The sequence below is a fragment of the Acidobacteriota bacterium genome, assembly GCA_029861955.1.
GTDB lineage: Bacteria > Acidobacteriota > Polarisedimenticolia > Polarisedimenticolales > Polarisedimenticolaceae > JAOTYK01.
Genome location: JAOTYK010000010.1, coordinates 57,672 through 115,342 on the forward strand (window position 1 = coordinate 57,672; position 57,671 = coordinate 115,342).

Here is a 57,671-nt window from a genome sequence, read left to right on the forward strand (position 1 = left end):
CCGGCCTCCTCGTCGAACAGGATCGGAAACTCGCTCATGACAGTTGCTCACGGAATACACGGGCGATGGTGGGCTCCTGCCGACGATGAAACTCTTGATCGAAGGCCAACTGCGAGAGGCTACCGATGACCTCATCGACACTTCGTTTCTGACGGATCCAGCTCTCCGCAACCTCGTGACGCCAGCGAATGCCCATCGACTGCAGTCCGATGACCGTCCCGTCGACGTGGACGATGCGTGCCGCCTGTCGGCCGTCACTCTCCTGCCAGTAGAGGTTCTGTTCGCCCGAAATCTGAAAGTTGACCTGCCCATAGGTCTGGTACTCGAGGTCGAAAAATTTCGCAGAGTTGAACCAGATTCCCGGATCGTAGTTTCGCGGGCCGTCCGGTGCGTCGGCGATGTTCTCGCCGGCGACGACGCCCTGCATCTTGCCGGTGTACCAGACCTGCTGGATCAGGTTTCGGGCATCCCCCTCCTTGACGATCTCCGCGCAGTCCCCTGCGGCCCACACGTCCTTTACGGACGTTTGTAGCGTCCGGTCGACCTGCACTCCGCGGCCCGTGGGGATCCCCGACTCCTGCGCCACGCCAACGTTGGGAGAGACGCCGGCCGTCAGCCCGACGATCTGGCACTCCAGTCGACGCCCGTCGCCGGTCACGACGGCCGAGCAACGACCCTTCCCATCATCTTCGATCGAGTCAAGCTGTGTTTCGAGTTCGAGCCCGATGCCGTGGTGACGGATCAACCGATTGATGAGTCCGGACTCTTCGGAATTGAGGACGTTGTCCCAGTAGGACTGCTCGCGCACGAGAAACGTCACATCGATGTGACGGGATCGCAGCATCTCCGCCAACTCGATGCCGATCAGGCCACCACCGACGATGACGGCATGTCGCGTGTCGGCCGTCGTGCGATAGAGATTCTTGAGATCGTTCAGTCCATAGAGACCCTGCACACCGTCGAGGTCCTGACCGGGCCAGCCGAACTTGTTGGACTTCGCCCCGGTCGCGATCAGTAGACGATCCCACGGGACCGACGACCCATCGTGGCACTCAAGACGTCGATTATCGGTGTCGATGCGGGTGACCCAGGCGCGGACTCGATCAATCCGGCGTTCGTCCCAGAACGAGTCGGGGAACGGTTTCGTCTCCTGGTACCGCATGTGACCCATGAAGATGTACATCAGGGCCGGACGCGACCAGTGGTAGCTCGATTCGCCGGAGACGAGACTGATCTTCCACTCGGGCTGAAGCTCGCGAATACGAAGCGCCGCGCTGACTCCCGCTACTCCGTTTCCGAGAATCGCGACGTGCACGGTGTCCGTCCCCCTTCATTGGCAAGGGTGTCATTCTAACGGACCAACTGACCCGCTATTAGGGAGACAATCGTATTTGTCCGATTATTCCCGACGTGAACCCTATCGCCCGCTGCGAAAGCGTAAGCCAACGAAGGCACCCAACTCGGGTGTCGCGAAGCCGATCACGTCCTCGTACTCCTCGTCCAATGCGTTCTCGATCCTGGCGAACAACTCGTAGTTGTCGTGGAACTGGTAGCGTCCGGTGATATCGAGCAAGACGTACGAGTCCAGCGGCACTCTTTCGGGCGGGGCGGGAAACGGCGGGAAAAAGATGTCGCGCTGGGTGTCAACAAATGACGCATTGATGGCGACGTCGAACGGCAACCGGGAAGGGTTGTAGTGCAATTGCAGATTTCCGGAATGGCGGGGTCGGCGAAGCTCGATCGCCTCGCCACCGAGTCCGTTCGGCTCGCGTGCGTCCGTATAGGTGTAGGTCGTGGCCAGCTGAACAGGCGGAGACAACTGCGCGATCACCGACACCTCGACACCTTGCCGATCGCTGTCGCCGTCCTCGTTGACCGCCGTAAACGCACCTGCTGTCGCGTCGAAGAAGAATCCGTTGATCTCGTTGGTGACGCGTTCCCGGAAGTAGGTTGCCCCCACCCGGTATCGCTTGCCTAGACGGCGATCTACACCGACATCCCAGCCACTGGACTCTTCCGGTTGCAGGTTCGGGTTTCCAATAAACGTGTCGGCGAAGAACCCGAATCGATCCCCGAAGGTCGGAGGCTTGTGTCCCGTCCCTGCAGAGACGTGTAGACGTGTTGCCCCATCGTGCCAGCGCCGCGCGAAGCTGGTTCTAAACGTCGTGGCGTCGTCGAAGTCGCTATGACGATCGTGACGGACGCTGGCGGCCAAATCCCATTGGTCTTGTCCGAGGTGGTATTCGATCACCCCACCGTCCGCGTCGAGTTTCTGACTCTGATTCGGGTCGCCAAAGAACGACGCTATCCCCCGCTGCTCGAATTCTCGACTCTCGTGATCGACGGCGAACGTCAAACGCTGATTCAGGGTGCCTGGCAACGCCACGGTGGATTGCCATGAGACGAAGTTCTTGTCGACAGCGGTTGAACTGTCGAAGGAAGCATCAACGACGGTCTCCGTGTCACTGCTGACCCGAGACACGTTCAGCTCGTGGCGCCAGGAACTGTCGTCCCGGGTCCAGGCACCGCGCGCATTCAAGATTGACAACGATGTTTCCGTGCGACGATCGGCATCGGTCGGCAACCCGGTGACAACGAAATCGACTCCGTCGAATTCCGACTCCGTATCGATGAATCGTCCACCCAGTTCCAGCACGAACGGACTGGACTCGGGTGCAAAACGATATCGTGCATGGGCCAGACCACTGCTGGAGCCGTCGTCCTCATTCCCCGTGCGGGACACGTTGGTCCCGTCCATGTCATGAAACGAGCCGCTGAAGGTCGCCCGGTGCGCGCCGTCTCCCAGTCCGATCTGGCCGGCACCACGCAACAGACCGAAGCTTCCGGTCTCGAACTGCAAGGCGCGCCCTGCCGCCGCGCCGGGATCGCGGGTGACCAGGTTGATCACGCCCGCCGCGGCATCGCCGCCCCACAGACCGCTCTGCGGCCCCCGAAGAACCTCGACCCGATCCAGGTCGAAGACCGTCAGTAATTCGAGGGGGACTTCATCCCCTGCGAACGCATCGCTGATCGACACGCCGTCGATCGATAGCAGGACATGGTTGGCCTCACCGCCTCGCACGCGAATCTGCGTCAGCGAACCACCGTTCCCCGCGCGGCTGATGGCGACTCCGGGAACGGCTCGCAGGAGATCACCCACGAATATGGACTGGCGTCGTTCGATCTCTTCGCGATCGATCACGGTCACCGAGCTACCGGTCTCCTCGACGAGCACCGGAGTCCGTGACGCCGTCACGGTGACGGTCTCCGTGTAGACCTCGTCGGGCTCTGCCGCCACGACACCAAGACATAGAAACAGAAAAACGAGACAGCGGTTCTGTAGCATTTTTCGACCTCCGCATTCCACCCGAATGCACCGGACATGAACAGATGTGAAGGCCGGTCTACGGACTTACGAGACGGACCGTCAGGCCCGCGGGTGATCGCCTTCCCGCGCTACGAACACGCAGTGGCTGTCAGATCACCCTTCCTCGCCTACCGTTGCGGGGGCAGTGTCGGCATTGCGTCCCATTAAAGAGACAACGCACCGTCTTCCCGATTATCCCCTTCGCCGGACGGCGTCGGGGCACCTACACGATGGACCCGCTCACCGTAGCCGTGTTCGCGGAGATCTGTCAAGCGTTCAAGATTCCATGCAACCAAACACCGCGGCGCGCCGTTCTAGACTATGGCGGAGACGAACCCGGGGGCAGCGACTTGATCTTCAATACGCCTGTTTTCTTCTACTTTTTCCTTCTGTTCGTCACGCTCTATGGACTGGTCCTCGCCAGCCGACGTCATCGCGTCTTCCTGATCGTCCTCGCCAGCCTCGTGTTCTACGGGGCCTGGAACTACCGATTCATTCCCCTGTTGATCGGTAGCGGCGTCGCGGACTACCTGATCGCGCAGCGGATCGGCGCCTCCTCCGATCAGCGCACACGACGACGTTGGTTAACGCTTTCGCTCGTGATAAACCTCGGGATCCTCGGTCTCTTCAAGTACGCCGATTTCGTCCTGACGTCGGTGGCGGATTTCATCGCGCTGTTCGGCGCAGAGGTCAGTCTGCCGACGCTCGCCTGGGTCCTACCGGTGGGCATCTCGTTCTACACATTCCAGAGTCTCAGTTACACGATCGATGTCTATCGCCGAGACATGGAGCCCAGAAAGGGACTCGTGGAGTTCCTCGCAGCGCTATCGTTCTTTCCGCAGCTCGTCGCCGGTCCGATTCTTAGAGCGCGACAGATCCTCCCGCAGATGCACGCGTTGCCGGTGCCGACCTGGGACAACATCAAACATGGCTGTCTCCTGATCACGGCCGGCGTGTTCAAGAAGACCGTCGCGGACCTACTTGCCGTTCCCGCCGAGAGGATCTTCGATTCCGCCAACCCGGCCAGCCTGCTCGAGACCTGGACCGGAATCCTGGCGTTTGCGGGTCAGATCTATGGAGACTTCGCGGGTTACACCGATATGGCGATCGGCCTGGCGTTGCTCCTTGGGTTCAAGATTCCGTTGAACTTCCGACTACCCTACTTTGCCGTTTCGCCGGTCGACTTCTGGCGTCGTTGGCACATCTCGCTCTCGACGTGGCTTCGCGATTACCTCTACATCTCGCTTGGCGGGAATCGAAACAAACGGCGCCTCCGGAATGTGATGATCACGATGCTCCTGGGCGGGCTCTGGCACGGTGCGGCCTGGACATTCGTCGTCTGGGGCGCGTATCACGGTGTTCTGATCGTCGTGACCCACGCAATCTCGAAGGTCCGGGCCTTTGCGGCATTCGGTGCGGATAGTTCCCGCGGGTTGCGACTGTTCAAGTGGGCCGTGACGTTCCATCTCGTACTTGTGGGTTGGGTTCTGTTCCGCGCCGGGGGGATCGCCGACGCCGGTGAGATCGTCGCCCGCATGCATGGTCTCCGCGTGCTTCCCGCTGCCGGGGCACAAGCCGGGTTGATCTTCGGGTTGGTCGTCGGCCTCCTGCTATTCATGCATCTGATGGACCTCTGCGTCATCCGCGGGGGTGAGTGGCTCAAGCGTCACGCGTGGTTTATGTGGATCTTGCTGATCCTGTTCCAGGCGATCTGCCTACTGGCCGGAGAACCGAGTAATGACTTCATCTACTTCCAGTTCTAGACGACCTTTCGTCCTTGCGCTCCTGACCATTGTCATCGGGATGGGAATCAGTCTCGGCATCGTCCGCGCGTTTACGTACTTCGCCGGTGCAACGACGTCGTCGATTCTGTCGCGGGTAACCGAGGCTCGAGCCGCGCTACCGCGAATCGTTCAGGAACCACAGGATCTCGTCATCTCTTTCGGTTCATCGATGACCGAGGCCGCATTCGGCGCTCGTCAGTTCGATCGCGAGATGGCCGAGCGCGGAGTCGATGTCAAGTCATTCAACTTTGGTTTCGGAGGGTTGAACCCGTTCTTTCAGGACTACCTATCGAGACGCATTCGTGACGAGTTCGTCACCAACGACCGGCGATTGAAGCTGGCGCTAATCGAGTTCACGCCGTTGCAAAACACGAAGGCCCGCTACCGTGGCGCCGAGGGCTCAATCGAGTCGTTCATCACGATGCTGGCCAGCGATGAAGAGATCCGGGAGCTGTTCTGGCAAGACATCGAACGTGGGATCCGAATCGCCAACATCCGCTACCTACGGGACAATATCTCCGCAGAAATGATCACCTCGGAGCTGGGAGACCAGTGGTTTGGTAGCGAGCGGCCTGATAGCGGTGTCGAGGGTGATGCGGAGGCGGAGGCCCGCGTTCAGGAGATCGCTGACATCGTGAACGCACGATTTGAGGAAGACTATCCGGACTACGTGAACAGCGACTGGAGCTACGAATGGCAGGGGGCCGGGACGATCCCGGAAGAGCGATCAGAAGACACGCTCAGACTATTCCGTGAGCTTTACGAAGCATTACGGACGGAAAAGCACATGAGCGACGATCGTCTCTGGCGCATCCAATGCTGCGACATCGAGGTTCTCGACTTCGAGGAGGAGTTGATCGCGGGGTTCATCCGGACGGTCAACAACTTCAAAGAGTTCTCCGATCACGTCGAGATCATCCTACTTCCACGCAATCACGACTGGATCGGTCGACCGCCCGAGGCGGAAGAGCGACTACGCTACGTTCTCGAGCGAGTCGCGCGAGAAACCGGGGTCACGATCCACAGCTTCGAGGACGCGCCGGAGATCACCCCCGACATGTATAGCGACACCACCCATCTCAGTCGCTACAACGGGGACGTGGCTTACACGAACCTACTGGTCGAGCGGTACGCGCCCGTTATGGCGCGGTAGCGGGTTTGCGGTTGAGATCCCACTCGTACGGGATCCGCCGGAGATCGATTGAGCGACCGGCCTCCAGGGCCTCGTTCAGCGGGGACGAGTAGCCCGCCATGTAGGCGATAGCCGACTCGGCGACCTGTTCGAAGTCTGAGAGGTACCAATCGTAGAGTTCCGTGAATCGAACCACCCCGGTCTCGGCATCGAAATGGAACCACCGTTCGTCCCCGTGGACCCGGCGGGTCTGATCCTCTAGCTGCTCCTCGAGCCGGACTCCGACGTACGCCTCGGTGCGTAGCGGCGGACAGCTGTACGCCGCACAGACCAACGCGAAGTGGATTCTCGGCTCGGCAAATCGAGGTCGAATCTGCTCGTGTTCGATCTGATTGAGACTCCAGGTCTGACCGCCCAGCTCCCAACGGACCGCGTCCCAGCGTTCCGCGTCGGGAATGTCACGGATCGACTTCAATCCGCCGTCGCCGTCATGGTCAAGAATGAGTCGGATGGTGAACGCGTTGTACGCGTTGATCAGGAGGGCCAGCCGCTCACTGCGACCGAGGGCCGCAAGATCGACCTCCGCCAGCGAAGCGAGGTAACGGTCCAGCGCCGTCGGATCGTCCGACCAGCTCCGGTAGTCGACCCCGCCGTGTTCGGTGACGTGTTGTCGGAGGAGACCGTCCCAGATCGTGTGGTCGAGGGTCGGACCGTCTCCCCGCTCCGCGAACGACTCGGTCATCTGAACGCGCGGCGGTCCGAACAGGCGAACGACGAGCTGACGCAGCGGCTCGCGGGCGAGGAAACCAGTCAAGGTCCCGGCGACAATGGCGACCAGGACGATCGTGGCACAGTGGCCGCGAACGGAAAGGCTCAACTCAGCGCTCCACCGCAACTCGAGCCCGCGCCGGCGGTACAACCGAAGCAGTGGTCCGCGGTTCGAATCGAACGACCCTCGAACACCCTGAGATCCGTCACATCGTAGATCGTTCGCTCGCCACCCGGGACCTGCATCTCGAGCGCCTGGTTGAAGTCGCAGTCGAATAGACGACCCTGGTGATCCACGCTGATGATGTTGCGACACATGAGCCCATCCAGATTCTTCGAATTGAAACTCTGCACCAGCAACGACATGTACTCCTCGTGCCTGCCGCTCTGCGTCAGATCGTACGCGAATCGTTTGATCGGCATGTTCGTGATCGTCAGAAGCGAGTCGAACTCGATCCCGAAATGCTCGCGGAGTTCATCCCGGTATCGATTCTCGAGTTTGGCCTGGGACGGGGGTAAGGACGGCCCGACCGGGTTGTAGACCAGATCGAGGGGCAGCCGACCGGTTCCATACCCCAGCCGGTTGAGTTGCTGTAACGCCTCGATGCTGGCAGCGAATACGCCACGCCCTCGCTGTCGCTCGAGATTCTCGGCGGTGTAGCACGGCAGCGACGCCACGATCTCTACCTCGTGAGCCGCCAGGAACTCCGCTGTATCCGAGTGCCCGTCCTCGTGGAGAACCGTGAGGTTGCAACGATCCATGACCCGGCGACCACGGCGTCGCGCCTCCTCCACGACCCAGCGGAACTCCGGATGAAGCTCGGGCGCCCCGCCGGTGATGTCGAGGAGGTCGATCTGTGGGTTGAGATCTAGAAGTTCGACGATTCGTTCGCAGCCTTGACGATCCATCTGCTCTTTCCGCAGAGGACCGGACTCGACATGACAGTGGAGACAGGCAAGGTTGCAGCGCAGGCCAATGTTCAACTGTAACGTCGTCACGGCAGATCGCCGCGGCATCGTCAGACCGCTGCCGACGAGATGATCATCGAACGCCGATGCCATCAGCAGCAGCCCGAAGACGTTTCGTTTCCTGGTTTGACCGCCGTAAAGGTCACGGAACGGAACTCGATCCCTTCCACGACGGCGAACGGGTCTCCCTCTGCGCGGTCGAGCTCGATGCTGCGAAACCCGACCCGTTCGAGTTGGCGAATCAACTCGGGCTCGTGAAACGCACCGGAGACACATCCGCTCCAGAGTTCCGGATCCGCTCGCAGCTCGTCGGGGACGATACGGTCGCTAACGATGTCCGAGATCGCGATCCGGCCGCCGGGTTTGACGACCCGAAATATCCCTTCGATCAACTGTGGTTTGAGCGCCTGATGGACGAGATTCAGAACGCAGTTGGAAACGACGATATCGACACTGTGGTCCTTCACCATCGGCTCGCCACGACGCAGACGATCCTTCTCTTCCTCGAATCGCGGGAGATCGCTTGCTGACTGGATCGGGTGTCGTGCTAGCCATGTATCGAGTTTGTCATGATCCAGCGCAAGATCTTCAATCTGCCCACGCAGAAAGGTTACGTTTGCGTGGCCAACACGTTCGGCGACCTCCGTCGTCGACCGTCGCGCCAACGCAAGCATCTCGTCGTTGGTGTCGACTCCCAGAACCGCGCCCTCGGGCCCCACCAACTGAGACGCGATGAAGCAGATCTTGCCGCCGCCGCTTCCAAGATCGAGAACCGTCTCCCCTTTGCGGATGAAACGTGACGGATCTCCACAACCGTAGTCACGATCGATCACTTCCTGCGGGATAGCCTCCAGATGCCGTGGGTCGTAGGAGACGGCACAGCAGAGGGCCGACTCGCGTTCCTTCGCGGCGGCGCCGTAGCGGTCGCGGACGGCGCGGTCGGTGGCAGATGGCTTAGTCATCGAGGGTCACTCCTGAGATGGGTTCTCAGACTACAACGAGTGGCACCGGCATGACTATTCCCGGCAGTCTTATTATGATGTCACCATGGCTTTATCCCTGGACAGCCTGTTTCGGATTACGCCGCGCCCGGTCAAGGACGTCCTCTGTTCGGCGTACGGCTGGCGCATCCATCGACGACGATACGGCCGAGGATTCGAGGAACATCGTGCCCGCGCTCTTGAGGAAGAGACGCTTGACGCCGAGAGCTTACGGCAGCTCTCGTTGCAACGACTTCGCGAGACGCTCGTTCGCGCCGGTCGTGATGTTCCGTACTATCGGGCGCTGTTCCAGCGACATCGCATCGACCCCTCTTCGCTGCCGCTTCCCGAGGGGCTGCTGCAGATCCCGATCCTCGAGAAGGCCGACATCCAGCAATCTCCTGAGTCGTTCATCTCGGAGGCGGTGCCGGGACCGCTGGAATCCAGAGACACATCGGGAACCACCGGGTCACCGCTCCGTGTTCTGGCGGACCTCGATTCGTTACAACGCCACTACGCTGTCTATGACCGTTTTCGAACCCGGGCGGGAAGCGAGGTCGGCTGTCGCCGGGCGACGTTCAACGGTCGTGTGTTGTGGCCGGCTGCGCGACATCATGCGCCCTACTGGGTTCGCGACTGGACCGAGAACAATCTCTTGTTTTCGGTCTATCACATCGGCCCTCAGTCGACGGCGGATTACGTCGAGTGTCTGCGTCGTTACCAACCCGAGGAACTTCACGTTTACCCGTCGGCGTTGGCATCGCTTGTGCGCTTCGCGATCGACGCCGGTCTCGAACTGCCCACCGTGCGGTCAATCCTCACCAGTGCCGAGACGTTGTCGGCCGCCGATCGTCGACTCTTCGAACAGACCTTCGGTTGCCGGGTCAGCGATCAGTACGGCAATGCCGAGATGACGATCTTCGCCGGGCAGTGCGACGCCGGAGGTACTCATCTCGATATCGGCTACGGATACCTGGAACTTCTCGATGCGCAGGTCGACGATCAGGGGACACGCACGGGCGAGGCGATCACGACCGGTTTTGTCAATCAGGCCATGCCCTTGATCCGATATCGAGTCGGCGACACGCTCTCGTTATCGACCAGGCGCTGCTCGTGCGGAAGTGCACAACCGGTCCTGGACCAGATCGTGGGACGGACCGATGACCTGCTGATCCTCCCCGATGGGCGCACCGTCGGCCGTCTGGATCCGGTATTCAAGGGACTTACCGGTCTCAGCGAGGTACAGATCGCCCAGAAGGCGACCGATCACGTCGTCGTTCGGGTTGTTCCGAGTCCTGCCTATGACGAGTCGTCCGAACGCTCCGTCAAGGAAGCACTGGCTGACCGTCTCGGTGCGGAGGTCCGTATCGAGGTAGAAACAGTCACGGAAATTCCGCGGACGTCACGAGGAAAATTTCGTTCGGTCGTTCGGGAGATGGACTCCCGATGAGCGTCCGCAAGTCAGTACTCCTGACCCTCTGCCTCCTCCTCGTGTCGGGAACTGCGGCACCGGTTCAAGCGGAAGAAGCCCTGATCGCCGTCGCGACCAATTTCTCAAAACCGATGAAGCGCCTACACGCGTCGTTTGAACAGAACGGCGCACATCGGATTCGAGTCACGACCGGATCGACCGGGACGCTCTACGCGCAGATCCTGAATGGAGCACCGTTCGACCTGTTTCTTGCGGCGGATCAGCACCGACCTACATCGCTGGTGGATCGCAACCACGCCGTCGACGGATCGCGCTTCACCTACGCCGTTGGGCAACTCGTGTTGTGGAGCCCGGACCCCGATCGTATTCACGACGACGGCGCCGAGATCCTGCGAATCGGAGATTTTCGCGCACTGGCGATCGCGAATCCAGCGCTGGCACCTTACGGGTCGGCCGCCAGAGATTCGCTGACGGCCCTGGGGCTCACCGAACGACTGAAGGGCAAGATCGTCATGGGCCAGAACGTCGGCCAGACCCTCAGTCTGATCGCGACGAGCAACGCAGAGCTGGGGCTGGTCGCACGGTCCCAGACGCTGGATGAGACCGGTCGGTCGATCGGAAGCCACTGGCAGGTCCCCCATCATCTGTATAGACCGATTCGACAGGATGCCGTCCTGCTGAGCCACGGCTCGAGCAACGCCGCAGCCCTGGCGTTCCTCGAATACCTGAAGAGCGACGACGCTCGAGCCCTCATCGAATCGATGGGCTACGGGCCACGATGACGATGCCGGAGCTCGGTCCCATCGGTCTGACCCTGTTGCTCGCGCTTGTGACAACGCTGATCCTGCTGGTGTTCGGCACCCCGCTGGCGTGGTGGTTGGCAACCACGCGCAATCGCGTGCGTCCGGCCATCGAGGCGATCACGGCACTACCGCTGGTACTCCCACCGACGGTGCTGGGGTTCTATCTGTTGGTTCTGCTGAACCCAACGTCGCCGATCGGCCGTCTCTGGGTCTCGATCACCGGTGATGCACTGACGTTTTCTTTTGCGGGGCTCGTCGTCGCGTCGGTCTTCTACTCGCTCCCGTTTACCGTGCAGCCGCTTCAGAGCGCCTTCGAGACCGTGGGCCGAGAACCCCTGGAGGCGGCAGCCAGCCTTCGAGCGTCACCCATCGATGCATTCGTCACCGTCGTTCTCCCCCTCTCGGTCCGAGGGTTCCTGACGGCCACCGTCCTGACGTTTGCCCACACCCTCGGCGAGTTCGGCGTGGTCCTGATGGTGGGCGGCAATATTCCCGGCCGAACTCGGGTGCTGTCCATCGCGATCTACGAACATGTGGAGACGCTGAACTACGACCAGGCGCATTTGCTGTCAGCCGGATTGATCGTTTTCTCGTTCGTGGTCTTGCTTCTCGTCTACTCCCTCCACAGAAGGTTCCCGATCCATGTCCGCTGAGCTACTGCAGCTTGCCTGCCGAGCGACCTTCCCGGGTTTCGACCTGGATGTCGACGAGCGGTGGACGATGGACGGCGTCACCTGCCTATTCGGGCCCAGCGGTAGTGGCAAGACCACGCTGCTGCGTGTTCTTGCGGGTTTCGAGACCCCTGCCGGGGGCCGAATTCAATTCGGCGATCAGGTCTGGTTCGATCATGATCACGGCGCCAACACGCCACCCTGGAAACGTCCGGTGGGGCTGTTGTTTCAGGATGCCCGCCTGTTCGCGCATCTGAGTGTCGCGGGCAATCTGAAGTACGCGGCGCGGCGGCATCGGTCAACGACCCGACCCATCGCCGCGGACGATGTCATCGATGCGCTGGACCTCTCCAAGTTGATGGATCGGAGCGTGACCGGACTCTCCGGTGGCGAGAAACAGCGCGTCGCCCTGGCGCGCACGCTCCTCACTTGCCCGAACCTACTGTTGCTGGACGAGCCACTCACGGCCCTCGACCAGGAGCACAAGGTCGAGCTTCTCTCGTACCTCGAAGAGATTCCGCGACGATTCGGGATCGCGACCATCGTCGTCAGCCACTCAATCGACGAGGTCGTACGACTTGCAAGCCAGGTGGTCGTCGTCGCCGGGGGGCGCGTTCACGCGGCGGGCCCGACGGCGGAGATCGTCGAGAGGATCGATCTACAGGCGATCACGGGGCGCTTCGAGGCCGGATCCGTCGTGGAGGCGCGGGTCACGGGATTCGACAAGAGACTGGTGCTGACCCGACTCGATCTGAACGGTGCGAGCCTGGTGATGCCTGCAGTCGAGAGGCTCGAGCCGGGTCAACATGTTCGTCTTCGCATCCGGGCGCGGGATGTTGCGGTCGCGACTCGACGCCCCGAGGGCTTGAGTATCCGAAACGTCCTGTCGGCGACCGTCGCCGAGATCGTGCCAGAAAGCGACACGGCCTTCGCGGAAGTGTTTCTGCAACTCTCCGGGGGCCGGATCCGAGCCCGACTGACGCGATCGGCGGTAGAGGACCTGGAACTTGACGTGGGCATGTCGGTCTTCGCCTTGATCAAGAGTGTCAGTTTCGATCGTCGTCTTCTCTGAGCCGTTGCCCCGTTAGAGGCCCATTCCTCAGAGAATCCTCCTCATTGCGAAGGATTTCCTGTTGTACCCGCGTCTCACCTCAAGGATCCTTGATTGGGACGAGAGATCCCGTCAGCATAGAGGGAAGATGAACCGACCCAAATCGCCGACTCTGCGGAGTCTAATGCTCGTCGGCTGGTGTCTTGTTGGCTGCATGACCCTGGCGGCGACGTCCGAGGGAGACCACCGCTACTTCGGTAGACGTCTCGTGGATGTCCTGCAGGAATTCCAGTCGAACGGCTGGACATTGCTCTACAGCTCTGCGGTCGTCGACACGAGTCTGTTAGTGACCACCGAGCCCGACACGGACGATCCGCAAGAGGCGTTGCGGCAGATGTTGACGTCTCTGGGACTGGCGGTGCGCGAGGGCCCCAACGGGGGGTTACTGATCGTCGCTGCAACCCAGAACACCGGCACGCTGAGCGGTCGAATCCACTCTCGCATCGACGACAAACCGATCGCCGAAGCGCAGATTATCCTGCCGACATCCCAGATCCGGGTCCTATCCGCCGATGACGGGTCGTTCACGATCCTGGGTATCGAGGCAGGACGATATGACGTCGTCGTCGAGGCCGAAGGCTACACCACGTCGACTCTTCGTCAGGTACGAATCAAGACCGGCAAGGAGATCGCCGTCGCGATTCGGATGTCGTCCCGGTCTGCGTTTCTTACCGAGGTGGTGGTGACTCCTAGTCGTCACACGGTCGTCAGTGAGGAACTCTCCGCGAATCGAACAATTTCGGACGATGAGGTGGTGTTGGCGCCGACGCTTGGCGGCGACCCGACACGGGTCATCGAGTTACTCCCCGGCGTCACCGCGGCCAATAGCTCCGCCTCATTCAACGTTCGCGGAAGCCTTGCGCGCGACACCTCGCTCGTTCTCGACGGCCTCGAACTCTACGACCCGTTCCACCTTCGAGACTTTCAGAGTCCGTTCAGCCTGATCGACAGCAACGTCGTCGAGCGCATCGATTTTCTGGGTGGCGGCTACACTGCGGATCTCGGCGATCGTCACGGCGGCTTCGTAGACATCTCCACCTCGGCATCCCATGGCGAGTTTCGTGGAGACGTCGAGCTCGGAACCCTCAACAGTCGAATCTCGTACCAATCGCCGATAAACGGCGGCAAGGGATCGTGGCTCATCTCGGCGCGCACCTGGTACCCGGAGGCGGTCGCGGACACCACGGAGCTGGGTGGCGGCGAGAATCTGGACCCGCGTTTCAGCGACCTCTACGCGAAGGTGGCGTTCTCGCTTCGCAAGAAACACCGCCTGTCGGCGCATTTTCTGGGTTCCTACGATCGGCTTAAGTTTCTTGAGACGGGCGAAGACGTCAACGAACAGGTCGACGCACTCACTCGCAATACGTACAGCTGGGTTCGTCTCCGCAGCGCCTGGTCCGAGGACTGGAGTTCGGAGAGTGTTCTCTCTCTGGGCCGAATTGATCGGAAGCGTGACGGACTCGGTTCCGAGGATGGCGAGGTCAACGTCGACGATCAGAGGACCGTCGATTTCGTGGGCTTCAAGAACGATGCGGTCTGGCAGGTCTCCCCGTCCCACGGCCTGAAGATGGGCCTGGATGTGCGCTCTCTCACGGCGCACTACAGCTACAGTCGTGACGTGGTCGAAGATCCATCCGAGTCGGCCTTTGCGGAGCTGGATCCGAACGGCCTGTCGATGAGCGCGTATCTGGCCCATCGAATGAGAGCGACCGAGAAGCTGACCACGGAAATCGGTGTTCGCTGGGATCGGCAGGACTACACGCAGGACAATCAGTTCAGCCCACGCGTCAACGCCGTGTACCGACCCAACGGGCGATCGGAGTTTCGCCTGGCCGCCGGTCGTTTCCATCAGTCACAGCGTATTCACGAACTTCAGGTCCCGGATGGCGAGACGGAGTTCTCGGCGGCGGAAATTGCACAGCAGGTCGAACTCTCCTACCAGCACACGCTGCCGGCGGGCCTTCGATTCCGCGTCGATGGCTATTTTCGAAAGCTGACGAGGCTTCGGTCTCGGTACGAGAATCTCCTGGAGCCGATCGAACTCTTCCCGGAGATCATCGAGGATCGCGTCGAGATCTCACCGGATCGCGCCCGCTTGCGTGGCATCGAACTACTCCTGCGAGGCGAGACGACCCGACCCTTCTACTGGTGGGTCAGTTACGCCTACTCGGAGGCCGAGGACCGGGAAAGTGGACGCTGGATCCCGCGGAGTTGGGATCAGCCACATGCAGCCAAGTTTCTGGTCGGCTATCGTCGCGCGGACCGCTGGTCGCTCTCGCTCGTCGGGTCGGCCCACACGGGCTGGCCGACGACACCAGGGACCGCTGTGGCCACGATGGGTGACCCCGGCGAGGATCCGTTCGAAGTCGAGCTGGGCGAACGGAATTCCGACCGTTTTCCACGCTACGTTCGCTACGATCTCAAGGCCCGTCGCGGGTTCGCTCTCGGGGACAGTCGTCTGTGGTTCACGCTCGAGGTCGTCAATCTCGCGGACCGCAAGAATGCCTGCTGCATCGACGAACTGTTGATCGTCGAGAATCCGGACGGCACGGCAGAAATTAACCGATTGTTCGATTTCTGGCTGGGTCGGACCGCCTCTTTCAGCGTCCTCTGGCGATTCTGATGGCCCGTTAGTCTCGATACTGCGAAGGATCTCGCCCGCTCAGTCCCTCTAACCGCCGTAGTCCCCCTGCCGGACAACGGGAGTCCGAATGAGTCGTGACGATCGTCATCTTGTACGCCGAATGCTCGCGGGCAAGGACGGCTCGTTCGATCAGTTCTTCGACGACTATTTCCCGGCTCTGTACCGCTTTGCGATGACCCGGCTCGACCACAACGAGGACGCCGCGGAGGAGGTGGCCCAGGCCACCATCTGCAAGGCGATCACGAAGTTGGCGACGTTTCGTGGCGAGGCGGCACTCTTCACCTGGCTGTGTACGTTCTGTCGTCACGAAATATCGGCCTACGTGCGTCGGAATCGTCTAGACCTGAAACACCTCAATCTTGTCGAGGAGACGCCGGAGATTCGCGCCGCCCTGGAGAGTTCGGCGAGTCTTCTGGAGCAGCCGGAGGCCGCAGCCAACCGAGAAGAGATCGGTCGGCTCGTACAGGTGGCTCTCGATCAACTGCCACCCCAGTACGGCAACATCCTCGAGTGGAAGTATCTGGAAGACCTTCCGGTCAAGGAGATTGCAGCCCGATTGGATCTGAGCCCGAAGGCGGCCGAGTCATTGTTGACCCGCGCCCGTGGGGCGTTCCGCGATTGTTTCGCCTCGCTTACCCAGTCTCCCACCATGAGGGGCGCTCAGTCGCGCCCACTGGAGTCGTCGTCATGACGAAAGATCATCAAGACCATCGAACCGAACGCGACGACGTCGCCACCCTGCTGCGTGTCGCAGGCAAGCGCCCGCCGGTGCCACAGGATCGAGCGGATCGCGTGCGCGCCGCAGGCCGTGAACGCTGGGACATCGTGGTTGGGCGTCGCAAGCAGCGTCGTTTTCGCGTCGCCGTCGGTATGCTGGCCACGGCTGCATCGATCGCCGTGATCGCAACCGTGTGGTTGGTCGACTTCGGCACGGGGACTCTGCCCGGCGACGATCGCGTCGCGTGGGTCGAGGAGCGAGTTGGTTCGACGTCGGCTGAACCCAACTCCGCGCTCGCGGCCGGTGGGGTGTTGTCGACAGGAAAAAACGGCCGCCTTGCACTTCGGTTCGCCTCCGGCCACTCGGTCCGCGTCGATTATTCCTCGACCGTTCGTCTTCTTGACGAGCGCACTCTCGTGTTGGAGCGTGGTGCGCTCTACGTGGACTCGGGTTCGTACAGCAACGAGGGCAGCAAGTTGGAGATCCGCACGCCGCTAGGGTCGATCCACGAGACGGGCACCCAGTATGAGGTGCGACTCGACGATGAATCCACGCGAGTCCGCCTCCGCGAGGGCAGCGTGGTCGTCCGTCACGACGGGCAGTCCCACGAGGTGAGTGCCGGAGACGAGCTGCTGATCGGTGCAGATGGGTCGGCGATGTGGACCCCACTCTCGATCCACGGAGGTTCGTGGTCGTGGCTGATCGATGTCACGCCCATGCCGGACTTCGACGGTGAAAACGCGCATAAGTTCCTGGAGTGGGTCGCTCGCGAGCGTGGATGGCAGCTGGTGTTTGCAAGCGAGGCCGTTGCAGATGCGTCGGAAACGACGATCCTGGGAGGGACCTTCGGCGACCTCACCCTGCCACAGGCCCTCGATGCGGTTTTGCCCACGTGTCGCATGACCTACGACGTTCGGGACGGGATTCTGCTGATCGACACCGAATAGAGCCATAGAGCCCGACATGTTATTCTCCCCACTAGTTCGGGGAGACTAACGATGTACTGCTCCAACTGTAGCGCCCAGATCGAGACCGACGAACGACCCTGCCCCAAGTGTAGTCACGTCACCCGACCCGCCAATAAGTCGAAGTGGCCGGTGATTCTCATCGGCTGTGGCGGCGCGATCGTGCTGTTCTTCTTCTGCTCGATCATCTCGGCAATCGCCATTCCGAACCTGCTCAATGCGATCGATCGGGGCAAGCAGAAACGAACGTTGGCCGACATGCGGACGATTGCCAACGCCGTCGATGTGTACGCACTCGACCACAAGCAATTCCCGACCGCACGTGACCTGGAGCAATTGCGACGTCAGATTCCGGAACCGACGCTACCGTACACCGACGGTTGGACCCACCCGATCGAGTTCGTGTCGGATCCCACCGGCTACGAGATCCGCTCCTACGGCAAGGATGGGATCCGCGACGACGGCGCACCCCTCGGGGCGACTGTCAGTTTCAACGCGGACCTGATCTTCCAGACGGGCCAGTTCGTCCAGTGGCCCGAGGGCGCACAGCAATAACAGAGCAATAGATCATCGGATTCCCTCAATGTCACGTAGAAGTACAGACCCTTTCGACCTTTCAGGAGCCCGTCCGATGAAGTGCGTCAAACTAACTGCTCTGATTACGCTGATGTTCTGTTGTCTGGTACCCGTCGCCGCCGAGGACAGCGAGACGAAGAACCACAAGAATCTGGCGGAGGCCCTGAAGGACGGATCGTTCTCGATCGGTCTGACCTGGCGGCTCGAGGACGTCTCGGATGACGCGGCGCCGATGGATGCTTTCGCATCGAAACTGAGAACCGCCGCCCGCTACAACTCCGGTCAGTTTCGTTGGTTCTCGGTCAAGGTCGAATTCGAGGATGTCACCGATCTGGGTGCGCGGTTGAAACATGACAACGGTGGCGCCGGCAGCCTGAGCAACGGCGTCGTTGGCCGCCCGAAGATCGTCGATCCGGAGGTGACGGAAGTCCAGCAGGCCAGCCTCTCCTATCACGGCTTGCATGATACGACCGTGACCGTCGGCCGTCAGGAGTTCGGCCTCGGCAACCAACGATTCATCGGCCCTGTCGGCTGGCGCATGAATCACCAGTCCTATGACGGGGTTCGGATCGATCAGTCCTCGATACCGCGGACGGACCTCACCTACGTCTATCTCGATCGAGCCAACGCGATCACGGGTGCCGGACGCGGGATGGGAAGCCATCTCCTGCAGGTGAAGATCGACACCGACGACTGGGGCACGGTCTCCCCCTACTGGTTTGACGTGGACTTCGACGACATGGCAAGCGCCGGCCAGTCGACCTCGACGTTCGGGGCTAGCTGGGATGGGGCCATCAGGACCGGAGAATGGAAGCTGCCCTTCCGCGTCGAGCTAGCCCAGCAACAGGAGTCCGGCGATAACCCCGCGTCGGTCGATGCCGGTTATCGACACCTGATGATCGGTGCCAAACGTGAAAACTGGTCGATCGCGATTGGCCAGGAGGTTCTAGAGGGCAATGCGGTCGATGGTGCCTTCACGACGCCGCTTGCGACCCTGCATGCGTTCAACGGCTGGGCCGACAAGTTTCTTGGAACGCCCGGCAACGGACTGGAAGACCTTTACCTGTCTGTCGGCTATACGCTTGACGCGCTGACGACCAAGCTGATCTTCCATGACTTCTCGGCGGAATCTGCGGGACCCGACCATGGATCCGAGATCGACGGCGTCGTTTCCTACAAGTCGTCGTGGGGACAGGTGTTTGCGGTCAAGTTCGCGCTGTTCAGCGCCGACAACGCCAGCCCGCTGACGGATGCCGACAAACTCTGGTTCTTTACGTCCTATCGTTTCTGATTCGAGTGAGTTGAGCCTCCAGTTCCGCGATGCGTGCGTGAAGCGGTGCAACCAACTCCGTCACTTCCGCCTCGGTAAATCGGGGCGTGATGTGCTGCGGGCAGTTGATGTCCCACGCGACGATATCGAAGCAGATCGCCTGCTCGGGACGGCCCTTGTAGTCCTGGTCGGTCAACCGTTCCAGTAACTGATCGTCACCCTCGACGATCCGCGCCGTACCCCAGATCTTGATGCGACGACGATTGGGATAGTCCATCGCAAAGATGCAGGCCTTCGGGTTCTCGATCAGGTTGCCCTGGCTTATGTATTGACGGTTGCCGATGAAGTCGGCCAGCCCCAGAGTCTTCTCGTCCAGGACCTTGACGAACCCGACCTTGCCACCGCGATGCTGGATGTAGGGTTGTCCCTCGGCGTTGGCCGTCGCCAGATAGATCGAATCCCGGACTGCCAGGAACTCCGCAAGATCCGGCGTGATCGTCGTCTGCCAACCGGCGTTCTCTTCCATTCGCGCGTAGCTCTGTCGTGAGCCCTTGCGCTCCTGGATCGACTTGACCGTCGACGTGAAGGCCACGTCACTTGGATAACGCTCACTCACTCTCGGCACCCCATTCTTGGCGGTTGCCTAATTGTATCGCAGCGCGCGAAACCTCAGACTTCCGACAAAGCCCGCCATCAATAACGCGATCAGTGCAGGCACGGGAGACCCGGAACCGCTGATCAGATGGCTCGCGACGGCCCCCAACATGACGACGAAGATCAGACCTGCGCCGAAGAGTGCCGTCCGCGGAATGAAAACGAGGATCGCGCCGATGACCTCCAGAATGCCGATCAACGGCACCATCGCCAACGGCAGCCCCAGATCGCTGAACATCGTCTCGAAGGCCGCACGGGCCATGAATTTTTGCGCGCCCGCCAACAGAAACCAGAGCCCGAGAAGGACACTGACGATGATCACGGGAATCTTGAAACCACGGGGCATGACGGCCTCCTTGCCGGAGCAAACCGGTTGGCGTACGCGCTCATGAGTAACGACTAGTGACCTAATTGTACGTTACATTATGGTGAGAGTTTCGATATGAGCCCCGCTCCGCGTCTCTCCAACCTGCAGTTCCTGGTCCTGGGCACGCTACTTCATGGCCCGCGGCCCGGGCGGGAGATCCGGGACGAGCTTCATCGCTTTGGCGCCAAACCCATGCGTGAGGGCTGGCAACGATGGCTGAGTGTTTTGGGTCGATTGCTGCCACGGCGGAACCGGGAGTTCATCTTCGAACCGGCTCTTTTCGGAGCGATTATCGTCCTCCGCGGGTCCTACGGACCGTAGCCCCAACGGAACCCCAAAAAAGATCATTTCAGGCGACAGTTTCTCTTTCCCGGCATGGCTGTTTAGGCTAGGCTGCACGCGATATCGGTAACTGAGACGTCGTGACAAAGATCGCAAGCCACCCACCTGCGCCCGCGTCGAGTTCACCGCTCGCGACGCTCTCGCGTGTCGTCACGGTCATGGGGCTACTGCTGGTCTTCCTGGTCGGCGTCAAGTGTCTCGGCGGCGGCTTCAAGATGCTGGGCCACGACGTCCTCGACTCGTTCTTCGCGGCGACGTCCAATCCGTTCATCGCCCTGATGGTCGGTATCCTCGCGACGACCCTCGTCCAGAGTTCCTCGGTGACCACGGCGATGATCGTCGGCCTCGTGGCCGCACCCGATAACCCGTTACCCATCGCCAACGCCGTCCCGATGATCATGGGTGCCAACATCGGAACGACCGTCACCAACACGATCGTCTCGATGGCCCACATGGGGCGTCCGGAGGAGTTCCGCAGGGCATTCTCCGTCGCGACCTGTCATGACTTCTTCAACTACATGATCGTGGTCACCCTGTTGCCGCTGGAGCTCATGACTGGATTCCTGCGCCGATCGGCGACCGGTCTTGCGGATCTTCTCGGGGATATCAGCGGCGTCAAGTACGAGAGTCCGCTGAAGAGCCTCCTGAAGAAGCTGGTCGCACCGATCAAGGATGGCGCCGCCGCACTCTCGGATGCGGAGCAGATTCAGGGAATTATCATTATCCTCGTCAGCGCGGTGCTGATCTTCGTGTCGCTGTGGCTGCTGGTAAGAACCCTGCGTGCGGTCCTGCAGACCCGGGTCGAGGTCTCGCTGAACCGCGTTCTGGGGAGCAGTATCGTCCTGTCCGTGATCGTCGGAATCATCGTGACGGTCATGGTTCAGTCCAGCTCGATCACCACATCCCTGCTGGTACCGCTGGCCGGTGCCGGCGTGATCACGGCTCGTCAGGCGTTTCCCATTACCGTGGGTGCCAACATCGGCACGACCGTCACCGCGCTCCTGGCATCGATGGCGGTCTCGGGCGAGAACGCCGAGGCCGGAATCATCATCGCGTTGGTCCATCTTGGCTTCAATCTGTCGGGCACGTTCCTGGTGCTACCGTTCCCACGGATCCGCGCGATCCCGGTCCGGTTTTCGACCATGCTGGCGGAATCCGCGGTCCGCTCGAAAAAGTGGCCGATCTTCTATGTCATCATGTTGTTCTATATCTTACCTGCGATCTTCGCGTTCCTGTTCCGGTAGAGGAGGCATCATGCTCCAGGAACTTCTGAGTATCTTCCGTCCCGGAAACCCACTGGCAAAGATGGGCGACGAGTTCGCCGAGATGTTGCAGATCACCTGCGACATGAACATCTCTGCCGGCCGTATTTACTTCAGAGAAGAGACGTCGCCCGAGGCGCGGACCGCCATCTATCGTCAGGACATTCGCGTCAACAAGCTCGAGCGTCATATCCGTAAGCGAGTCGTGGCGCACCTTTCAGTGGGCAACTCCCAGCATCTCCCCTACTGCCTGTTGTTGATGAGCCAGGTCAAGGATGTCGAGCGACTCGGCGACTACGCCAAGAACCTGGCCGAAGTCCCCGATGTCTACAGTGGTGAGATGCCGGAGAACGGACTCCTGAGCGAACTCCAGGAGACACGTACCGAGGTGGAGGCAAGCTTCAAGGCGACGGCGGAGGTCTTCGCCAGCTCGGATCGTGAGCGGGCCATGACGCTGATCCAGCACGGCAAGGATGTTGCCAAACGGGCCGACGGCATGCTCAGTCGGATCGCGCAGGCCGGACACTCCTCCGGACAGACGACCGCCCTGATCCTCGGAACCCGCTACTACAAGCGAATCAGCGGTCACCTTCTCAACGTGTTGTCGAGCGTGGTCATGCCCCTGCACAAGGTGGACTATTACGACGAGAAGGAACTGCCCGGAGTCGAGCCGGGCAACTGAGCCCGGGGAACCCTCCATGCATCGAGCCCGGATCCTGCTGATCGCCCTCTGTGCCGTCGGCGCCGCAGCATCGATGTCATCGGTTCTTGCCGTCGGCCAGGGGAACGATCTGCTTCCGGACATCCCAGCGGGGTCGGTGGGGATGCGACTGGAACTGGTCACGACGATCTCGCCCAACGTCCTGATCGATGTCACGAACGCAGGCGACGGCAGCGGTCGACTCTTCCTGGTCTCACCCGACGGCGTCGTTCGTATCCTGGTGAGCGGCAGCGTCCTGCCGACGCCGTTCCTCAACGACCCGGCCACGCCGACGGATCGAGCGATGTCCTCGATCGCGTTCCACCCCGACTACGCCAACAACGGGTTGCTGTACGCGATCACAGGCGAGGCGACCTCGGGGAGCCCGGACTACGACTCTCCCCAGGACGATGCCGCTTCGGCGTTCGACAACGTGATCTACGAGTATCGGGTTGATTCGGTGGATCCCAACGTCGTCGATCTCTCCAGCAAGCGTGAACTCCTTCGAGTCCATCAGCCGCACCGGGTTCATAATCTGGGCGACCTGACGTTTGGTCACGATGGCTACCTCTACATCTCGTCGGGAGATGGCGGCGACACGCGCCTCGGCACGCCAACGCAGTACAACACGACGGCCCAGCAGACGACCAACCCCTACGGCGCCATCCTTCGCATCGACGTGGACCAGCAACCCGGTGGTGCGGCCTACGGAATCCCGACCGATAACCCTTTCGCCGACGGCGCAGGTGGCAACGCCCCCGAGATCTACGCGTGGGGTCTTCGCAATCCGTGGCGCATCACGACGGACCGTTTGACCGGCGACCTCTACACCGGTGTCAACGGCGACCTCACCATCGAGCAGATCGATCGTCTGCAGTTGGGACGCAACTACGGTTGGGACACGAAGGAAGGCAGCTTCCTCTGGGACTCGCTGACCGGTGCGGCGACTGTCGACCCGACACCGGACCCGCAGTACACCGCGCCGACGGCCGAGTATGACCATAACCACACGACCGTCGCATTCGGATCGCAGATCGGCGGCTTCGTCTATCGCGGCCTGGCGATGCCGGAGTTCTGGGGGCAATACATCGGACTGGACTGGCGTGCGGCACAGATGACCGCGATGGACCCGACCGACGGCGCCCCTCGCCCCGCCGGGGCGATCCCCTGTCTGCCCCGACTGATGGGCCCGTGTTAGGGCTCGGCGTCGCAGCGGCATTTGTCGTCGCAATCATCGTCGTCTGGGCGACCCGCAAGTCTCGCCGACGGAAGGCGATTCTGGCCCAGCCGTTTCCCGCCGAGTGGGAAGCGGTCCTGCAGCAGGAAGTCGTCTTTTACCGAATCCTCAATGAAGACGAACGGGTGCGCTTTCGTCGAGACCTTCAGGTGTTCATCGGGGAGACGCGGATCACGGGCATCAAGACCCAGATCGACACCACGACTGAGGTGTTGGTTGCCGCCAGCGCGGTCATCCCGATCTTCGGATTTCCGGAGTGGGAGTGGGATCAGATCTCCGAGGTGCTGGTCTACCCCGGTCGCTTCGACGAAAACTTCGATTTCGGTCCCGGTAGCGCCAGCACGACGCTGGGGATGGTCGGCACGGGTTATCTCAACCGGACAATGATCCTCTCAAAACCCGATCTGATCCAGGGCTTCCGCAACGCGGGCGACAAGCGAAATGTCGGCCTTCACGAGTTCGCCCATCTCGTGGACAAGTCGGACGGCGTCATCGACGGCCTGCCGGCCGGAATCGATAAACAGGCGATCGGTCCCTGGGTGGATCTGGTGCGACGGAAGATGTTGGAGATTCGCGAGGGCGACTCGGACATCAACTCCTACGCCCTGACCAACGAGGCCGAGTTCTTCGCCGTCACGACCGAGTACTTCTTCGAGCGGCCGGGGATCATGGAGCGCAAGCACCCCGAGTTGTACGCGATGCTGGCGGAGGTATTTCGACAGGATCTACGAACGCGGGCCGCCGCGATGCGAAACGAGATCAAACGGGGACGTCCCACGTTCGGCCGCAACTCACCCTGCCCCTGCGGAAGCGGCGTCAAGTATAAGAAGTGCTGTTTGCGAAAGAGCCGACGGTCAGCCAATTGATTTGAGCGGATCGGTGGTCGCCCACATGCCCAGAGCCAACAACCCCAGCAGCGTGAAGTAGGCTACCCCGATGGTCCACCGTTTCGCAGGTTCGACGTTGAAGTAATCCTCACGCGGTCCGCGAATCGTGCTGCCGAGACTGAACAGGCCGACGAACAGAATCAGTCCGAGGATCGGCGAGAACGTGAACAGGAAAAACGCGATCCCGATTGCGTAGCCGACCAGCCAGATCCATCGACTGATCACGCCGACGATCCGTCCACCGTCGAGAGGACTGATCGGAATCATGTTGAACATGTTGATCAGAAAGCCGACGTTGGCCAGTGCGTACCAGAACGGCTCCTGAGTCACCCAACCCACGACGAGGCAGACGAACGCACCGACACTCCCCAGGATGGGCCCCCCGATCCCGACCAGCGCCTCGACGTAGGCATCCTTCGGCAGACTCCGCATCGCGATCACGGCACCGACGAACGGGATAAAGACCGGTGCTCCCGCGTGAAGCCCCTGTTGCTGCATCACCAGGCCGTGACCCAACTCGTGAACGAAGATCAGCAGGACGAACCCCACCGCGAAGGGCCAACCGAAGAACAACGCGTAAGCCCAGACCGAAACGAACATCGTGATCAACGTGCTGAACTTCGTGAACTTCAGCAGGGGCACCAGAAACTTCAGCTTGCCGAGCACGAACAGGAGAACCACGCCGATCGGTCCCAGTGCCGCAAGCCGCTTCTTCCACACGGAGGGCTTTCGGGGCTTGTCGACGGGAGCCGGACGTTCCTCGACGGGCGTCGCGTGATGACGGAACACCGATTGCAGATTGCGAATCCTGCGCTCGTGCTCCTCGGCTGAGATGTCGTTGCTCAAGCCAATTCAACCGGCGCCGGCATCTTCCAGGCCTGATAGACGCAGATCCCGAGGAAAACCAGATCGAACGGTCGGAACCCCATCGAGATCACGTTGAAGAGCAGATCCCCGCCGGGCAGGAGTGGCAAGAGTACCTCTTGACCGTCCGCCGCCATCGCGTCGGTGATAAACGACCGATTCACCAGATAAGTCCCGTACGCGAACCCGAGGATTGAAATCGCCACCGACATGATCTGAAGGTTCCGATGACGTTTGCCGCCGGAGAGCAACACGACGCCCTTACCCACAGCAAAGCCGATTACGACGGCCACCAGGCCAAACGCGATGTTGGTGATGACGGTGAATCCCCACCAGACGACGGCACCCAGCGTCGCACCGGTCAGCCCCCCGACAAAGGCCATCGGGTAGTTGATGTCCTGGCCCTGGGCCTCAATGGCCTGACCGACCTCGTGGGTCAGTCGCTCGAAGCACGGGCGACAGAAGACGGCGTCCTCGGTCGTCTGACGGTCCTGTCCTTCCGAAAGCCAGGTCCCGCACTCGGCACATTTCTCTTGTTCGGCAGGCGCTTCGTTGTCCATCGTGCGTCCTCCAGGGGTGATGGCCGAACTATACAGGAATCGCCCTATCCGGACGTCGCGGTGGCAAATCCCCTAAACGGGTGTTATGTTCCCTGTGACACACCTATATGCCGGAACCATCCGGCCAGCGGCGCACAACAGGATCTGCTGTCAGGATCGCGCCGCCAAGAAATCCACCTCCCTGATTCTGTTGTTTGGGTAGGCAAGCGGCGAAGCCGTGATGTCCCGTCGTGGGTCCTCGTCTATCGCCGATAGGTAATTTTTCATGTCCGAGTCTCAACAAGAACCCAGCATAGGGTTCGCCGGCTTCAAATTGGGTACCGCGCTTCGGCGTGGCATCGATGCCGCCGGCTTCCAGGAACCGCGCCCGATTCAAGAGCGCACCATCCCCGCAGCCATCGACGGCCGCGACATCCTGGGTCTTGCCCAGACGGGAACCGGTAAGACCGCAGCCTTTGCGCTTCCGGTTCTCGAACAGATCCTCGACTCTCGAGGAAAGTACAAGGGCCCCCGGGCGCTTGTCGTGGCCCCCACCCGGGAGCTTGCCAACCAGATCAGCGAGGAGATCCGTCTCCTTGCGCGTTACACCGATATCAACGTCGCGACGCTCTTCGGTGGGGTCTCCGCCGCCAAACAGCTTGCGTCGCTACGCCAACGGCCCGAGATCATCGTGGCCTGCCCCGGTCGCCTACTGGACCTGTGGCGTCAGGGGAAGGTCCATCTGGATCAGGTCGCGACCCTCGTCCTCGATGAGGCGGACCATATGTTCGACATGGGCTTCCTGCCCGACATCCGCCGGATCATCGGCGCGCTTCCCGATCGACGCCAGAACCTTCTGTTCTCCGCGACGATGCCCAAAGAGATCCGTCGTCTGGCGGATCGGATCCTGCGGGATCCGCACGTGGTCGAGTTGAACCACACCCAACCGATCGAAACCATCGAGCATGCGTTGTTCCCAATCGATGGGACACGTAAGTTCGAACTGCTCGAGTTCGTCCTCGAGGAGAAGGGGTTCACATCCGCCATCGTCTTCACCCGGACCAAGCACCGTGCGAAGAAGCTCGCCCGACAACTGGAGGGGCTGGGTCACAACGCGGTCGCTCTTCAGGGAAACATGTCGCAGAACGCGCGAGAGCGTGCGATGGACGGCTTCCGCAAACGAACGTTTAACATCCTCGTGGCAACGGATATTGCCGCCCGCGGCATCGACGTCGAAGCGGTCTCCCACGTCGTCAACTTCGACATGCCGACGACCCCCGAGGCCTACACCCATCGGATCGGTCGAACCGGTCGCTCCGAGCGACAGGGTCGGGCATACACGTTCGTCACACCGGAAGATCGTGATCTGGTGCGTGCCGTCGAGCGTCGACTGGGTGGAACGATCCCGCGCAAGGGGTTCGATGGACCGATTCGACCCGCTCAACGACGCGAGACACGGCCACAGCAACGGCCGACGTCTCAGAGACAAGCGGCCGCCCGCCCACCGCAACAACGTCGCCGTCGTCGCCGTAGCGGCGGTGGAGACGGCGGAGGCGGCGGGGGCGGCCGGCGAAAGCCCGCCGCCTAGCGGATAGATCATCTTGCTGGCATGGAACGAGGGAACTCTGTACAGTGGTTTTCTCGACGGGAAAACCTTGTAACACGGCGCCATTAGGGGCACGCGCTCGGGAGACCGGATGGCCGAAGAGCGACCGGAAGTCGGTCCGCCTCAACCTGAAAGCGCCGGGGACAATTTGCGCGTCTATCTCAAGGAGATGGGCGCCGTCCCGCTTCTCACTCGACAGGCCGAGATCGTCCTGGCCCGTGCCATGGAACGGGGCGAGCGACGGATCGTCTCTACCCTCGCCCAGTTCCCGGTGATCGAAGACGAACTCCGTGGGATCCTGGAACAGCTGCGCAGCGGCGACCTGGCCGCCGGTTACTACTTCGAGGGCGATGGGGCTGCCTCCAACACCCGACTCCGCAAGGCTTCCAAGTCGATCGAGCGGCTTCTCGAGGCACTGACGGAAGTCCGACGCCTCGAGAACCGACGTCATCGACTGAAGCCCGGCGGACCGGCCCATCGACGGGCGTCGTGGGACGGTGCCCGTCGCCGCGTCATGGCCGCCCGAGAGCTGCGCACCCTCAGTTTCAGTGGCGAGACCCTCTCTCGATTCGCCCGAACTGCCCTCCACGACGGCGGGCATCCCGGCTGGTCCAAGCGGGTCCTACGCGGCCGCCTCGAGAACGAGCGGGCCAAGGAGACGCTGATCCGCAGCAACCTCCGACTGGTCGTCTCGATCGCCAAGAAATACGCCCACCGCGGTGTCAACTTCCTGGATCTGATTCAGGAAGGCAACATCGGTCTGATGCGCGCCGTCGAGAAATTTGAATACCGTCGCGGCTACAAGTTCTCGACCTACGCGACCTGGTGGGTTCGTCAGGCGGTCAGCCGGGCCATCGCCGATCAGTCCCGTACCATCCGGGTGCCGGTTCACATGAACGAAGTCATCGCCAATGTGACGCGGGTACAGACCGCGTTGGTGCAGGACTATGGACGCGAGCCCACCCACGAAGAGATCGCAACCGAGCTCGGTATCTCCATCGACAAGGTGCGACAGGGGCTTCGTGTCGGTCGTGCCGCGGTGTCGCTGGACAAACCCGTGGGCGACGACGACGGTATCTCGATCCGCGATTTGATTCAGGACCACACCGAGGTCTCACCGTTCCAGAGGGCCGTGTGGTCCAACCTGCGCTCGCGAACACAGTCAGCCCTCAAGTGCCTGACAGCACGGGAGGCGCGAATCATCCAGATGCGCTTCGGCGTGGGCGGTGGACGGCGTCATACACTAGACGAGATCGGCACGGCGTTCATGCTGACCCGTGAGCGGATCCGTCAGATAGAGTCCAAGGCGTTGGCGAAGTTACGTCGCAGCTCTCGAACCGAGGCCCTTCGCACCTTCATCGCGGAGTAGGTCGCTGCCCGCGGGCATAACTTTCGGTACATTAGTGTTATGACAAGCATGAAACAGATCGGCCTGATTCTGGTGCTGTTGGTCTCGTCCACGGTTTTCGCCGCCGACGTGACCTATCGCGTGACGTTTGAAGCGACGTGGTCGTCGACGACCCATCCGAACAGCTTTCCCCCAAACCCCCATTTCTCTCCGCCGGTCGGTGCGGCGCACAACGACGACGCGGTTTTCTGGAGTGTCGGTAGCCTGGCCAGCGATGGTATCGAGTCCATGGCCGAGACCGGCGCAACCGGGACGATGGTCTCCGAGATCGGAGACGCGATCGCTCTGGGTCAGGTTTTCGGCGCTGCGGTGATTGCCGGGGGCGTCGGTTCTCCGGGTATCGTCGCCAGGGACTTCGACATCACTCTGGAGTACTCACGATTCACCTTCGTGACGATGATCGCACCAAGCCCCGACTGGTTCGTCGGGACCTCGGGATTGGAGCTACGGGTCAACGGTCTGTGGCGTGACAATCTGGTCATCGATCTCTACGTCCACGACGCGGGCACCGACAGCGGACCGTCGTACGTGTCGACGAACTTCAATACGAATCCCGCCATCCCGATCTCTGTGATTGACACCCCGCCCCTCGCGACCGGCGGGTACGCCCCACCGGTCGGCACGTACACTTTCGCGGTACAGGCTGTTGAAGGACGACCGCCCTACGACGATGACGACATGGATGGCTGGACCAATCTTCGTGAGGCCGGCGTCGGCACCGACCCATTTCTTGAGGACACCGACGTCGATACGATCTTCGATCCCGTCGACAACTGCCCGACCCTCGCCAATGGTAGCCAACTGGACTTCGATAGCGACAAGATCGGCGATCTCTGTGACAACTGTCCGTCGACGGCCAATGCGTCTCAGTCGGACGGCAACGACGATGGTCTCGGCGACCATTGCGATCTGGGTGACGGCCGCGTCCTGTTCACCTCCGTGACCCGGACCTCACAGAGCTGGCAGAACGACTCCGCCTTCTCTGACTACAACGTCTACCGCGGCAATCTTCAGGTGCTGCGCGGAGGGGGCGAGTACACCCAGGACCCCGCGGCCGGCGACGTAGAGACGTTCTGTGGCGTGGGTACGGCGTCGTTGAATGACGGCTACCTGCCCGCACCGGGAAGCGGTGTCTTCTACCTCGTAACGGGGATCGTCGGGACGACGGAGCAGAGTCTGGGAGAGAACAGCGACGGCGTCAGCCGTCCGAACTCCCGCCCTTGCCCCTGACGGTGCCGTGTTCCGATGAAATCGAGATAGAGCTTGATGGTCGTCACTTGACGTACCGCGTAAGGAGTTGATCAAGCCCGTTGGCAAAATCCTGTTTGTCCGCCTGGCCAAGGGTCGCCGGTCCACCGGTCTCCATCCCCGTGCTTCGCAGCTGATCCATCAGATCCCGCATCGCCAGCCTTTCGCGAATATTTTCTTCGGTGAACTGCTCCCCCCGATGTCCCAGCGCGTGGGCCCCCTTCTTGACGACGGCCGCCGCCAGCGGGATGTCTGCCGTCACAACCAGATCGCCGGGCTCCATCATCTGGACGATGCGATGGTCGGCCTCATCGAAACCTTGCGGCACCTTGATCGAGTGCAGGTAGGGCGATCGTGGCGTATGCATCGGCCGGTTGGCGACGATCGTCAGATGGGTCTTCACCCTCTCCGCCGCGCGGAAGAGAATCTCCTTGATCGCCCGAGGACACGCATCACCGTCGACCCAGATGTGCACGATTGATTCCGCCTCGCCGCCCTTGAGATTCTCCTCGGACCAGGGCGATCCACAGTCTACCGAGGTACACTCCCCTCTGTCAGGAGGAGACGACATGCTTGCACATAAGAAGCGAATCTGGATTCCCCTACTGGGGGTCCTCATCGGCCTGGCCTGCGCCGGGACACCCACCGAGATCAGGAACCTCCGCGAACCGATTCCCGGTGTCTGGGTCGGTGGGCAGCCGACACGAGAGCAGCTGGAAGCGCTGGCCGACGACGGTTTCAAGACCATCGTCAACCTGCGGCAACTCGATGAAGACGGTGCCTGGGACGAGACATCTCTGGTCGAAGAACTGGGGATGCAGTTCCTGCACATCCCGATCGGCGGTGCCGAGGGATTCCATCGCGAGAACGCGGAACGGCTGGCAGCCGTGGTGGATGACCCGGCACGACAACCGGCTTTGATCCACTGTGCCAGCGGCAACCGAGTCGGCGCCCTGTTCGCCGTCAAGGCCGTAGCCCTCGACAACGCGACCGACGAGGAGGCGCTGACGCTGGGTCGCGCCGCCGGTCTCACTCGCCTTGCGGATCAGATGCCGGAGATTCTCGCCTCGCTGAAAGCGAACTGAGGACCGCTATTCGACGGCCTTCAACGTGCCGATCCACGCGACGATGCGCTCCAACTCTTCGTCGGTGCCCTTGAATTCCTTCTTGTGGTCGTTGCCATCAAGTTGGATCTTGCGACTGAGGAAGCCCGTCATCCACTCCGCGTCACGACCCCCGGCCGGAAGCGCCGGGCCAATCATCTTCTCGGACTTGATCTTCGCTTCGATCTCAAACTCCGGAACCGCGTGACACATGTTGCACTTCTGGGCGATGAACGTCGCCTGTCCATCGGGGGCACCCGGCTCGTAGGCCATGGCCGTCGAGAGACAACCCAGAGTCATCAGGAAAGCTAACGTCACCCATAGCGTTGTTGATCGAATCTTCATCTGTCACCTCTCGGAAAACATCGGTTGTGTAAATGCTGTGTCACTAATGATACCAGCGACGTCAGCCGGCTGTGGACAGGGTCGATCCATAATGCCAAGATCCCCGTACTGGAGGTCCCGATGGTGTTTCGACGGCTGACGCTTGTACTCTCTCTCTTCCTGGCGTGCGGTACGCCGCTCTGGGCCGGGCCACAGATCCTCCGCGCCGCACGGATGCTCGACGTCGACAGCGGCAAGATCCTCTCGCCGGCGGTCATCGTCGTACAGGAAAATCATATCTCGGCGGTCAACCCGGAGCAACTTCCGGTCGATGCCACGACGATCGACCTGGGGGATGTGACCCTCCTCCCGGGCCTGATGGACATGCACACCCATCTGACCTTCGCCCTGGAGGGGCACTGGGTCCACCGGGACGTCGAAGAATCGGCCTCGGACGCGGTTCTGCGTGGCGTGAAGCACGCCCGTGTGACGCTTCACGCGGGGTTCACGACGGTGCGAAACGTCGGCTCCGGTGGCTTCGGCGGCGTCGCGTTGATGCGTGCTATCGAGCGCAACGACATCGAGGGGCCGCGGATCGTACCGGCGGCTCACTCCCTTGGCGTCACCGGCGGGCACTGCGATACCACCGGCTACGCACCGGGAATCCAGGAACTGGACTACCGACAGGGGGTCGCCGACGGAGTCGATGAGGTCGTCAAGGCCGTCCGCTACCAGATCAAGCACGGTGCGAAGGTCATCAAGACGTGTGCGACCGCCGGCGTGTTGTCCTTCGAGGAGACGGTCGGCGCTCAGCAGTACAGCGACGACGAGCTACGCGCGATGGTCGACGAGGCCGACCGTCACGGCATCAAGGTCGCAGCCCACGCCCACGGCGCCGAGGGCATCCTCGCGGCGGTCAAGGCCGGCGTGGCGTCCATCGAACACGGCTCGATGCTGACCGACGAGATCCTCGGAGAGATGAAACAGCGCGGTACCTACCTGGTGCCGACCACCTACCTCGTGGGCGCCATCGACATGGATAATCTGCCGGCGCCGATCCGTGCCAAGGCAGAGTTCATCCTTCCCCGGGCGGTGGATAGCCTGCAGCGCGCCATCAAGGCGAGGATCAACATCGCGTTCGGAACCGACGCCGCCGTCTATCCCCACGGCGACAACGGCAGAGAGTTCGCCGTCCTCGTTCAGCGCGGCATGTCTCCTCTGGAGGCGATCCGCACGGCGACGATCCACTCGGCGGATCTCCTGGGCGTGGACGATCGGGGCCGTATCCGGAAGGGTCTGCTGGCAGATCTGGTTGCTGTTCCCGGAAACCCGCTGGAGGAGATCGGTGTGATGGAGCAGGTCGTCTTCGTGATGAAGGACGGGGTGGTTGCCAAGCAACCCTGATCCTCGTCGTCGCTCTCGTTCTCGAAGTCACCGCCGCCACAGGGGAAGTGCGCCTGGTTGAGGTCGATACATCGCCGAGGAAGTATACGAAGATCTTGGTGCCGGGTCAGGGACTACGAATCGTCCACGTCGACTTTACGAGCCTGGGGAATCGAGCACGCCTCGGTACAGCCAAAGACGTGACTGATCACGTAACGATTTCGTGCGACTCGCCTGTAGACCCACTCGGCGATCCAGATCACACCGGGAAACCAGAGCAGGAGCCAGAGAGGGAACAGCAGCGGAATGCGTAAGGAGAGATGGCGGAACGCCCGGGCCGCACGATGGATCTTGCCCCTGGGCGTAATGCAGTGGATCGCCTCGAGCTTCTGCTCATGGGTCAGGTCGGGGACCAACTCTGCCGTCTCCGGGTGAGAGAGCGGCATCAGCCGGATCGTGTCGAACCAATCCAGCCTGGTGAAGACTCGCATCTGAGCGGAGCACATGCCACAGGTGTCGTCATACAGCAGCTTGTCCTGTGTGGCCCGACCCATGACGCCTCCCGTCTACCATCAATATACGGGACCGGGATCTTACGGCAACTGACTGAACCCGATCAATTTGCCCCGTTGCTCGTCCCACAGCTTCAAACGGGCACACTTCAGACTCTCACGCATCGTGAGCCGAGTGACCTGCTGCAACTCCGGATTCTCACGGACACACTGCTGAAGTCGATAGTTGGGGATGCGGCTCGAGAGATGATGAACGTGGTGGATACCGATGTTGCCGGTCAACCAGTGAAGCAGCCGAGGAAGATCGTAGTGCGAGGCGCCCTTCAGTCCCGCCTTGTGGAAGTTCCAGCCGTCGTTGTTCTCCCAGTAGGTGTCCTCGAACTGATGCTGGATGTAGAACAACCAGATCCCCAACGAACCGGCGAATACGATGATCGGCAACTCGACGACCAGGAACGGCTTCAGGCCGATGGTCAGCGCCGCGATCGTCATGACGGCAGCGATGGCCAGGTTTGTCAGGAAGACGCTGGCCCACTCCTTTTTCCACGACCACGGCGTCGCCGCAGGAAAACGGTGACGAAGGATGAACTCGTAAAACGGTCCGAAGATGAATAACACCAGGGGTGTGCGATACATCCGGTACTTGAATTGGCCCCAGCGGTCGAGGGCCAGGTACTCGTTGACGGTCAGCGTCGTGACGTCACCGAAGCCACGATGATCCAGATCGCCCGAGGACGCGTGGTGGAGTGCGTGTGTCCGACGCCAGTAGGTGTAGGGGGTCAGCGTGACGACTCCCAGGATCGAACCGAGGATCGTATTGGCGGTCTTGGACCGGAAGAACGACCCATGCCCGCAGTCGTGTTGGATGATGAACAACCGAGCCTGCAGACCGGTGGTAGGAATCGCAAGCAACAGGGTCAGCCAGTAAGAGATCTCCAGGCTGCGATACATCAGGAACCACATGATGCCAAACAGCACCACGGTGTTGATCAGCTGAAACAGGCTTCGTCCAACGCTGGGTCGGGCGTACGGTCCAAGGATTTCGCCCCAGCTTCGGGGCTTGCCGCCTGTGGCGTCCTTCACGATGGGTCTCCAGCGACGGGTCGGGGAAAACAATCAAGAACGTTGAGAATAACGCCCTCGCACCCGGCTGGCAACGGCCGACGGCAGTATTTCCCGCCCTCGACTATGATGGTTGATCGATCATGCGCTGGCTACCGGGCACGCTCCTATCCCTGTTTTCAAACGACCTGGCCATTGACCTGGGGACGGCGAACTCCCTCGTCTTCTGTAAGGGCGTGGGGATCGTCCTCAGCGAGCCCTCGATCATCGCCGTCAATGAGAAAACCGGCGAAGTCGTGGCGGTCGGCGTCCGTGCCAAGGAGATGCTGGGCCGCACGCCGGGCAATATCAAGCTCGTCCGTCCGATGAAGGACGGCGTCATCGCCGACTTCGAGCATGCGGAGAAGATGCTCTCCAGCTTCATCACCCGGGTCCACAAGCGCTCGATCGGGGTGCGACCGCGGATCGTCATCGGTGTCCCCAGCGAGATCACCCCTGTCGAGAAGCGCGCCGTGCACGACGCCGCCACCAACGCCAAGGCCGCCGAGGTGTTCCTGGTCGAGCAGTCGATGATGGCCGCCATCGGTGCCGGACTGCCGATCAACGAACCCGTCGGCAGCATGGTCCTCGATATCGGCGGTGGCACCGCCGATGTTGCCGTCATCTCGATGGCCGGCATCGTCTACTCGAAGGCGATCCGTGTCGCCGGCAACAAGATGGACGAGAGTGTCAGCCACTACATCAAACGAAAGTACAACCTGCTTATCGGTGAACGGACCGCCGAGGAGATCAAGATCAAACTCGGTTCGGCCTATCCTCAAGAAGAGGAGAGCACCATCGAGGTCAAGGGTCGCGACCTGGTGGAAGGCGTACCGAAGAGCATCACCATCTCCGACGAGGAGATCCGCGAGGCGTTGTCGGAACCGGTGGCCACCATCATCGAGGGCGTGCGTTACGCGCTGGAACATACGCCGCCGGAGCTTGCCGCCGACATCGTCGATCACGGAATCGTGTTGACCGGTGGCGGCGCGCTGCTGCGTGGGTTGGATGAACGGTTGCGACAGGAAACGGGACTGCCGGTCTTTATCGCCGACGAGCCGCTCACGTGTGTCGTGATGGGAACCGGCAAGATCCTCGACGATTTCGACCTGCTCTCCCGGGTCTCTCTGGGGTAGAGCATGGCAGATGACGCAATGACGGTGACTCCCCAGTTCAAGAAGGAATGTTCGCCCACTGGCGAGTATCTACGGCAAGAGAGTGCGTTCCGCCGCTCGGTGAAGGCCGAGGCCGGCCGCTATCATCTTTATGTCAGTTACGCCTGCCCCTGGGCTCACCGCGCCATCATCGTCCGCAAGCTGAAAGGTCTAGAGGATGCGATCTCGTTGTCCGTGGTGGACCCAATCCGCGACGAGCGAGGCTGGACGTTCGGGGACACCGGCGGTGAGTTCGCCGACCCGATCAATGGGTTCAAGTTTCTGATGGAGGCCTACCAGGCCACCGATGCTTCCTTCGATGGCCGTCCCAGCGTTCCTGTGCTGTGGGACAAGAAGGAAGGCGTCATCGTCAACAACGAGTCGGCGGAAGTGATCCGGATGTTGGACTGCGAGTTCCACGATCTGGGCAATCGAACGGTGGATCTCTATCCGGTGGATCATCACGAAGAGATCGATCGGATCAACAAGCGGGTCTATCGCGAGATCAACAACGGCGTCTATCGTTGCGGGTTTGCGACGACGCAACGGGCCTATGATCGGGCGTTCGATACGTTGTTTTCTGCGTTGGACTGGGTCGAGTCGTTGCTGGCGGAGCGACGCTTCCTTGTCGGCGACGTCTGCACCGAGGCGGACTGGCGGTTGTTCACGACGCTGGTTCGGTTTGACGCGGTCTATGTGGGGCACTTCAAGTGCAACTTGCGGCGGATCGCGGACTATCCGCATCTGTCACGGTATCTGGCGGAGTTGGTCGCGGTGCCGGGGGTGGCGGAGACCATCAACATGGATCACATCAAGCGGCATTACTACGTGACGCATCGGGCGATCAATCCGACGGAGATTGTGCCGAAGGGGCCGGAGTTGTCTTTTTAGGGGCCGGGAGCCCCCGGCACTTCCCGCTGCCGGCGTCCAACCTAGCGAAGTCGCACGAGCAGCAGCGAGCGATCGTCGTCCTGCGCCCCGTGGGCCCGGGTCAGCTGCAGCACGGCCTCAGCGATTTGCTCTAGCGGCTGGTCGCGACGCTCCCCGATGGTCGTCTCGATCACGGCGTTCCCGAGCTGTTCACCACTCGCGTCTTCGGTCTCATTGAGGCCGTCCGTGTAGGCCGCGAGCAGATCGCCGGGCTCTACGTCGACCGTATCCGTGCTACAGCTTTGCGGGAACAACCCCAGCGGGAGATGCCGGCTGCCGAGCTTCGCGGGCTCTTTGACGCCCGGCCGGTAGTGCAGCACCCCTGAGTGGCCGGCGACGGCGAACTCCAGGCCGCCGCCCTCACGCGGAACACGAACGCCTGCGAACGTGGTGTACATCTCGGACGTCGTTACCTGCTCCAGCAGCGCGTTCAACCCGGTCAACGTCTCACCCAGCGGTCGCGGCGACTGCAGCAGCGCACGAAAGGCCGATTTGACCATCCCCATCACGACGCCGGCGCGAACGCCATGCCCCGAGACGTCGGCGACGAAGATGTCGGTCCCTCGTCCGTGCTCGACCACGTCGATCAGGTCGCCACCCATTTCGCTCGAGGCGATCGACACGCCATGAACCTCGAAACGGTCGCTCTGCGTGCTGATCGGAGGTGCAAGCGTCTCGTGGATCTGCCGGGCCAGCTCCATCTCCGTCTTGAGGCGCAGCGTGGTGCGACCTTGGCCGGTGATGAACACGACGAACAGCACGTAGCCGGCGACGATCGCCGCGGTCGTGGCCACGCCTTCCCAGGACACCGTGCCGCGAACTCGAGCCAGACCGAAGGCGAGGATCATGCCCAGTTGAAAGAAAACGATGCCGGCGATGCACCATCGCGAAAACGTGAAAGTCGCCGCCCAGGAGACGGCGACTCCGCCGGACAGAGCCCAGATCAACGCCATCCAACCGATCTCGGGAACCGGTTCCGACATCGAGATCGGCAACAACGCCACCGGAGCGAAGATGAAGAAGACCGCAATGAAGAACAGCAACGTAGCTCGGCCAGGGACGAGATCGAAAAAGCTGGGCTGATTCGTGGCAGAAGTCATGGGACACTCACTCTGTATCGATCGGAAACGGCCTGGGTTGCCAGGGGAGTATAGGACGGCGTTCGCGAAAGCCGCCCCCCCGTCGTTGGCGGAACTGTCCTTCCTCAAAACTATGCACCCAGCATAACGCAGCGGTAGGGGCAGTGAGCGATGTGTCGGGGCGGCGGTGTCGGTGAGGAGTGACTAGGAAGCTCTGGGCGGGTCAGGTCGATCTGTGGCGTGGAGTGGGTTTCTGGCTCTCCGTGAGCGCCCAGATATTGGGTGCGGGCAAGGCCGGGAATTCTACTTCTGTAATTGAATCGGTCTAGTGGGGGCAGGTCACCCGTACTCCGTGAGTTTCGAAAAAAAGCGCTTGTTCCTCTTACCCGCAAAGAGATCGCGTTCGCTCCCAGGCGATCGCCGGCTACGAAGCCGCTCAATCGAACTACGTGGCCCACTTCAAGACGCCGGCGCTGGTCGTCACGGGGGAGAGCCGCCCTACGACCCGCAGGAGTTCCTGCGAAATCGAGTGTTCAAAACTGAGGACTGACATCGAATTATTCGACTTCAACGCTCCATAAGAACGCCCGTCCAGCCCTGTCTGCATTTGTTGGCGATCACTATAATGATGCAGCGACAAAAATTCCCGCTCGGGAGAATACGATGAATGTGTCTGGAATTCTGGTGGTTGTCTCGGTGACCGACGTCGGCTCGTCGGTCGAGAGGCTGGCGGCACTACCCGGTGTCGATGTGCATCACATCGACGAGGAGACCGGGCGGATCATCGTCACCCAGGAAGCCGAATCGGTCCACGATGAGGTCGAGTGTCTGAAGACGCTCAAGAGATTGCCCGGTGTAATCCTGGCCGAGATGGTTCACCACAATTTTGAGGATGACCGCAAAGTGTTCGACGACATTCCTACCGTGCCGACGATGCTTCGGGATTGAGCCGTCGCATTCTGCAAACACGTCACTATTTCAACTGCGAGGAGTTCGAAGATGGATCGGAAACGTCGAGACTTTCTGAAGGCTAGTGTCGCCGCCAGTGCCGCAGTCGCCATCGGACTGCCCATGACCTCCGAGGCCCTGGCGAAGGCCGGATCCGCCGAGTTGGGCTGGCGATGGGACAAAGGCGTCTGTCGTTTCTGTGGCACCGGGTGCGGGATTCTGATCGGAACCAAGGACGGTCGGGTCGTGGGTACCAAGGGCGACCCCGACGCACCGGTTAACCGTGGTCTGAACTGCGTCAAGGGCTACTTCAACGGCAAGATCCAGTACGGCAAGGACCGTCTGACCCGGCCGCTATTGCGTATGACCGACGGCAAGTTCGACAAGCAGGGCGAGTTCACACCGGTGAGCTGGGAGCGGGCCTACGACGAGATGGAGCTGCAGTTCAAGAAGCATTACGAAAAGCTCGGCCCCGCAGGCGTCGCCATCATGGGCTCGGGTCAATACACAATTCAGGAAGGTTACGCTGCGACCAAACTGATGAAGGCCGGTTTCCGCAGTAACAACATCGACCCCAACGCCCGGCATTGTATGGCGTCTGCGGTCGTCGGTTTCATCCAGACCTTCGGTATCGACGAGCCCTCCGGCAACTACGACGACATCGAGCAGACCGACACGATCATCACCTGGGGCGGCAACATGGCCGAGATGCACCCGATTCTGTGGTCCCGCGCCGCAGACCGAAAGCTCTCGGATCCCGAGCGAGTGAAGGTCGTCAACCTGACAACGGTCAGCAACGAGTGCTCGAACCTCGCCGATCTCGAGATCGTGTTCAAACCCGGTACCGACCTGGCGATCTGGAATTACGTGGCACGGGAGATCGTCAAGCGCGAGGCCTGGGATGACGCGTTCGTCAAGAAGCATTGCGTCTTCGCCACCGGTCCTTACGACATCGGCTATGGCATGCGAGCGACCGACAAGTTTGCCATGGATGCCGAGAAGGACACCCTGGCCAAGGAACTCGAGGTCACCCTCGACAAGTACGAGGCAATTGCCCAACGCAAGACACCCGGCGAGAAAATCAAACAGACCCACACCAAGAAATCGGTCAAACATTGGATGATCAGCTTCGACGAATTTAAGAAGGGCGTCGAGCCGTACACGTTAGGGTTTGTCGCTGAGCTTTCGAAGGGTGATGTCGATGAATCTCTCGACTCATACAGCAAGAAGCTGAAGCAACTAGCCGATCTCTACATCGAGAAAAATCGCAAGGCCGTATCGTTCTGGACGATGGGCTTCAACCAGCACTACCGAGGCAGCTGGGTCAACGAGCAGGCCTACATGGTTCACCTGCTACTCGGAAAACAGGCTCAGCCGGGCAACGGCGCCTTCTCACTGACCGGCCAACCGTCGGCCTGTGGCACGGCTCGGGAGGTCGGAACGTTTGCCCATCGATTGCCTGCGGACATGGTGGTGACCAATCCGGGGCATCGCGCGCGTTCCGAGAAGTTATGGAATCTTCCGGACAAGACACTCAACCCCAAGGTCGGCAGCCACATCACCAAGATCATGCGGGATCTCGAAGATGGGCAGGTTGGTTTCGCCTGGGTGCAGGTCAATAACCCGTTCCAGGCCACGGCAAACGCCAACCACTGGATCAGTGCCGCACGGGAGATGGACAATTTCATCGTTGTATCCGACCCCTACCCGACGATCTCGGGCAAGGTCGCCGATTTGATCTTGCCCTCGGCGATGATCTTCGAGAAATGGGGCGGCTACGGCAATGCCGAACGCAGGACCCAGTTGTGGCGCGAGCAGGTCCCACCCCCTGGCGAGGCGCGCAGCGACGTCTGGCAGGTCCTGGAATTTGCGAAGCGATTCAAACTCTCCGAGGTCTGGGGTCAGAAGAACGTTCCCGGCCTGTCGGCAGATGGTTTCGCAGACGGCGAACTTCCGGACGTGCTACTTGCGGCGGAGGAAATGGGTTACACCGGCGACAGCACGTTGTACGACGTCCTCTTCGCTACCGAAACCAACAAGTCAGTCGCCTGGCCCGATCCGGTGGCCGGAGGACACGACAACAGCACGGTCAAGGTGATGGACGGCGACAAGTGGTTCGTCGAGAAAGCACTGTTCGAGGAGTACGCCGCGTTTGGTCGCGGACACCAGCACGACCTGGCGTCGTTTGATGTCTACTATCAAGACGATGTCCGCGGTCTCAAATGGCCCGTCGTCGACGGCAAGGAGACCCAGTGGCGATTCAACGAACAGTACGATCCCTACGTGACGAAGGGCGCCGGTTTCGAGTTTTATGGAAAGGCCTTGAAGGCGCTGCCGACTGGAAACCTGGACGGCGTGACCGATCCCGAGAAGCAAAAGCTCACCGGTAAGGCGAAGATCTTTTTCCGACCCTATGCCGCGCCACCCGAGCAACCAGACGACAACTATGACCTGTGGCTATCCACCGGGCGTGTACTCGAGCATTGGCACACAGGCACGATGACTCGGCGGGTGCCGGAGCTGCACCGCGCCGTGCCGGCGGCGCAGGTCTTCATGCACCCCACCGACGCGAAAGGCCGGGAACTGGCCCGCAACGACGTCGCCTGGGTCGAGTCACGCCGCGGCAAGGTCAAGGCGGTGGTCGAGACCCAGGGGCGCAACCGGCCACCGAAGGGTTACACCTTCGTTCCGTTCTTTGACGAGGCAGTCTTCATTAACAAGGTCACACTCGATGCGACCTGCCCGCTGTCAAAGGAAATCGACTTCAAGAAATGTGCGGTGAAGATCTACAAGGCGTGAGGAGAGTGTCATGAAACCCCGCAACCTGTATCCGATTCTCATCATGATCGTTCTGGTCGTGCTGCTCCAGGCCTGCGCCGGCACGCAGATAGATCAGACGGTGACGGTGATCGATGATGAACTCGGTCTCAGTAAGGAAAGCGTCTTCTCTACACCTGATCCGATCGTCGCGATGAGCACGAGGTTGGAGCCGGGTGAAAACGAGCTACTCGGCGCATACTTCTCGAAGGCGCCGCCCCTGATCGCCCACAATATTGAAGATCTGCTGCCAATCATGATCGACGAGAATTACTGCATGGGTTGTCACGAACTCTACGACGAGATCGGTGACGAGGTCGCTCCCGAAGATCCGACGCCGATGCCGATAAGCCACTACACCGACAAACGTCACAACCCCGGCGACGCCACCCCGGATGTCGTCGGCGCCTATTTTGTCTGTACTCAGTGCCACGTACCGCAAACCGATGCAGCACCGTTGGTACCCAACACCTACCGGCAATGAGTTCGAACTCGGACAGGCCGATCGCCTACGGCCGGCGAGCATTCCTCCGTGGTCGTGTCCTCGGCTATGGCTCCGCGGAAAACGACGGAGGGGGTCTGGTCGCTGTTCTCGACCGTGGAAACTGCATTGCCTGGGATGGCGTAATCTGCATCAGTTGCAAGTTGGCCTGTGAGCCGCAGGCGATCGCCTTCGAGAACCGTCGACCCACGATCATTTACAACGCTTGCACCGGTTGCGGAGACTGCATCAAACCCTGTCCCACCGAGGCAATCCGTTTGAAATAGGTGAAATCGCTGTACTCGAAGTAGCTGTTGAGAATCCGATTCCCAACTCGGGCGTGCAGAACGGTTCGAAACTACCGCCCCCAAAGGTTCTGCTCTACCTGGAGCAGTTCGATGAAGGGCACGCCCGCGAAATAGCCGACGTCTTCGACGTCTCGCTGAGCATGGTGCAACGCCAACTGGAGCGCTTCGAAAGAGCCGGCGCGCTGGTCTGCTCCACCCTGGAGAATCACGGCATTCACACCGTCTTATCGGGCGGCAGCGTCGTGTCGATTTATTCCGACAACGTCTATGAATCCTACGATCTCGACTTCATCGAGATCGGCCTCGGGCGCTCAGTCGACGTCGCGACGTCTGAACTGGGCTTCAAGAAGAGCGGTCGTCACTGGGCCCACCGCGACACTCGCTTCTGGGTTGAGTTTTCCACGGGCCCGGTCCAGATCGGCAAGACACACATCAGCAGCTTCGCCGAGCGCAGCACCCGTTTCGGAACGTTGCGCCTGTTACATCCGACCGACTGTGTGATGGATAGGCTCGCCGCGTATTTCCACTGGAACGACACCGAATCTCTAGAACAAGCGGTGCTGGTGGCTCTCGCACAAGAGATCGATCTCGATCGAATTGCAAGCTGGGCGGAGGCAGAAGGCGGTGGCTCGAAGTTCGCCGAGTTCGTCGATCGTATAGATCCTCGCGATTAGGACGCGTCCGTCTCCGGAAACAGCTCTTCAAACTCCGGATCCCCGTGCAACATGTTCAGATCCGGGTCTCGTCGCGTCCACACCGGATCCGTCATCCCGGAGCTGTGCGCCTTCCGCAACGCATCCATCGCCTCGGCCCGTTTGTTCAGACTACAGAACGTACACGCCGCGTTGTACAGCACGGCGGCCTCGTCGGGACGCAGCACCATCGCCAGGTTGGCCTCGCGCATGGCATCTTCCACGCGACCCTGTTCGGCGTAGTCGCCGGACAGCAGGATTCGCGCACGGGCATCCTCCGGGACAACCTGCAGATGTTTCTCGAGAGTCTGGATGAACCGCTCGCGAACATTCTTGACGGCGTCGGTCTTGCCCAGCGCGCTGAGCGCGTTGCAGACCGGGACGTAGACGTTGTAGTCGGGTCCGGCAGACTCGAGCGCCGCCTCGCTCATGTTGGCGACTTCCTGATAGAAGCCGGCAGCGAACAACGCGCGCACAAGCAGGTAATACGCGCCCTCGCAATCGGGCTTGCGCTCGATGGCGGTCCGTACCGCCGCCAATGACGCCTCGTACTTGTTCAGTGCGTAGTAGACCCAGGCCTGGGCGACCAGCACTTCCGGTTGTGCCGGCTGTAGCTCCGCCGCAATCTTCGCGGCCTCCTGGGCCCGGTCCAACAGATTCGTATTGCTACCGAAGCTACCCTGGTACTGGGCGCAGACGTTGGCGATGGCGGCGTAGGCCAGCGCAAACTTCGGATCCTGCGCCACCGCGCTCTCGTACATCTGCAGGGCGAAGTCCATGTCCTGTCGTGTCAGGCGACGGGCGTAGCTCTTGCCCTTCAGGTACATGTCGTAGGCCTGCAAGGAATCGGTGGGCTTGGTCGCGATCGCCTCTTGCTCTTGCGGGCTGAGGGTGATGCTCATGGCGTCGGCGATCTTTCGAGCGATCTCGTCCTGGACCTCGAAGACGTCCTTCATCTCTCGGTCGTAGCGTTCGGACCACAACGGGAAGTCGGTCTTGGTATCGATCAGCTGGGCGTTGATCCTCAATCGATCGCCGGCCCGCCGCAGACTTCCGGCAAGCACATGGGTCGCCGAGATCTGTTGCCCGATCTGGGCCGGTGTCACCTGCTTGTCGCGGAAGGCGAGGACGGTCGGCCGCGAGAAGACGTTCACGCCACTGATCTTCGACAGCTCGGTGATGATGTCCTCGGTGATGCCGTCTCTGAAGTACTCGTCTTCCTGCGCCCGGCTGAGATTCTCAAAGTAAAGCACGGCCAGCGCACACTTGGTGGTCGTCGTTCCGCCACGTGAGGTGGTTAGCTCTTCCGCCTGCCGGGTCCCCGAATCCAGATCCCGTTTTAATCGGGCCAGGTCGGTCTTGAGGTCCGTCGCCGTCTGGTAACGCAGGTTGCGATCCTTCTCCAGCGCCTTGTCCAGAATCCTGTTCAGCTCTTGCGGTAAGGCCGAGTTGGTCTGGGTCAGCGGCGGAGGGTTGCGATTGAGGATCGCGTCAAAGACAACGGCCGAGGTCTCGCCCTCGAACGGCAAGACCCCCGTCGCCATCTGATACAGCATCGTCCCGAGTGAAAACAGGTCGGTGCGGGCATCGGTCAGCTTGCCCCGAGCCTGCTCCGGCGACATGTAGGCCACCGTGCCGATGACGGTCCCGGCGGCGGTCAGGTTGGCGGAGTCGGCGACGGTTTCATCGTCGGCCGGCGTCATTCTCTGGAGTCCCGGAGACGAGTCGACCTTGGCCAGACCGAAATCGAGGATCTTGATCTGATCCTTGCTGTTGACCACGACATTGGCCGGCTTGATGTCGCGATGAACGATCCCCTTCGAGTGGGCCGACTCCATGGCATCCGCAAGTTGGATCGCCATGGTGAAGAACCGCTCCAGCTCCAGGGGCTTGGGGCCCATCAATTTGGAAAGGGTCTCCCCTTCCAACAACTCCATCACGATGAACAGAAGATTGTCGTGACGCTCGATGGCATAGACCGCGCAAATACCGGGGTGATTCAGCGACGACGCGGCACGGGCCTCGCGCTGGAACCGCTCCAACGACTGGGAGTCCTTCTCCATCTCGGCCGAAAGAAACTTCAGCGCCACACGACGACCGAGGTTCTGATCCTCGGCCTCGTAGACGACGCCCATCCCCCCACTACCCAGACGGTTCAGGATCTTGTAGTGGGAGACGGTCTGCCCGGCCTCAAAGTTCATCAGGTCAGTCCAACAATCTCGCCATCGCGTAGATCGACCGCCTCGGCGATCGGCTTACGCGGCAAGCCCGGCATCCGCAAGATGTCGCCGGTCAACACCACCAGGAACCCGGCACCGGCGTTGATCTGCAATCCACGGACCGTCACGACAAAATCGTCGGGGCGTCCACGGAGCTTCGGATCGTCCGATAGCGATGCCGGCGTCTTGGCGATACAGATCGGCAGCTTGTTGTAGCCCAGCCGTCGTGCGTCCTTCAGGTCCCGCATGGCGTCCTTGGTGAAGACGACGTCCTTGGCGCCGTACATCTTCTTCGTCACGGCGAGGATCTTGTCCTTGACCGTGTCTTCCAGTTCGTACAGAGGCGCGAACGGGTCGCTGTGGATCTCGGCCTGCTGCATGACGACCCTGGCAAGTTCTTCAGCCGCCTTGCCGCCGCCGGCGTGGTGATTGGAGACCGCGAACGGGATGCCAAGCTCCTGACAACGACGACGGACCACGTCGATCTCTTCATCGGTGTCGTCGCCGAACTGATTCAACGCGATGACCGGGTTTTCGCCGAACTGATGGATGTTTTCGATATGTTTTTCGAGGTTTGGCAGGCCGGCGGCGACTTTCTCGGGATCCGGTCGGGCCAGCGTCCGACTGGCCGCACCGCCGTGAAGCTTCAGCGCCCGGATGGTCGCGACAAGCACCACCGCCGCGGTGTCCAGCTTGGCCTTGCGACACTTGATGTCGAAGAACTTCTCGGCGCCCAGGTCAAACCCAAAGCCTGCCTCGGTCACGGCCCAGTCCGATAGATGCATCGCCATCCGCGTGGCGATGACGCTGTTACAACCATGGGCGATATTGGCAAACGGACCGCCATGGACGAACACCGGTACCCCTTCGAGGGTCTGCACCAGGTTGGGCCACAGCGCGTCACGCAACAGCGCAAGCATCGCACCGGAGGCTTGCAGCTTCTCGGCGGTGATCGGCTCACCCTCGTAGCCGAACGCCACCAGGATCCGATCCAGTCGCGCCCGCATGTCGTTTTCATTCTCGGCCAGACAGAGCATCGCCATCACCTCGGAGGCGGCGGTGATGTCAAAGCCGGTCTCCCGTGGCACGCCCTGCTTGTGACCGCCAAGACCCACGATCGTGTTCCGCAGCGCCCGATCGTTCATGTCCATGACGCGTCGCCAGAGGATGCGTCGTGGATCGATGCGAAGTTGGTTGCCGAAGTAGATGTGGTTGTCCAGCACTGCGGCCAGCAGGTTGTGGGCCGAGGTGATGGCGTGGAAGTCACCGGTGAAGTGCAGATTGACTCGCTCACGAGGGACGACCTGGGCGCGACCGCCACCGGTGGCGCCGCCCTTCATGCCGAACGCCGGCCCCAGAGAGGGCTCGCGAAGGGCCAGGCAGACCGACTCGCCGAGACTGGCAAGTCCCTGTGCCAGGCCGATGCTGGTGGTGGTCTTTCCCTCGCCGGCCTTGGTCGGCGTCATCGCCGAGACAAGGATCAGCCGGTTGGGTTTCTTGCGGGGCCGGGGTCGTCGCAGGACGGCCGGATCGACCTTGGCCACATCGGTCCCAAAGAGACGGATGTCTTCGCCGGTCAGGCTTAGCCCTTCGGCGATCTCGCTAATCGGACGGGTAACGGCAGAACGTGCGATCTCATTATCTGTTGGCATGGCGGCATTCTACGGCACTCCCGCGATCGTCGCCGTCAGTTTTCTGAGGAGCTGGCGATCCGCGTGACGCCGCTGCCTATCCCGGTCCACCGACCTCAGAAGTTCCGCCAGAATATCGGCCGAAACCATCTCCCGGGCCGCGGCCAGGGCTTTTGGATCATCGAAGTGCAGAAGGGCCTCGGCAACAAACAGGCTTACACCTGTGGGAAGACGCTTCGAGAGCTCGATGATCGGATCGATCGCCGAGCGGTCCCCCACGTAGGCCAGAGAGCTGGCGGCCCGCACGGCGACGAAGTGGTTGTCGGCGTCCAGCGCCTGCAGCATCAGATCGAACGACCGAGGATCTCCCGTCTGCCCCAGGAAGAAGAGATCCGAGGGGTCGGTATAGATCGACTGGTGGACGGCGGTTTTCGGGTCCAACTCGTGGGTCAGACACCAGTTCAGGAATCGGAGCGAATAGACCCCGGGAACCACCTCCCCGTCCTTCGAGATCTGTAACGGGAACGGCGCGTCGCGCTGGACGATCGCCTGCGCAAATCCCTCGAGGTAGGCGTAGTACTGCGGGTCCTTGTCCTGCAGCACGACCAGCATCGCCGCCGCCTGCTGCTTCAACTGCTTGTCTTCCTCGACTGCGAACGCGCGCCGGAAGAAATCGATGGCGCGACGGTCTCCCTTTTCCAGCCACTCGAAGGCGCGCTTCCAGTCACTCTCCCGGAACTCGGCCGCAGGGCGTTCGGTCACCGGCTGTCGGTTGGGAGAGGCCACCAACGAGCTGGCGACAAGGGCCAGAAGGACGGCCAGCGCCGGGGAGAATTGCTTCAAGTCGACCTCGTTGACTGGAACGTAGGTCCGGAATCTGGGCGATTCAACTCGGCGCGTTTCACCCTTTCTTATTAATGATACGCGGCCGATTCGACTTTTCGCCGGGAAGCCCTAAGTTTGCTTCAGGAGACTCCCCATGAAACGTTATTCAGCCTTGGTCCTTGTCAGCTTGCTGGTGATCGCTCTCCCCGCGTTCGCCGAGGGCTCTATCGAATCCCGCGTCACGGTCGAGTTTGGCGGCGGCGCCAAGATCATCAAGCGGATGACCGGCACGGCCAAGGATGGAGTTATCCATCGAACGGCCATCCAGAATCGACGGATGATGGAGTTGGCCGGAACGCGGGGCACGCTGATCGATCTGGACAAGGAGCTGCAATTCGACGTCCAGCAGTCGAAACAGCGGTATCAGGTCCGGTCCTTCGTCGAGGTCAAGGATCAGCTTCACCTGATGCAAGGTGTCTTCGATGGCGGCGAGGGTCCCACCAGCATGGCGGGTACCGACGAGGCGCCACCCATCAAGTACGTTTCGACGCTGGAGTCAGGTCCCACCGGTGCGACGGCGAAACACGGCGGATACGAGACCACCGAGTATCGCTGGGTGGTCACGGTCCATCAGGACGGCATGACCCTGGAAGACGGGGGCGGCGCCGTCCTGACCGCGACGATCATGGTCGGCCCGAAGCTGAAGGTCTTTGACGAGTTTCAGCGCTTCCGACAGGACTACATGCAAGCACTCGAGCTGGATCAGCCGATCCGGGAGACCGATCAGAAGCTCACTGAGATTCTGGCCGGTTCCCCTGCGTTGCGAAACGCCATGACCCGCTACTACGAGGATCGTGGCAAGTTGAACGGGGCACCGCTACGAACGGAGTTGATGCTCGAGACGGTGCCGTTGCCGTTATCCGAAGAGGAAACTGCGAAGAACGCCGACGCCGGCATGCTCAGCAAGATCGGCAAGAAGCTGTTCAAGAAACGACAGCGAGAGCGCGAGGAGGCGTTGGCCAATGGCGGTCGCATTCTCCAATTCAAGACTGTCAACGAGGTGCTCAGTGTTTCGTCGTCGTCCCAGGGGCTGACGCGACTCAGAGACTACGAAGCGCGATAGCCGACTTTTCCGCGGCCCAATCGTACTAATCCTAGGAATCGTCGTCGCAGACTAGGCGGCAGACGCCACAGATCCGTACTAGAGTAGGAGCCAAAGGAGAGCCACGTGGCCGTATCGGCACTGGGCGACCCGGCAGGGTCGCGTGTCATCGAAATGCGAAACCTCGTCCGGCTGTTCCAGATGGGCGACGAGCAGATACGAGCCGTCGACGATCTCGACCTGCAGGTAGAACCGGGCGAATTCGTCGCCATCATGGGTGCCTCCGGTTCCGGAAAATCCACCCTGATGAATCTGCTCGGTTGTCTGGACACCCCCACCTCAGGTCAGTACGTCCTGGGCGGTCAGCCCGTCAGCGAGATGGAAGACGACCAGTTGGCGGAGATTCGCAACAGCGAAATCGGCTTTGTGTTTCAGGAGTTCAATCTTCTCGAACGACTGACGGCGGCACAGAACGTCGAACTGCCGCTGGTCTATGCAAAGGTGCCACCGGTTGAACGTGTCGAGCGTGCGAAAGCAATGCTCGCGCGGGTGGGTCTTTCCGAACGGATCGAGCATCGACCCAACCAACTCTCCGGTGGACAGCGGCAACGCGTCGCCATCGCAAGGGCCCTGGTCCACAAGCCGACCTTACTGCTTGCCGACGAGCCGACCGGCAACCTGGACAGCGAGTCATCGGAAGAGATCATGGGTCTATTCGACGCCCTGCACCAACAGGGCAACACCATGGTGATGGTGACCCATGACTCGGAGATCGCGGAGCGCGCGAATCGCCAGATTCGGATGCGTGATGGAAAAATCGTGGAGGACACCCGTGCGTAGGCTCTTGATCCTTGCGGTCGTCGTCGCGATGACCTCGCTGCCGACCCTTGCGTCGGACCTCCTGGTGCTCTCCGGCTCCCTACGAGCCGTCGAGGCAGAACGGTTCTCCATCCCCGTCACCTCCAACTGGCAGGTGACGATCAAGTGGTTGATTCCCGAAGGCGAGTTTGTCGAGGAGGGCGACTCCATCGCACGTCTCGACCCTGCCGGTGTCGAGGAGAACCTGCGACAGATCGAGGATCAGCTGATCGGAAAATTTCACGAGCGGGCCAACGCCAAGGCCGATGCGCGTCTGACAAGGATGGATCTGGAACTGGCGCTCAAGCGTGCCGAGGTCGAGTACAAGAAGGCACGGATCGATGCCGATATTCCGCAGGATGTGCTGAAGGGTATCGACTACCGCAAACGTCAGCTGGACATGGCGACTCGGCAGAGGGGCCTCGAGGATGCGCAGATGACGCTCTTGACCCACGATGCCACCACACGCTCGCGAAAAGCCACGGTCGATATTGAGGTCTCGGAACTTGAACAACGACGGTCGCGTCTCGCCGATGAGTTGGACGCCCTGGATCTTCGCGCCACCCGCGCCGGGCTGGTCGTCCACGAGGTGCATCCCTGGTTCGGGCGGAAGATCGTCGAGGGGGATCGTCTGCAAGCCACGTTCCCCGTGGCGCGGATCCCGAATCTCGACACCCTCGAGGTCGAGGCGTGGGCCGGCGAGTCGGAAGTCCTGCGAATCCAGGAGGGCCAACCGGTTGCCCTGACCCTTGACGCCTATCCGCAACATCCGTTGAGCGGCACGGTCAGCTACGTCGCCTCCGCCGGCGAACAGCGTGTCAGTTGGGGACGGGCGTCCTATTTTCGCGTGCGTATCGCGATGGACGATGCGTCCGCCGACTACATGCGACCGGGGATGTCGGTACGTTGTGAGATCGGAGAGACGCGAACCATCGACGTGGCCGGCAACCGACCAGAGGTGACACCATGAAGTGGCGCTGGTTGATCCTTGTGGTGATCGCCGCGATCGGTGTCGTGGCCGTCACCAGCGGCGCCGGGATCTTTCAGAACAAGACCCGCCATTGGCTCGAGATCGCCGAGGAACCGTTTGTCCGACGGATCGATGCGTCGGGCGAATTGCGCTCGTCCAATAACGCCATGGTCGGTTGCCCCACCATCACCAGCGAGTGGAACTTCACGCTGACCTGGCTGGCCGACGAGGGAACCCAGGTCCAACCGGGCCAACCCGTCGCTCGGTTCGACGGCCAGCGTCTTCAGGATCGACTACAGATCGCGCAGACTCGACTTGAGACATCGCGCACCGAGTTGGAACGAACGCGCATCACCCAGCAATCCAAGCTGGAACAGTTGATCCTGGAACAGGCCGAGGCCAGGGCACGCTTCTCACAGTTGGAGCAGAAGCTTGCGGTGCCGAAGACGATGCAGGCGGCATCGGAGCTAGAAAAAATCCTGCTGGATCGCGAATTCGGCGAACTGGAGTTGGAGCTGATCGCCAAGCGCATCGAGACGCAACGGGATAACCGGAAGGCGACCATCGGCTCCGCCGAGTATCGCGTCTCCGAGTACACCCGCGAGATCGAGCAACTCCAGTCGGATATCGAGGCCCTGAGTGTCGTCGCCTCCCGTGCCGGGTTCGTGGTCCACGCCGCAAGCTGGAATGGCGAGAAGCCGAAGGTCGGCGAGACCGTCTGGTCCGGTCGATCGATCATCGAGATTGCCGACCTCTCCCAGATGGAGGTCCTGGCCGAGGTCGCAGAACGAGACGCCCGTCATGTGCAGATAGGACAATCGGTCGAGGTCCGCCTGGATGCCTCGCCCGACCGGGTGTTTACCGGTCGGATCAGCAGCCTCGGTCGCCTGTTCCGAACCAAGTCCCCCACCATCCCGACGATGATCTTCGATGCGACGATCCAGATCGACGAGGCAGACGCGGACCTGATGCGTCCCGGCATGGCGGCCGGTGTCGAGATCCTGGCGCCGGGGGCCGAGACGACGATCCATGTTCCGGAGTCGTCGATACGCATCGTCGACAATCGGCCAACGTTGCGTATCCGGCGCAACGGCACGACGAAAGATGTCGCGGTCGTACTTGGACCTCGTTGGCAAGGTCGGGTGATCGTCGAACAAGGCGTGCAGGCCGGCGACGAGGTGGAGGTGCCTACCGATGCGTCGTAGCGCTTCAATCGGCATGCTCCTGCTGGGACTACTCTTCGCCGGTTGCGGTGAGGATCAAATCTCCGTGCCGCTGGTAACGGTGCAATCCCAACCCTTCGATGTTGTCATCAAGGCCGAGGGGGAACTCTCGGCGGCCCGCTCCACGCCGGTGGAGATACCGACGTTGCTTCGTGGCATCCAGCGGATCGCCTGGGTCGTCCCCGACGGAAGCAACGTGGCCGAGGGCGAACTGGTCGCCCGTCTCGACGCCGACCGGATCGACGAACAGCTGACGACGTTTCGCAATCGACTGAGTCGATTGGACTTTCAGCTGGAGGCGAAGAAGCAGGAGATCGCCAAGGAGTTGAGGATGGTCGAGGGTCAGCTCACGCTGCTGGCCCAGGAACGAAACGACGCCGTGACAAGCGCACCGAAAGACGAACGGATCTTCTCGCGACAGAAGATCATCGACGCCCGCATCAATATCGAGTTGATCGACACCAAGATCCAGCATTACGAGTCGCAGTTGGCCCGCACGAGAGAGCGCGAAAAGACGGAGCTCGAGATCCTACGACTGGAACGACAGACCCAGGATGTCCGTATCGGCCAGTTCGAGAGTCAGAAACAACAGCTCGAGATCCTCGCTCCCCATGCCGGCTTCTTCCTGGCCGGACAGACATGGCAAGGCGAGAAGATCCGTGTCGGCATGGAACTCTGGAGTGGACAGTCTCTCGGCGAACTGCCGGACCTGGACGAAATGGAAGCCAAGGTCCAGGTGCTGGAATCGGAAGCGGCAGGTCTCGAGGAAGGGCTGTCGGTGACGGTCCAGATGGAAGCCCACCCGGAGGTTCAGATCGAGGGAACGGTGAAGACCGTCGCCCCGGTGGCCAATGCCATCGAGAACGAGAGCCCCGTCAAGTACTTCGAGGTCGTGTTGACCCTCAACGAGACCGACACGGTAACGATGAAGCCGTCCAGTCAGGTCCGCGCATCGATCCGGGTGGCCAGCGAGGAGACCGCCGTTTCTGTTCCGAACCAGGCGATCTTCGTCGAGGAGGGTCAACCCTGGGTCTTCGTCGCCGACGGTAGCAAGTTTGAGCGACGGGCGGTCGAACTTGGGATGCGCAGTGTCAGCCGGACCGTGATTGTCGGCGGACTGAAAGACGGGGATCGTATCGCGCTTGTTGACCCCGAGGGCGACGGGTCGGAGGCCGGCTGATGGACTGGAAGACCGGCCTGCGTCACGCCCTTGACGAGTTTGCCCATCACAAGCTGCGAACGCTGCTGACCCTTCTCGGCATGATCTTCGGTGTCGGCGCGGTGATCAGCATGCTCGCGATCGGCAAGGGCGCCGAGCGCGAGGCCCTGACGATGATCGATTCGTTGGGTCTGCGGAACGTCATCGTGCAGGCCGAGGTGCAATCCGACGAACGGCTGCGTGAGATCCGTGAAGATTCGCTTGGCCTGAACATTCGCGATCTGGAAGTTTCGATCGCGACGCTTCCCCAGGTCGCTCGCTACTCCGGTGTGAAGGAGATCAACGTCTTCGGACTATTTGCGGACTCCGGTCACAGCGAGGGACAGGTCTTCGGTGTTGAGCCGCCCTACTTTCCGATGGGAAGTCTCACCGCAGAACATGGACGACTACTGAACGACGACGACGAGAAGAACTTCGCCCAGGTCTGTGTAATCGGCTCCCAGGTGGCGCGAGATCTGTTCGGCACGCTCAACCCGCTAGGCAAGCGGATCAAGGCCAACCATCTCTGGTTCGAGGTGGTCGGTGTCCTGAAATCGACCCAGGCCGCGGAGCAGGAGTTTCAGGGGGTCCAACTCTCCGGTCCGCAGAACAAGGTCTTCGTCCCGCTCCAGACCGCCCGCAATCGCTTCCGTTTCAAACCGATGGAGAACGAACTGGACGCGTTCCATCTGGAGGTATCGGATCGCGACGCTATCGGTTCGGTGGCGGCGACGCTCTCCCGTTTACTCGAGACCCGTCACGGAGGCATCGTCGACTATCGGCTGGTGGTGCCACAGATGCTGATGGAGCAACATCGACGGACGCAACGGATCTTCGACATCGTCATGGCCTCCATCGCCGGCATCTCATTGCTGGTCGGCGGCATCGGCATCATGAACATCATGCTGGCCACGGTCCTGGAGCGAACACGAGAGATCGGCATCCCGAGCCATCGGCGCCAAGCGTCACGACATCCGTCGTCAGTTCCTGATCGAGGCCTTCGCGATCTCTTTACTTGGCGGCGTGGTCGGCATCGTGACCGGCTTCATGCTGGCCTACGGGATCTCGATCTTCTCCGGTTGGCCCTTCGCGTGGTCGTTCATCGCACCACTGATCGCGGTAGCGGTCTGCACCCTGGTGGGGTTAACCTTCGGGTTGTACCCGGCCGTGCGGGCGTCGAAGTTGACGCCGGTGGATGCCCTCAGTCGCGGCGGCTAGGGCTTCGCGTCCCAGTTCAGCACGATCTGCAACGGCTCCGTCGCCCCCTCGGTGCGAGTGGCGATCAGGAACCGGCTGTGGTCGCCGGAACTGTCGAAGGTAACGATGACGTCCTCGATAGCAAACAGCGCCACCGGTGCTCCCAGGGTCACGGAATCTTGCCGCGTATCGACAGAGACCGCCTGCAGAGTCTGATCGGGATCGAAATAGACGATCTCTTTCCCGTCTCCGCGCCAGCGAGGCAACTCGCCCCCCACGGTTGAAACCTGCCAACGTCCTCCGGTCACCAGGGACTGCACGAAGATTTCGCTGCGCCCCGACTCGTCTGTCGCATAGACGATCAACTTACCGTCGGGAGAGAATCGTCCGTCGGTGTAGGCAGCGTCGCCTTCGGCCACCAGTGTCTTCTTCTCGCTCTCCACCTCGACAACCCAGAGATCCGAGGTTCCCTGCCCGGAACCCACCGGCCAGAACAGCACCGAACGTCCATCCCGACTCCAATCGAACACCATGATGTCCTGGTCGTCCGAAAGAACGAGCGTCATCTCACCGGATCCGTCGGCCGGACGACGGTACACGTTCAGGGGGCCGTTATCCTGAGACGTAAATAGCAACTCGCTGCCGTCCCCCGACCAGAGCGGTGTCGTGTAGGCCGACGGGCCCGATGCGAACAGACTTCGCAGGCCACGGCGGAGATCGATCAACCAGATCTGCTCGTCACCGGTTGCACCGTAGAGCGTCACCGCCGCTCGACGTTCGTCGGGTGACAGCTCAACCCAGTTAAAAGGTGCGGGGTCCACTCCGATGTCCGCCTGCGCACCCGATCGATCGGCCCAACTCAGGGATGTCGGCGGGAAGGCCTGACCACCGGCGTAGAGCAGGGTCCCCTCGCCGGAAACGGAAAACGCGCTGTGGCCGGTGGCCCGGTTTCGCAAGACCCCCGATACGACGACTTGCGCCTCGCCATTGACCGTGAGCGTCTTTTCGTCGAACGGGACGGCGATCAGATTCTCCTCGCGTGTCACGAGGATGTGGCCTGACGGTGCGTAGGCCATGCTCGAGGCATCCTCGATCACCCGATGGGGCTTCGTCTTGCCATCCACAGACGCCAGGAAGACTCCGCCGTGCTCTTGCCGGGCCTTGACGTCGTTGGTCCACGACAGGTAGAGGAAGTGATTCCCGTCGGGCAAGAAATAGGGCCATCGATGACTGGCATCGGGCACGTTGGGATCGGGTGTGGTCACTGGGCGAGGCTCGCCTCCCGAGGCATCGACGACGTGGATACCGGAATTGGCATCCGGCGCGAAGATGATAGTGTCGTCGATCCCCCACGAGCCGCCGCGAGAATAGGACGACCCCGACTCGCTGATCTGCTGTACGCGGCGGGTCGCAACCTCCATCCTCCGTAGCCGACCGCCCATGAAGAACCCGATGTGTCGACTATCCGGAGACCAGAAGACAAACTGCGCGCTCTGGGTGTCGGGAAGTCGACGAGACTCGACGTCGTCGATTGATCGTATCCAGAGTTGACTCTGTCTTTCGCCGACACCGAACACGATCGACCGGCCATCGGGCGAGATGGCGGGCGGTGACGCGAATGTGTCGCCGATTCGGGTGGATCCGGGAATCGTGATGGTGAAGCGACGAGTCTCCCGTGGTGTGGAGCGCTCTTCCGTCGAACCGGTGAACGCGAAGTAACCGGCGACGACCAGTGCCGCCACCATCAGGGCCCACGGAAGCCAACCGCTGCTGCTTGAGGTCGATTCGACACGCTCCAACCCCGCGTCGGGGTTCTCGATGGCGTGCTGAAGTTCCAACCGAGCGTCGCCGGCATCCCGCAAGCGCTTGTCGACGTCCCTGGCGAGGCAACGTTTCAGCATCAATCGGACCAACGGCGGTGTCGTGTCGGGCAGCGCCGACCAGTCCGGCTCCTTCCGCAGGATCGCCGCTAAAGAGTCCGAGACCGTCTCTCCCGCGAACAGACTCTTGCCGGTCAAACATTCGTAGACCACACAGCCGAAGGACCACAGATCCGTCCGTCGATCGAGGGGCTTGCCCCTGGCCTGCTCCGGCGACATGTAGGCCGCGGTGCCAAGGATCATGCCTGCGACGGTCCCGGCGGAGGTCATCGTCGGCGACAACGACGGATCGCTGCTACCGGTGTCACGTTCGAACCCCTTGGCCAGACCGAAGTCCAGCAGCTTGACGTTGCCCTGGGGGGTGACGATGACGTTGGCCGGTTTCAGGTCGCGATGGATGACGCCGTTCTCGTGGGCGGCCTCGATACCGGCGGCCATCTGGGTCGCCACGTCGAGGGCGGTGTCCAGCGGCAGCGGACCCCGTGCGAGTTGGAACGACAGATCCTCGCCGGCGACGTACTCCATGACGAGGAAGTGCACGCCCTGGTCCTGGTGCAGCCCATAGACCGCCGCGACGTTGGGGTGGTTCAGCGAGGCCAGGGTCTTGGCCTCTCGCTCGAAACGTGCACGACGCTCGGGGTCCTCGGCGAACATCGGCGGAAGCAGCTTGACGGCGACATCACGATTGAGCGTGGTGTCGGTCGCCTTCCAGACGGCGCCCATGCCTCCCTCGCCGATCTTGTCGGTGAGGGTGTAGTGAAGTAGCTGAGTCCCCGATTCAACGTTCATCGGGGGATTCTAGTCTACTAATGGACCTTCGCTCTACTCTGTCTTCGCCGTGGCTACGGCGTCGTAGATCGCCAACGCCCACAGGAGGATCGGTGCCGTCCACAACACCACCGGCGACGACAGGACCCGCAGACTGGATTCCAGCTCGACACCGTGAGCCGCGAAGATCCCAAGGGCCCACGATGACGACAACAACCAGACGAACGCCACGGTCCAGAGCCCGGCAAGAAACGCAGCCGCCTTCCGCGGCTGCTGGTTGAGGATCTGCCCCCAACCGGGAACACAGGCCGAGGCGATACCCGCCACAACGGGATGAGTTCGATGAACGCCGCGGGGTGTGCCGAAGAGAATATTGCCAACGTGGGTCCAGGCCAACGCGAGGAAGATCAGCTCCAACGCGTAGATGCCGCCGAAGGACGGATAGCCGAGCGCGACAAGAGTCGACGGCAATCGTTCCAACGAATTCAGGACGGCCCAGCCCAGCGTCAGGAGAAACAGGCTCCCCGTCAGGAAGAATAACCCGTCGGCCCAACGACCCCGCAGCATCTGCGACATGCCTGGAATGGCAAGTCCAAGACTGTCGGCGATGGCGTCCGCCGGTGTGCGTGGAGGATCGAGATTCGCGGTCGGTCCGGCCAGCGCC

General features: G+C 61.3%; 53 protein-coding genes, 1 pseudogene and 1 riboswitch (2 of these 55 cut by a window edge). Of the genes and pseudogenes, 34 read left to right on the forward strand and 20 right to left on the reverse strand.

Going from position 1 to position 57,671, the window contains the following annotated elements; translation table 11 throughout:
- The 3 genes from OES25_06600 to OES25_06610 form a co-directional block, all read right to left on the reverse strand.
- Positions 1–38, reverse strand: partial view of a 4Fe-4S binding protein gene (locus tag OES25_06600; GenBank protein ID MDH3627312.1) — the start only. Its footprint begins 1,432 nt before the window's first position; only the first 38 of its 1,470 coding nucleotides appear in the window; its start codon is at positions 36–38; its stop codon lies beyond the left edge, outside the window.
- Complete coding sequence (locus tag OES25_06605) at positions 35–1,315, reverse strand: NAD(P)/FAD-dependent oxidoreductase (GenBank protein MDH3627313.1); 1,281 nt, start codon at positions 1,313–1,315, stop codon at positions 35–37. The genes OES25_06600 and OES25_06605 overlap by 4 nt, the downstream gene beginning before the upstream one ends.
- A gap of 102 nt (positions 1,316–1,417) precedes the next feature.
- Positions 1,418–3,346: a TonB-dependent receptor gene (locus OES25_06610; GenBank protein ID MDH3627314.1), complete on the reverse strand. Its 1,929-nt coding sequence runs from the start codon at positions 3,344–3,346 to the stop codon at positions 1,418–1,420.
- A 33-nt stretch (positions 3,347–3,379) separates the two neighbouring features.
- Positions 3,380–3,609, reverse strand: a riboswitch (cobalamin riboswitch).
- Between OES25_06610 and OES25_06615 the strand changes: the two genes are divergently transcribed.
- Positions 3,598–5,130: an MBOAT family protein gene (locus OES25_06615; GenBank protein ID MDH3627315.1), complete on the forward strand. Its 1,533-nt coding sequence runs from the start codon at positions 3,598–3,600 to the stop codon at positions 5,128–5,130. Its footprint overlaps the riboswitch before it by 12 nt.
- Positions 5,105–6,304 (forward strand): hypothetical protein, encoded by a 1,200-nt coding sequence (locus OES25_06620; protein MDH3627316.1) that lies wholly within the window; start codon positions 5,105–5,107, stop codon positions 6,302–6,304. Before OES25_06615 ends, OES25_06620 begins: the two co-directional genes overlap by 26 nt.
- Here OES25_06620 and OES25_06625 read toward each other — a convergent pair.
- Genes OES25_06625 through OES25_06635 form a run of 3 tightly spaced genes read right to left on the reverse strand, consistent with a single transcriptional unit; the run spans position 6,291 to position 8,982 of the window.
- Positions 6,291–7,160: a DUF547 domain-containing protein gene (locus tag OES25_06625; protein MDH3627317.1), complete on the reverse strand. Its 870-nt coding sequence runs from the start codon at positions 7,158–7,160 to the stop codon at positions 6,291–6,293. The genes OES25_06620 and OES25_06625 overlap by 14 nt on opposite strands.
- On the reverse strand, positions 7,157–8,113 hold the full coding sequence (arsS, locus tag OES25_06630) for an arsenosugar biosynthesis radical SAM protein ArsS (protein MDH3627318.1): 957 nt from the start codon (positions 8,111–8,113) through the stop codon (positions 7,157–7,159). The genes OES25_06625 and arsS overlap by 4 nt, the downstream gene beginning before the upstream one ends.
- Entirely contained in the window at positions 8,113–8,982 is an 870-nt protein-coding gene (locus tag OES25_06635) for a methyltransferase domain-containing protein (protein ID MDH3627319.1), read from the reverse strand. The genes arsS and OES25_06635 overlap by 1 nt, the downstream gene beginning before the upstream one ends.
- Positions 8,983–9,067: 85 nt before the next feature.
- Between OES25_06635 and OES25_06640 the strand changes: the two genes are divergently transcribed.
- The 9 genes from OES25_06640 (at position 9,068) to OES25_06680 (ending at position 19,211) form a co-directional block, all read left to right on the forward strand.
- Positions 9,068–10,450: a hypothetical protein gene (locus tag OES25_06640; GenBank protein MDH3627320.1), complete on the forward strand. Its 1,383-nt coding sequence runs from the start codon at positions 9,068–9,070 to the stop codon at positions 10,448–10,450.
- A complete protein-coding gene (gene modA, locus OES25_06645; protein MDH3627321.1) occupies positions 10,447–11,214 on the forward strand; it encodes a molybdate ABC transporter substrate-binding protein in 768 nt (255 codons plus the stop codon). Before OES25_06640 ends, modA begins: the two co-directional genes overlap by 4 nt.
- A complete protein-coding gene (modB, locus tag OES25_06650) occupies positions 11,211–11,888 on the forward strand; it encodes a molybdate ABC transporter permease subunit (protein ID MDH3627322.1) in 678 nt (225 codons plus the stop codon). Before modA ends, modB begins: the two co-directional genes overlap by 4 nt.
- Complete coding sequence (gene modC / locus OES25_06655) at positions 11,878–12,978, forward strand: molybdenum ABC transporter ATP-binding protein (protein MDH3627323.1); 1,101 nt, start codon at positions 11,878–11,880, stop codon at positions 12,976–12,978. Before modB ends, modC begins: the two co-directional genes overlap by 11 nt.
- 127 nt (positions 12,979–13,105) lie before the next feature.
- Positions 13,106–15,640, forward strand: a complete 2,535-nt coding sequence (locus OES25_06660; protein MDH3627324.1) for a TonB-dependent receptor — start codon at positions 13,106–13,108, stop codon at positions 15,638–15,640.
- An 88-nt stretch (positions 15,641–15,728) separates the two neighbouring features.
- Positions 15,729–16,352: a sigma-70 family RNA polymerase sigma factor gene (locus OES25_06665; protein MDH3627325.1), complete on the forward strand. Its 624-nt coding sequence runs from the start codon at positions 15,729–15,731 to the stop codon at positions 16,350–16,352.
- Positions 16,349–17,326, forward strand: coding sequence for a FecR family protein (locus OES25_06670; protein MDH3627326.1), 978 nt, complete (start codon positions 16,349–16,351; stop codon positions 17,324–17,326). The genes OES25_06665 and OES25_06670 overlap by 4 nt, the downstream gene beginning before the upstream one ends.
- A 51-nt stretch (positions 17,327–17,377) precedes the next feature.
- Positions 17,378–17,899, forward strand: a complete 522-nt coding sequence (locus tag OES25_06675) for a type II secretion system protein GspG (protein MDH3627327.1) — start codon at positions 17,378–17,380, stop codon at positions 17,897–17,899.
- A gap of 76 nt (positions 17,900–17,975) precedes the next feature.
- Positions 17,976–19,211 (forward strand): alginate export family protein, encoded by a 1,236-nt coding sequence (locus tag OES25_06680; GenBank protein MDH3627328.1) that lies wholly within the window; start codon positions 17,976–17,978, stop codon positions 19,209–19,211.
- On the opposite strand, the gene OES25_06685 is transcribed toward OES25_06680, so the two are convergent.
- Positions 19,192–19,806: a pyridoxamine 5'-phosphate oxidase family protein gene (locus OES25_06685; GenBank protein MDH3627329.1), complete on the reverse strand. Its 615-nt coding sequence runs from the start codon at positions 19,804–19,806 to the stop codon at positions 19,192–19,194. The genes OES25_06680 and OES25_06685 overlap by 20 nt on opposite strands.
- A 27-nt stretch (positions 19,807–19,833) precedes the next feature.
- Positions 19,834–20,190 (reverse strand): DoxX family protein, encoded by a 357-nt coding sequence (locus OES25_06690; GenBank protein ID MDH3627330.1) that lies wholly within the window; start codon positions 20,188–20,190, stop codon positions 19,834–19,836.
- 96 nt (positions 20,191–20,286) lie between these two features.
- On the opposite strand from OES25_06690, the gene OES25_06695 reads away from it, so the two are divergent.
- From OES25_06695 to OES25_06715, 5 genes are all read left to right on the forward strand, one after another.
- Complete coding sequence (locus tag OES25_06695; protein MDH3627331.1) at positions 20,287–20,532, forward strand: hypothetical protein; 246 nt, start codon at positions 20,287–20,289, stop codon at positions 20,530–20,532.
- 101 nt (positions 20,533–20,633) lie between these two features.
- Positions 20,634–21,797, forward strand: coding sequence for a Na/Pi symporter (locus OES25_06700; GenBank protein MDH3627332.1), 1,164 nt, complete (start codon positions 20,634–20,636; stop codon positions 21,795–21,797).
- Positions 21,798–21,807: 10 nt separating this feature from the next.
- Positions 21,808–22,497 carry a hypothetical protein gene (locus OES25_06705; protein MDH3627333.1) on the forward strand — a complete coding sequence of 230 codons (690 nt, stop codon included), beginning with the start codon at positions 21,808–21,810 and terminating at the stop codon, positions 22,495–22,497.
- Positions 22,498–22,513: 16 nt separating this feature from the next.
- Positions 22,514–23,713: a PQQ-dependent sugar dehydrogenase gene (locus OES25_06710; GenBank protein ID MDH3627334.1), complete on the forward strand. Its 1,200-nt coding sequence runs from the start codon at positions 22,514–22,516 to the stop codon at positions 23,711–23,713.
- The gene (locus OES25_06715; GenBank protein ID MDH3627335.1) at positions 23,707–24,618 is read left to right on the forward strand and encodes a zinc-dependent peptidase; all 912 of its coding nucleotides are present in this window, start codon (positions 23,707–23,709) and stop codon (positions 24,616–24,618) included. Before OES25_06710 ends, OES25_06715 begins: the two co-directional genes overlap by 7 nt.
- Here OES25_06715 and OES25_06720 read toward each other — a convergent pair.
- Together OES25_06720 and OES25_06725 are read right to left on the reverse strand one after the other, a co-directional pair.
- The gene (locus OES25_06720; GenBank protein ID MDH3627336.1) at positions 24,607–25,485 is read right to left on the reverse strand and encodes a site-2 protease family protein; all 879 of its coding nucleotides are present in this window, start codon (positions 25,483–25,485) and stop codon (positions 24,607–24,609) included. The two genes, OES25_06715 and OES25_06720, sit on opposite strands and share 12 nt — an antisense overlap.
- The gene (locus OES25_06725) at positions 25,482–26,063 is read right to left on the reverse strand and encodes a hypothetical protein (protein MDH3627337.1); all 582 of its coding nucleotides are present in this window, start codon (positions 26,061–26,063) and stop codon (positions 25,482–25,484) included. Before OES25_06725 ends, OES25_06720 begins: the two co-directional genes overlap by 4 nt.
- A 265-nt stretch (positions 26,064–26,328) precedes the next feature.
- Between OES25_06725 and OES25_06730 the strand changes: the two genes are divergently transcribed.
- The 3 genes from OES25_06730 (at position 26,329) to OES25_06740 (ending at position 30,286) form a co-directional block, all read left to right on the forward strand.
- Complete coding sequence (locus OES25_06730) at positions 26,329–27,630, forward strand: DEAD/DEAH box helicase (protein MDH3627338.1); 1,302 nt, start codon at positions 26,329–26,331, stop codon at positions 27,628–27,630.
- A gap of 109 nt (positions 27,631–27,739) precedes the next feature.
- On the forward strand, positions 27,740–29,017 hold the full coding sequence (locus OES25_06735) for a sigma-70 family RNA polymerase sigma factor (GenBank protein MDH3627339.1): 1,278 nt from the start codon (positions 27,740–27,742) through the stop codon (positions 29,015–29,017).
- A 39-nt stretch (positions 29,018–29,056) separates the two neighbouring features.
- The gene (locus OES25_06740; GenBank protein MDH3627340.1) at positions 29,057–30,286 is read left to right on the forward strand and encodes a spondin domain-containing protein; all 1,230 of its coding nucleotides are present in this window, start codon (positions 29,057–29,059) and stop codon (positions 30,284–30,286) included.
- 43 nt (positions 30,287–30,329) lie between these two features.
- Here the strand turns inward: OES25_06740 and OES25_06745 are convergent, their stop codons facing one another.
- Positions 30,330–30,779, reverse strand: a complete 450-nt coding sequence (locus tag OES25_06745) for a YaiI/YqxD family protein (GenBank protein ID MDH3627341.1) — start codon at positions 30,777–30,779, stop codon at positions 30,330–30,332.
- A gap of 94 nt (positions 30,780–30,873) precedes the next feature.
- Between OES25_06745 and OES25_06750 the strand changes: the two genes are divergently transcribed.
- On the forward strand, positions 30,874–31,389 hold the full coding sequence (locus OES25_06750; GenBank protein ID MDH3627342.1) for a sulfur transferase domain-containing protein: 516 nt from the start codon (positions 30,874–30,876) through the stop codon (positions 31,387–31,389).
- 6 nt (positions 31,390–31,395) lie between these two features.
- Here OES25_06750 and OES25_06755 read toward each other — a convergent pair whose 3' ends face one another.
- Positions 31,396–31,752 carry a cytochrome c gene (locus OES25_06755; protein MDH3627343.1) on the reverse strand — a complete coding sequence of 119 codons (357 nt, stop codon included), beginning with the start codon at positions 31,750–31,752 and terminating at the stop codon, positions 31,396–31,398.
- Between the two features lie 120 nt (positions 31,753–31,872).
- Between OES25_06755 and OES25_06760 the strand changes: the two genes are divergently transcribed.
- Positions 31,873–33,135 (forward strand): amidohydrolase family protein, encoded by a 1,263-nt coding sequence (locus OES25_06760; GenBank protein ID MDH3627344.1) that lies wholly within the window; start codon positions 31,873–31,875, stop codon positions 33,133–33,135.
- Positions 33,136–33,248: 113 nt separating this feature from the next.
- Here the strand turns inward: OES25_06760 and OES25_06765 are convergent, their stop codons facing one another.
- A complete protein-coding gene (locus tag OES25_06765) occupies positions 33,249–33,668 on the reverse strand; it encodes a DUF393 domain-containing protein (GenBank protein ID MDH3627345.1) in 420 nt (139 codons plus the stop codon).
- A 39-nt stretch (positions 33,669–33,707) separates the two neighbouring features.
- Positions 33,708–34,709, reverse strand: a complete 1,002-nt coding sequence (locus tag OES25_06770; GenBank protein MDH3627346.1) for a fatty acid desaturase — start codon at positions 34,707–34,709, stop codon at positions 33,708–33,710.
- Positions 34,710–34,831: 122 nt separating this feature from the next.
- On the opposite strand from OES25_06770, the gene OES25_06775 reads away from it, so the two are divergent.
- Positions 34,832–35,863 (forward strand): rod shape-determining protein, encoded by a 1,032-nt coding sequence (locus tag OES25_06775; protein ID MDH3627347.1) that lies wholly within the window; start codon positions 34,832–34,834, stop codon positions 35,861–35,863.
- Between the two features lie 3 nt (positions 35,864–35,866).
- A complete protein-coding gene (locus tag OES25_06780; protein ID MDH3627348.1) occupies positions 35,867–36,772 on the forward strand; it encodes a glutathione S-transferase family protein in 906 nt (301 codons plus the stop codon).
- 41 nt (positions 36,773–36,813) lie between these two features.
- Here OES25_06780 and OES25_06785 read toward each other — a convergent pair whose 3' ends face one another.
- A complete protein-coding gene (locus OES25_06785; GenBank protein ID MDH3627349.1) occupies positions 36,814–37,911 on the reverse strand; it encodes a serine/threonine-protein phosphatase in 1,098 nt (365 codons plus the stop codon).
- A gap of 642 nt (positions 37,912–38,553) precedes the next feature.
- Here OES25_06785 and OES25_06790 point away from each other — a divergent pair.
- The 4 genes from OES25_06790 (at position 38,554) to OES25_06805 (ending at position 43,118) form a co-directional block, all read left to right on the forward strand.
- Positions 38,554–38,838 (forward strand): chaperone NapD, encoded by a 285-nt coding sequence (locus OES25_06790; protein ID MDH3627350.1) that lies wholly within the window; start codon positions 38,554–38,556, stop codon positions 38,836–38,838.
- A 51-nt stretch (positions 38,839–38,889) separates the two neighbouring features.
- Positions 38,890–41,637 (forward strand): nitrate reductase catalytic subunit NapA, encoded by a 2,748-nt coding sequence (gene napA, locus OES25_06795; protein ID MDH3627351.1) that lies wholly within the window; start codon positions 38,890–38,892, stop codon positions 41,635–41,637.
- Positions 41,638–41,647: 10 nt separating this feature from the next.
- Positions 41,648–42,139: a nitrate reductase cytochrome c-type subunit gene (locus OES25_06800; protein ID MDH3627352.1), complete on the forward strand. Its 492-nt coding sequence runs from the start codon at positions 41,648–41,650 to the stop codon at positions 42,137–42,139.
- Between the two features lie 223 nt (positions 42,140–42,362).
- Positions 42,363–43,118, forward strand: a complete 756-nt coding sequence (locus OES25_06805; GenBank protein ID MDH3627353.1) for a hypothetical protein — start codon at positions 42,363–42,365, stop codon at positions 43,116–43,118.
- On the opposite strand, the gene OES25_06810 is transcribed toward OES25_06805, so the two are convergent.
- The 3 genes from OES25_06810 to OES25_06820 are packed head-to-tail and all read right to left on the reverse strand — an operon-like array spanning position 43,115 to position 47,829.
- Positions 43,115–45,337 (reverse strand): protein kinase, encoded by a 2,223-nt coding sequence (locus OES25_06810; protein MDH3627354.1) that lies wholly within the window; start codon positions 45,335–45,337, stop codon positions 43,115–43,117. The genes OES25_06805 and OES25_06810 overlap by 4 nt on opposite strands.
- Positions 45,337–47,007 carry a formate--tetrahydrofolate ligase gene (locus OES25_06815; GenBank protein ID MDH3627355.1) on the reverse strand — a complete coding sequence of 557 codons (1,671 nt, stop codon included), beginning with the start codon at positions 47,005–47,007 and terminating at the stop codon, positions 45,337–45,339. The genes OES25_06810 and OES25_06815 overlap by 1 nt, the downstream gene beginning before the upstream one ends.
- A 9-nt stretch (positions 47,008–47,016) precedes the next feature.
- Positions 47,017–47,829 (reverse strand): hypothetical protein, encoded by an 813-nt coding sequence (locus tag OES25_06820; GenBank protein MDH3627356.1) that lies wholly within the window; start codon positions 47,827–47,829, stop codon positions 47,017–47,019.
- Positions 47,830–47,965: 136 nt separating this feature from the next.
- On the opposite strand from OES25_06820, the gene OES25_06825 reads away from it, so the two are divergent.
- The 7 genes and pseudogenes from OES25_06825 (at position 47,966) to OES25_06855 (ending at position 54,380) form a co-directional block, all read left to right on the forward strand.
- Positions 47,966–48,934 (forward strand): hypothetical protein, encoded by a 969-nt coding sequence (locus tag OES25_06825; GenBank protein MDH3627357.1) that lies wholly within the window; start codon positions 47,966–47,968, stop codon positions 48,932–48,934.
- A 153-nt stretch (positions 48,935–49,087) separates the two neighbouring features.
- Positions 49,088–49,753 (forward strand): ABC transporter ATP-binding protein, encoded by a 666-nt coding sequence (locus OES25_06830; protein ID MDH3627358.1) that lies wholly within the window; start codon positions 49,088–49,090, stop codon positions 49,751–49,753.
- Positions 49,746–50,741: an HlyD family efflux transporter periplasmic adaptor subunit gene (locus OES25_06835; protein MDH3627359.1), complete on the forward strand. Its 996-nt coding sequence runs from the start codon at positions 49,746–49,748 to the stop codon at positions 50,739–50,741. The genes OES25_06830 and OES25_06835 overlap by 8 nt, the downstream gene beginning before the upstream one ends.
- Complete coding sequence (locus OES25_06840) at positions 50,738–51,946, forward strand: efflux RND transporter periplasmic adaptor subunit (protein MDH3627360.1); 1,209 nt, start codon at positions 50,738–50,740, stop codon at positions 51,944–51,946. Before OES25_06835 ends, OES25_06840 begins: the two co-directional genes overlap by 4 nt.
- Positions 51,936–53,144: an efflux RND transporter periplasmic adaptor subunit gene (locus tag OES25_06845; protein MDH3627361.1), complete on the forward strand. Its 1,209-nt coding sequence runs from the start codon at positions 51,936–51,938 to the stop codon at positions 53,142–53,144. The genes OES25_06840 and OES25_06845 overlap by 11 nt, the downstream gene beginning before the upstream one ends.
- 110 nt (positions 53,145–53,254) lie before the next feature.
- Positions 53,255–53,839, forward strand: a pseudogene (locus OES25_06850) (ABC transporter permease).
- Between the two features lie 313 nt (positions 53,840–54,152).
- Positions 54,153–54,380, forward strand: a complete 228-nt coding sequence (locus OES25_06855) for a hypothetical protein (GenBank protein ID MDH3627362.1) — start codon at positions 54,153–54,155, stop codon at positions 54,378–54,380.
- Here OES25_06855 and OES25_06860 read toward each other — a convergent pair.
- Positions 54,377–57,028, reverse strand: coding sequence for a serine/threonine-protein kinase (locus OES25_06860; protein MDH3627363.1), 2,652 nt, complete (start codon positions 57,026–57,028; stop codon positions 54,377–54,379). The genes OES25_06855 and OES25_06860 overlap by 4 nt on opposite strands.
- A gap of 33 nt (positions 57,029–57,061) precedes the next feature.
- Positions 57,062–57,671: the 3' portion of a hypothetical protein gene (locus OES25_06865; protein MDH3627364.1), read on the reverse strand. It continues 107 nt past the right edge of the window; 610 of the gene's 717 nt are visible here — the last part of the coding sequence; its start codon lies off the right edge, out of view; the stop codon is at positions 57,062–57,064.

What these genes read in the sequence shown, in the direction of transcription:
- OES25_06610 (MDH3627314.1), bottom strand. Translation starts at nt 3,346, where the DNA reads ATGCTACAGAACCGCTGTCTCGTTTTTCTGTTTCTATGTCTTGGTGTC.
- OES25_06615 (MDH3627315.1), top strand. Translation starts at nt 3,598, where the DNA reads ATGGACCCGCTCACCGTAGCCGTGTTCGCGGAGATCTGTCAAGCGTTC.
- OES25_06620 (MDH3627316.1), top strand. Translation starts at nt 5,105, where the DNA reads ATGACTTCATCTACTTCCAGTTCTAGACGACCTTTCGTCCTTGCGCTC.
- arsS (MDH3627318.1), bottom strand. Translation starts at nt 8,113, where the DNA reads ATGGCATCGGCGTTCGATGATCATCTCGTCGGCAGCGGTCTGACGATG.
- OES25_06635 (MDH3627319.1), bottom strand. Translation starts at nt 8,982, where the DNA reads ATGACTAAGCCATCTGCCACCGACCGCGCCGTCCGCGACCGCTACGGC.
- OES25_06640 (MDH3627320.1), top strand. Translation starts at nt 9,068, where the DNA reads ATGGCTTTATCCCTGGACAGCCTGTTTCGGATTACGCCGCGCCCGGTC.
- modA (MDH3627321.1), top strand. Translation starts at nt 10,447, where the DNA reads ATGAGCGTCCGCAAGTCAGTACTCCTGACCCTCTGCCTCCTCCTCGTG.
- modB (MDH3627322.1), top strand. Translation starts at nt 11,211, where the DNA reads ATGACGATGCCGGAGCTCGGTCCCATCGGTCTGACCCTGTTGCTCGCG.
- modC (MDH3627323.1), top strand. Translation starts at nt 11,878, where the DNA reads ATGTCCGCTGAGCTACTGCAGCTTGCCTGCCGAGCGACCTTCCCGGGT.
- OES25_06660 (MDH3627324.1), top strand. Translation starts at nt 13,106, where the DNA reads ATGAACCGACCCAAATCGCCGACTCTGCGGAGTCTAATGCTCGTCGGC.
- OES25_06665 (MDH3627325.1), top strand. Translation starts at nt 15,729, where the DNA reads ATGAGTCGTGACGATCGTCATCTTGTACGCCGAATGCTCGCGGGCAAG.
- OES25_06670 (MDH3627326.1), top strand. Translation starts at nt 16,349, where the DNA reads ATGACGAAAGATCATCAAGACCATCGAACCGAACGCGACGACGTCGCC.
- OES25_06675 (MDH3627327.1), top strand. Translation starts at nt 17,378, where the DNA reads ATGTACTGCTCCAACTGTAGCGCCCAGATCGAGACCGACGAACGACCC.
- OES25_06680 (MDH3627328.1), top strand. Translation starts at nt 17,976, where the DNA reads ATGAAGTGCGTCAAACTAACTGCTCTGATTACGCTGATGTTCTGTTGT.
- OES25_06690 (MDH3627330.1), bottom strand. Translation starts at nt 20,190, where the DNA reads ATGCCCCGTGGTTTCAAGATTCCCGTGATCATCGTCAGTGTCCTTCTC.
- OES25_06695 (MDH3627331.1), top strand. Translation starts at nt 20,287, where the DNA reads ATGAGCCCCGCTCCGCGTCTCTCCAACCTGCAGTTCCTGGTCCTGGGC.
- OES25_06705 (MDH3627333.1), top strand. Translation starts at nt 21,808, where the DNA reads ATGCTCCAGGAACTTCTGAGTATCTTCCGTCCCGGAAACCCACTGGCA.
- OES25_06710 (MDH3627334.1), top strand. Translation starts at nt 22,514, where the DNA reads ATGCATCGAGCCCGGATCCTGCTGATCGCCCTCTGTGCCGTCGGCGCC.
- OES25_06725 (MDH3627337.1), bottom strand. Translation starts at nt 26,063, where the DNA reads ATGGACAACGAAGCGCCTGCCGAACAAGAGAAATGTGCCGAGTGCGGG.
- OES25_06730 (MDH3627338.1), top strand. Translation starts at nt 26,329, where the DNA reads ATGTCCGAGTCTCAACAAGAACCCAGCATAGGGTTCGCCGGCTTCAAA.
- OES25_06735 (MDH3627339.1), top strand. Translation starts at nt 27,740, where the DNA reads ATGGCCGAAGAGCGACCGGAAGTCGGTCCGCCTCAACCTGAAAGCGCC.
- OES25_06740 (MDH3627340.1), top strand. Translation starts at nt 29,057, where the DNA reads ATGACAAGCATGAAACAGATCGGCCTGATTCTGGTGCTGTTGGTCTCG.
- OES25_06750 (MDH3627342.1), top strand. Translation starts at nt 30,874, where the DNA reads ATGCTTGCACATAAGAAGCGAATCTGGATTCCCCTACTGGGGGTCCTC.
- OES25_06755 (MDH3627343.1), bottom strand. Translation starts at nt 31,752, where the DNA reads ATGAAGATTCGATCAACAACGCTATGGGTGACGTTAGCTTTCCTGATG.
- OES25_06760 (MDH3627344.1), top strand. Translation starts at nt 31,873, where the DNA reads ATGGTGTTTCGACGGCTGACGCTTGTACTCTCTCTCTTCCTGGCGTGC.
- OES25_06765 (MDH3627345.1), bottom strand. Translation starts at nt 33,668, where the DNA reads ATGGGTCGGGCCACACAGGACAAGCTGCTGTATGACGACACCTGTGGC.
- OES25_06775 (MDH3627347.1), top strand. Translation starts at nt 34,832, where the DNA reads ATGCGCTGGCTACCGGGCACGCTCCTATCCCTGTTTTCAAACGACCTG.
- OES25_06780 (MDH3627348.1), top strand. Translation starts at nt 35,867, where the DNA reads ATGGCAGATGACGCAATGACGGTGACTCCCCAGTTCAAGAAGGAATGT.
- OES25_06785 (MDH3627349.1), bottom strand. Translation starts at nt 37,911, where the DNA reads ATGACTTCTGCCACGAATCAGCCCAGCTTTTTCGATCTCGTCCCTGGC.
- OES25_06790 (MDH3627350.1), top strand. Translation starts at nt 38,554, where the DNA reads ATGAATGTGTCTGGAATTCTGGTGGTTGTCTCGGTGACCGACGTCGGC.
- napA (MDH3627351.1), top strand. Translation starts at nt 38,890, where the DNA reads ATGGATCGGAAACGTCGAGACTTTCTGAAGGCTAGTGTCGCCGCCAGT.
- OES25_06800 (MDH3627352.1), top strand. Translation starts at nt 41,648, where the DNA reads ATGAAACCCCGCAACCTGTATCCGATTCTCATCATGATCGTTCTGGTC.
- OES25_06810 (MDH3627354.1), bottom strand. Translation starts at nt 45,337, where the DNA reads ATGAACTTTGAGGCCGGGCAGACCGTCTCCCACTACAAGATCCTGAAC.
- OES25_06815 (MDH3627355.1), bottom strand. Translation starts at nt 47,007, where the DNA reads ATGCCAACAGATAATGAGATCGCACGTTCTGCCGTTACCCGTCCGATT.
- OES25_06825 (MDH3627357.1), top strand. Translation starts at nt 47,966, where the DNA reads ATGAAACGTTATTCAGCCTTGGTCCTTGTCAGCTTGCTGGTGATCGCT.
- OES25_06830 (MDH3627358.1), top strand. Translation starts at nt 49,088, where the DNA reads ATGCGAAACCTCGTCCGGCTGTTCCAGATGGGCGACGAGCAGATACGA.
- OES25_06840 (MDH3627360.1), top strand. Translation starts at nt 50,738, where the DNA reads ATGAAGTGGCGCTGGTTGATCCTTGTGGTGATCGCCGCGATCGGTGTC.
- OES25_06845 (MDH3627361.1), top strand. Translation starts at nt 51,936, where the DNA reads ATGCGTCGTAGCGCTTCAATCGGCATGCTCCTGCTGGGACTACTCTTC.
- OES25_06860 (MDH3627363.1), bottom strand. Translation starts at nt 57,028, where the DNA reads ATGAACGTTGAATCGGGGACTCAGCTACTTCACTACACCCTCACCGAC.